The sequence below is a fragment of the Mycolicibacterium phocaicum genome, assembly GCF_010731115.1.
In the GTDB taxonomy this organism is placed as follows: domain Bacteria; phylum Actinomycetota; class Actinomycetes; order Mycobacteriales; family Mycobacteriaceae; genus Mycobacterium; species Mycobacterium phocaicum.
Window position 1 is genome coordinate 5182042 of record NZ_AP022616.1, and the last position, 55522, is coordinate 5237563.

General features: G+C 66.7%; 57 protein-coding genes and 3 pseudogenes (2 of these 60 running past the window's edge). 40 read left to right on the forward strand and 20 right to left on the reverse strand.

Going from position 1 to position 55522, the window contains the following annotated elements; all coding sequences use genetic code 11:
• Positions 1–182: the 5' portion of a mycofactocin-coupled SDR family oxidoreductase gene (locus G6N46_RS24905; protein WP_138250363.1), read on the reverse strand. 652 nt of this gene lie to the left of the window's left edge; 182 of the gene's 834 nt are visible here — the first part of the coding sequence; it begins with the start codon at positions 180–182; its stop codon lies off the left edge, out of view.
• Between the two features lie 79 nt (positions 183–261).
• Between G6N46_RS24905 and G6N46_RS24910 the strand changes: the two genes are divergently transcribed.
• From G6N46_RS24910 to G6N46_RS24920, 3 genes are all read left to right on the forward strand, one after another.
• Entirely contained in the window at positions 262–1035 is a 774-nt protein-coding gene (locus G6N46_RS24910) for an enoyl-CoA hydratase (RefSeq protein WP_138250362.1), read from the forward strand.
• A gap of 54 nt (positions 1036–1089) precedes the next feature.
• Positions 1090–1560: a hypothetical protein gene (locus G6N46_RS24915; RefSeq protein WP_138250361.1), complete on the forward strand. Its 471-nt coding sequence runs from the start codon at positions 1090–1092 to the stop codon at positions 1558–1560.
• An 86-nt stretch (positions 1561–1646) separates the two neighbouring features.
• Positions 1647–2747, forward strand: coding sequence for a ferritin-like domain-containing protein (locus tag G6N46_RS24920; protein ID WP_138250360.1), 1101 nt, complete (start codon positions 1647–1649; stop codon positions 2745–2747).
• Here G6N46_RS24920 and G6N46_RS24925 read toward each other — a convergent pair.
• Both G6N46_RS24925 and G6N46_RS24930 read right to left on the reverse strand, forming a co-directional pair.
• On the reverse strand, positions 2728–3192 hold the full coding sequence (locus G6N46_RS24925; protein ID WP_138250359.1) for an OsmC family protein: 465 nt from the start codon (positions 3190–3192) through the stop codon (positions 2728–2730). The two genes, G6N46_RS24920 and G6N46_RS24925, sit on opposite strands and share 20 nt — an antisense overlap.
• A 10-nt stretch (positions 3193–3202) precedes the next feature.
• Positions 3203–3820, reverse strand: a complete 618-nt coding sequence (locus G6N46_RS24930) for a TetR/AcrR family transcriptional regulator (protein WP_226519384.1) — start codon at positions 3818–3820, stop codon at positions 3203–3205.
• 92 nt (positions 3821–3912) lie between these two features.
• Here G6N46_RS24930 and G6N46_RS24935 point away from each other — a divergent pair.
• Positions 3913–4385, forward strand: a pseudogene (locus G6N46_RS24935) (nuclear transport factor 2 family protein).
• Positions 4378–5061 carry a hypothetical protein gene (locus G6N46_RS24940; RefSeq protein ID WP_138250358.1) on the forward strand — a complete coding sequence of 228 codons (684 nt, stop codon included), beginning with the start codon at positions 4378–4380 and terminating at the stop codon, positions 5059–5061. The pseudogene G6N46_RS24935 and the gene G6N46_RS24940 overlap by 8 nt, the downstream one beginning before the upstream one ends.
• On the opposite strand, the gene G6N46_RS24945 is transcribed toward G6N46_RS24940, so the two are convergent.
• Positions 5058–5717 carry a potassium channel family protein gene (locus tag G6N46_RS24945; RefSeq protein WP_138250583.1) on the reverse strand — a complete coding sequence of 220 codons (660 nt, stop codon included), beginning with the start codon at positions 5715–5717 and terminating at the stop codon, positions 5058–5060. The two genes, G6N46_RS24940 and G6N46_RS24945, sit on opposite strands and share 4 nt — an antisense overlap.
• Positions 5718–5812: 95 nt before the next feature.
• On the opposite strand from G6N46_RS24945, the gene G6N46_RS24950 reads away from it, so the two are divergent.
• On the forward strand, positions 5813–7309 hold the full coding sequence (locus tag G6N46_RS24950; protein WP_138250357.1) for a potassium/proton antiporter: 1497 nt from the start codon (positions 5813–5815) through the stop codon (positions 7307–7309).
• A 3-nt stretch (positions 7310–7312) separates the two neighbouring features.
• On the opposite strand, the gene G6N46_RS24955 is transcribed toward G6N46_RS24950, so the two are convergent.
• Positions 7313–7603 (reverse strand): WhiB family transcriptional regulator, encoded by a 291-nt coding sequence (locus G6N46_RS24955; protein WP_029105464.1) that lies wholly within the window; start codon positions 7601–7603, stop codon positions 7313–7315.
• Positions 7604–8016: 413 nt separating this feature from the next.
• On the opposite strand from G6N46_RS24955, the gene G6N46_RS24960 reads away from it, so the two are divergent.
• The 3 genes from G6N46_RS24960 to G6N46_RS24970 all read left to right on the forward strand — a co-directional run bounded on the left by G6N46_RS24960 (position 8017) and on the right by G6N46_RS24970 (position 10787).
• Positions 8017–8841 (forward strand): tetratricopeptide repeat protein, encoded by an 825-nt coding sequence (locus tag G6N46_RS24960; protein ID WP_138250356.1) that lies wholly within the window; start codon positions 8017–8019, stop codon positions 8839–8841.
• An 88-nt stretch (positions 8842–8929) separates the two neighbouring features.
• Entirely contained in the window at positions 8930–9508 is a 579-nt protein-coding gene (locus G6N46_RS24965) for a sigma-70 family RNA polymerase sigma factor (RefSeq protein ID WP_138250355.1), read from the forward strand.
• Positions 9501–10787, forward strand: a complete 1287-nt coding sequence (locus tag G6N46_RS24970; RefSeq protein WP_138250354.1) for an anti-sigma-D factor RsdA — start codon at positions 9501–9503, stop codon at positions 10785–10787. Before G6N46_RS24965 ends, G6N46_RS24970 begins: the two co-directional genes overlap by 8 nt.
• Positions 10788–11299: 512 nt before the next feature.
• On the opposite strand, the gene G6N46_RS24975 is transcribed toward G6N46_RS24970, so the two are convergent.
• Entirely contained in the window at positions 11300–11704 is a 405-nt protein-coding gene (locus tag G6N46_RS24975; RefSeq protein WP_020102483.1) for a DUF5319 domain-containing protein, read from the reverse strand.
• Positions 11705–11847: 143 nt separating this feature from the next.
• Here G6N46_RS24975 and guaB point away from each other — a divergent pair, with 143 nt between their 5' ends.
• The 3 genes from guaB (at position 11848) to G6N46_RS24990 (ending at position 16353) form a co-directional block, all read left to right on the forward strand.
• Positions 11848–13389 carry an IMP dehydrogenase gene (gene guaB, locus G6N46_RS24980; RefSeq protein ID WP_061001648.1) on the forward strand — a complete coding sequence of 514 codons (1542 nt, stop codon included), beginning with the start codon at positions 11848–11850 and terminating at the stop codon, positions 13387–13389.
• Positions 13390–13424: 35 nt separating this feature from the next.
• Positions 13425–14561, forward strand: coding sequence for a GuaB3 family IMP dehydrogenase-related protein (locus G6N46_RS24985; protein ID WP_138250353.1), 1137 nt, complete (start codon positions 13425–13427; stop codon positions 14559–14561).
• A gap of 67 nt (positions 14562–14628) precedes the next feature.
• On the forward strand, positions 14629–16353 hold the full coding sequence (locus G6N46_RS24990) for a GMC family oxidoreductase (RefSeq protein ID WP_133427621.1): 1725 nt from the start codon (positions 14629–14631) through the stop codon (positions 16351–16353).
• 60 nt (positions 16354–16413) lie between these two features.
• Here the strand turns inward: G6N46_RS24990 and G6N46_RS24995 are convergent, their stop codons facing one another.
• From G6N46_RS24995 to G6N46_RS25005, 3 genes are all read right to left on the reverse strand, one after another.
• Entirely contained in the window at positions 16414–18774 is a 2361-nt protein-coding gene (locus tag G6N46_RS24995; RefSeq protein WP_138250352.1) for a glycoside hydrolase family 65 protein, read from the reverse strand.
• Positions 18775–18781: 7 nt separating this feature from the next.
• Positions 18782–19516, reverse strand: coding sequence for a beta-phosphoglucomutase family hydrolase (locus G6N46_RS25000; protein WP_138250351.1), 735 nt, complete (start codon positions 19514–19516; stop codon positions 18782–18784).
• A gap of 70 nt (positions 19517–19586) precedes the next feature.
• The gene (locus G6N46_RS25005) at positions 19587–20453 is read right to left on the reverse strand and encodes a TauD/TfdA dioxygenase family protein (RefSeq protein ID WP_138250350.1); all 867 of its coding nucleotides are present in this window, start codon (positions 20451–20453) and stop codon (positions 19587–19589) included.
• 67 nt (positions 20454–20520) lie between these two features.
• On the opposite strand from G6N46_RS25005, the gene G6N46_RS25010 reads away from it, so the two are divergent.
• Positions 20521–21078, forward strand: coding sequence for a TetR/AcrR family transcriptional regulator (locus G6N46_RS25010; RefSeq protein ID WP_138250349.1), 558 nt, complete (start codon positions 20521–20523; stop codon positions 21076–21078).
• A gap of 9 nt (positions 21079–21087) precedes the next feature.
• Positions 21088–22647, forward strand: a complete 1560-nt coding sequence (gene guaA / locus G6N46_RS25015) for a glutamine-hydrolyzing GMP synthase (RefSeq protein WP_138250348.1) — start codon at positions 21088–21090, stop codon at positions 22645–22647.
• A gap of 1 nt (position 22648) precedes the next feature.
• On the opposite strand, the gene G6N46_RS25020 is transcribed toward guaA, so the two are convergent.
• From G6N46_RS25020 to G6N46_RS25030, 3 genes are read right to left on the reverse strand one after another with little or no spacing between them, the layout of a single operon-like run.
• A complete protein-coding gene (locus G6N46_RS25020; protein WP_138250347.1) occupies positions 22649–24559 on the reverse strand; it encodes a zinc ribbon domain-containing protein in 1911 nt (636 codons plus the stop codon).
• Positions 24556–26187, reverse strand: coding sequence for a S53 family peptidase (locus tag G6N46_RS25025; RefSeq protein WP_138250346.1), 1632 nt, complete (start codon positions 26185–26187; stop codon positions 24556–24558). The genes G6N46_RS25020 and G6N46_RS25025 overlap by 4 nt, the downstream gene beginning before the upstream one ends.
• A 59-nt stretch (positions 26188–26246) precedes the next feature.
• The gene (locus G6N46_RS25030; protein ID WP_138250345.1) at positions 26247–26504 is read right to left on the reverse strand and encodes a hypothetical protein; all 258 of its coding nucleotides are present in this window, start codon (positions 26502–26504) and stop codon (positions 26247–26249) included.
• 209 nt (positions 26505–26713) lie between these two features.
• Between G6N46_RS25030 and G6N46_RS25035 the strand changes: the two genes are divergently transcribed.
• The 17 genes from G6N46_RS25035 to G6N46_RS25115 all read left to right on the forward strand — a co-directional run bounded on the left by G6N46_RS25035 (position 26714) and on the right by G6N46_RS25115 (position 41995).
• Positions 26714–27409 (forward strand): DnaE2-dependent mutagenesis accessory factor ImuA', encoded by a 696-nt coding sequence (locus G6N46_RS25035; RefSeq protein ID WP_138250344.1) that lies wholly within the window; start codon positions 26714–26716, stop codon positions 27407–27409.
• A 1-nt stretch (position 27410) separates the two neighbouring features.
• A complete protein-coding gene (locus G6N46_RS25040) occupies positions 27411–28979 on the forward strand; it encodes a DNA polymerase Y family protein (protein WP_163692999.1) in 1569 nt (522 codons plus the stop codon).
• Between the two features lie 222 nt (positions 28980–29201).
• Positions 29202–29669 carry a hypothetical protein gene (locus tag G6N46_RS25045; RefSeq protein ID WP_138250342.1) on the forward strand — a complete coding sequence of 156 codons (468 nt, stop codon included), beginning with the start codon at positions 29202–29204 and terminating at the stop codon, positions 29667–29669.
• Positions 29670–29698: 29 nt separating this feature from the next.
• Positions 29699–30928, forward strand: coding sequence for a phage tail sheath family protein (locus G6N46_RS25050; protein WP_234880752.1), 1230 nt, complete (start codon positions 29699–29701; stop codon positions 30926–30928).
• Between the two features lies 1 nt (position 30929).
• Positions 30930–31412, forward strand: coding sequence for a phage tail protein (locus G6N46_RS25055; RefSeq protein WP_073697607.1), 483 nt, complete (start codon positions 30930–30932; stop codon positions 31410–31412).
• A gap of 604 nt (positions 31413–32016) precedes the next feature.
• Positions 32017–32280: a hypothetical protein gene (locus G6N46_RS25060; protein WP_138250340.1), complete on the forward strand. Its 264-nt coding sequence runs from the start codon at positions 32017–32019 to the stop codon at positions 32278–32280.
• Positions 32280–33044: a CIS tube protein gene (locus tag G6N46_RS25065; protein WP_138250339.1), complete on the forward strand. Its 765-nt coding sequence runs from the start codon at positions 32280–32282 to the stop codon at positions 33042–33044. The genes G6N46_RS25060 and G6N46_RS25065 overlap by 1 nt, the downstream gene beginning before the upstream one ends.
• Positions 33041–34555 (forward strand): phage baseplate assembly protein V, encoded by a 1515-nt coding sequence (locus G6N46_RS25070; RefSeq protein ID WP_138250338.1) that lies wholly within the window; start codon positions 33041–33043, stop codon positions 34553–34555. The genes G6N46_RS25065 and G6N46_RS25070 overlap by 4 nt, the downstream gene beginning before the upstream one ends.
• A complete protein-coding gene (locus tag G6N46_RS25075; RefSeq protein WP_138250337.1) occupies positions 34555–34893 on the forward strand; it encodes a hypothetical protein in 339 nt (112 codons plus the stop codon). The genes G6N46_RS25070 and G6N46_RS25075 overlap by 1 nt, the downstream gene beginning before the upstream one ends.
• Positions 34890–35315 carry a GPW/gp25 family protein gene (locus G6N46_RS25080; protein WP_138250336.1) on the forward strand — a complete coding sequence of 142 codons (426 nt, stop codon included), beginning with the start codon at positions 34890–34892 and terminating at the stop codon, positions 35313–35315. The genes G6N46_RS25075 and G6N46_RS25080 overlap by 4 nt, the downstream gene beginning before the upstream one ends.
• Complete coding sequence (locus tag G6N46_RS25085; RefSeq protein ID WP_138250335.1) at positions 35312–37882, forward strand: baseplate J/gp47 family protein; 2571 nt, start codon at positions 35312–35314, stop codon at positions 37880–37882. Before G6N46_RS25080 ends, G6N46_RS25085 begins: the two co-directional genes overlap by 4 nt.
• Entirely contained in the window at positions 37863–38384 is a 522-nt protein-coding gene (locus tag G6N46_RS25090; RefSeq protein WP_138250334.1) for a phage tail protein, read from the forward strand. The genes G6N46_RS25085 and G6N46_RS25090 overlap by 20 nt, the downstream gene beginning before the upstream one ends.
• A 107-nt stretch (positions 38385–38491) precedes the next feature.
• Positions 38492–39322: a PASTA domain-containing protein gene (locus G6N46_RS25095; protein WP_163693001.1), complete on the forward strand. Its 831-nt coding sequence runs from the start codon at positions 38492–38494 to the stop codon at positions 39320–39322.
• Between the two features lie 12 nt (positions 39323–39334).
• Complete coding sequence (locus G6N46_RS25100; RefSeq protein WP_138250332.1) at positions 39335–39784, forward strand: hypothetical protein; 450 nt, start codon at positions 39335–39337, stop codon at positions 39782–39784.
• Positions 39785–39788: 4 nt separating this feature from the next.
• On the forward strand, positions 39789–40532 hold the full coding sequence (locus G6N46_RS25105) for a hypothetical protein (RefSeq protein ID WP_138250331.1): 744 nt from the start codon (positions 39789–39791) through the stop codon (positions 40530–40532).
• A 10-nt stretch (positions 40533–40542) separates the two neighbouring features.
• Positions 40543–41439: a ceramidase domain-containing protein gene (locus G6N46_RS25110; protein WP_138250330.1), complete on the forward strand. Its 897-nt coding sequence runs from the start codon at positions 40543–40545 to the stop codon at positions 41437–41439.
• A 73-nt stretch (positions 41440–41512) separates the two neighbouring features.
• On the forward strand, positions 41513–41995 hold the full coding sequence (locus G6N46_RS25115; RefSeq protein WP_138250329.1) for a hypothetical protein: 483 nt from the start codon (positions 41513–41515) through the stop codon (positions 41993–41995).
• Between the two features lie 6 nt (positions 41996–42001).
• On the opposite strand, the gene G6N46_RS25120 is transcribed toward G6N46_RS25115, so the two are convergent.
• Positions 42002–43456 carry a sensor domain-containing protein gene (locus G6N46_RS25120; RefSeq protein ID WP_170215073.1) on the reverse strand — a complete coding sequence of 485 codons (1455 nt, stop codon included), beginning with the start codon at positions 43454–43456 and terminating at the stop codon, positions 42002–42004.
• 30 nt (positions 43457–43486) lie between these two features.
• On the opposite strand from G6N46_RS25120, the gene G6N46_RS25125 reads away from it, so the two are divergent.
• Positions 43487–43672: a hypothetical protein gene (locus tag G6N46_RS25125; protein WP_163693005.1), complete on the forward strand. Its 186-nt coding sequence runs from the start codon at positions 43487–43489 to the stop codon at positions 43670–43672.
• A gap of 263 nt (positions 43673–43935) precedes the next feature.
• On the opposite strand, the pseudogene G6N46_RS25130 reads toward G6N46_RS25125, so the two are convergent.
• A pseudogene (locus G6N46_RS25130) lies at positions 43936–44127 on the reverse strand (short-chain dehydrogenase); the annotation flags it as partial.
• Between the two features lie 82 nt (positions 44128–44209).
• On the opposite strand from G6N46_RS25130, the gene G6N46_RS25135 reads away from it, so the two are divergent.
• The gene (locus G6N46_RS25135; protein ID WP_138250327.1) at positions 44210–44641 is read left to right on the forward strand and encodes a MarR family winged helix-turn-helix transcriptional regulator; all 432 of its coding nucleotides are present in this window, start codon (positions 44210–44212) and stop codon (positions 44639–44641) included.
• A 52-nt stretch (positions 44642–44693) separates the two neighbouring features.
• A complete protein-coding gene (locus G6N46_RS25140) occupies positions 44694–45116 on the forward strand; it encodes an organic hydroperoxide resistance protein (protein ID WP_133427590.1) in 423 nt (140 codons plus the stop codon).
• Between the two features lie 116 nt (positions 45117–45232).
• On the opposite strand, the gene G6N46_RS25145 is transcribed toward G6N46_RS25140, so the two are convergent.
• Together G6N46_RS25145 and G6N46_RS25150 are read right to left on the reverse strand one after the other, a co-directional pair.
• Positions 45233–46318, reverse strand: coding sequence for a nucleoside hydrolase (locus tag G6N46_RS25145; RefSeq protein WP_138250326.1), 1086 nt, complete (start codon positions 46316–46318; stop codon positions 45233–45235).
• Positions 46319–46342: 24 nt separating this feature from the next.
• Positions 46343–48355, reverse strand: coding sequence for an SDR family oxidoreductase (locus tag G6N46_RS25150; RefSeq protein WP_138250325.1), 2013 nt, complete (start codon positions 48353–48355; stop codon positions 46343–46345).
• A 90-nt stretch (positions 48356–48445) separates the two neighbouring features.
• On the opposite strand from G6N46_RS25150, the gene G6N46_RS25155 reads away from it, so the two are divergent.
• Together G6N46_RS25155 and G6N46_RS25160 are read left to right on the forward strand one after the other, a co-directional pair.
• Positions 48446–49312, forward strand: a complete 867-nt coding sequence (locus G6N46_RS25155; RefSeq protein ID WP_064980736.1) for a MaoC family dehydratase — start codon at positions 48446–48448, stop codon at positions 49310–49312.
• A 169-nt stretch (positions 49313–49481) separates the two neighbouring features.
• Positions 49482–49916 (forward strand): DUF5994 family protein, encoded by a 435-nt coding sequence (locus G6N46_RS25160; RefSeq protein ID WP_138250324.1) that lies wholly within the window; start codon positions 49482–49484, stop codon positions 49914–49916.
• Here the strand turns inward: G6N46_RS25160 and G6N46_RS25165 are convergent.
• The 4 genes from G6N46_RS25165 to G6N46_RS25180 all read right to left on the reverse strand — a co-directional run bounded on the left by G6N46_RS25165 (position 49913) and on the right by G6N46_RS25180 (position 53045).
• Positions 49913–50263 (reverse strand): hypothetical protein, encoded by a 351-nt coding sequence (locus G6N46_RS25165; protein ID WP_138250323.1) that lies wholly within the window; start codon positions 50261–50263, stop codon positions 49913–49915. The two genes, G6N46_RS25160 and G6N46_RS25165, sit on opposite strands and share 4 nt — an antisense overlap.
• Positions 50264–50330: 67 nt before the next feature.
• The gene (locus G6N46_RS25170; protein WP_138250322.1) at positions 50331–50816 is read right to left on the reverse strand and encodes an SRPBCC family protein; all 486 of its coding nucleotides are present in this window, start codon (positions 50814–50816) and stop codon (positions 50331–50333) included.
• Positions 50813–51520, reverse strand: coding sequence for a DUF899 domain-containing protein (locus G6N46_RS25175; protein WP_138250321.1), 708 nt, complete (start codon positions 51518–51520; stop codon positions 50813–50815). The genes G6N46_RS25170 and G6N46_RS25175 overlap by 4 nt, the downstream gene beginning before the upstream one ends.
• Positions 51521–51572: 52 nt before the next feature.
• A complete protein-coding gene (locus G6N46_RS25180) occupies positions 51573–53045 on the reverse strand; it encodes an FAD-dependent monooxygenase (protein WP_167526435.1) in 1473 nt (490 codons plus the stop codon).
• Positions 53046–53474: 429 nt separating this feature from the next.
• On the opposite strand from G6N46_RS25180, the gene G6N46_RS25185 reads away from it, so the two are divergent.
• The 4 genes and pseudogenes from G6N46_RS25185 to ltrA form a co-directional block, all read left to right on the forward strand.
• The gene (locus G6N46_RS25185) at positions 53475–53756 is read left to right on the forward strand and encodes a type II toxin-antitoxin system Phd/YefM family antitoxin (protein ID WP_138250320.1); all 282 of its coding nucleotides are present in this window, start codon (positions 53475–53477) and stop codon (positions 53754–53756) included.
• Positions 53753–53938, forward strand: a pseudogene (locus G6N46_RS25190) (type II toxin-antitoxin system VapC family toxin); the annotation flags it as partial. The gene G6N46_RS25185 and the pseudogene G6N46_RS25190, both read left to right, overlap by 4 nt.
• A 54-nt stretch (positions 53939–53992) precedes the next feature.
• Entirely contained in the window at positions 53993–54358 is a 366-nt protein-coding gene (locus tag G6N46_RS25195; protein ID WP_138250319.1) for a transposase, read from the forward strand.
• Positions 54359–54932: 574 nt separating this feature from the next.
• Positions 54933–55522: the beginning of a group II intron reverse transcriptase/maturase gene (gene ltrA / locus G6N46_RS25200; RefSeq protein ID WP_456093943.1), read on the forward strand. 874 nt of this gene lie beyond the right edge of the window; only the first 590 of its 1464 coding nucleotides appear in the window; it begins with the start codon at positions 54933–54935; its stop codon lies beyond the right edge, outside the window.

Sequence of the window (55522 nt, forward strand, 5' to 3'; positions counted from 1 at the left end):
TTGACGGTCTCGTCGAGGTCTTCGCGGGTCGACATCGGATAACCGACGCTCGCAATCTGATCGCACAGGTCGACGGCGATGATGTCGGCGCCTTCCTCGGCGAAACGCACGGCATGCGAACGGCCCTGGCCACGCGCGGCGCCGGTGATGAATGCGACTTTGCCTTCGAATTGACCTGCCATGAGGATCTCCGTCCGCCGGTGAATCGAGTATCGCGCCGCGGCCTCCCGCGTGGTCGAAAATCGGTGTTAACGTCCGACGATGAGCGAACCGCTGCTGCGCCGTGACCGCGATGACCGCGGGGTCGTGACGCTGACGCTGAACCGTCCGCAAGCCTTCAACGCACTGTCCGAGGCGATGCTCACCGAACTGGGGGAGGCCTTCGCCGCCGTCGCCGGCGATGCGACGGTGCGGGCCGTCGTACTCGGGGCATCCGGCAAGGCTTTCTGCGCCGGCCACGATCTCAAGGAAATGCGGGCGGAGCCCTCACTCGAGTACTACCAAAGCCTGTTCGCCCAGTGCACCGAGGTGATGCTCGCGATCCAGCGGCTCCCGGTCCCGGTGATCGCGCGGGTGCAGGGGCTGGCGACCGCTGCCGGCTGTCAGCTCGTCGCGATGTGCGACCTCGCGGTGGCGAGCCACGATGCCCGCTTCGCCGTCAGTGGCATCAACGTCGGATTGTTCTGTGCCACGCCGGGAGTCGCGCTGTCGCGCAACGTCCCGCGGAAGGCCGCCTTCGAGATGCTGGTGACCGGCGAGTTCATCTCGGCGGACGAAGCCAAGGCGTTGGGATTGGTGAACCGGGTGGCGGCCGCGGAGGCATTTGACGACGAAGTCGATGCCATCGTCGCGAGCATTGTCGCCAAGCCCGCCGTCGCCGTCGCGATGGGCAAGTCGCTGTTCTACCGCCAGATCGAGGTCGGCATCGACGCCGCGTATGCGGACGCCGGCGCGACCATGGCCTGCAACATGATGGACCCGAGCGCGCTCGAGGGCGTGCTGGCCTTCATCGAGAAGCGCCCGCCCAATCGATAGGCGGACAATCTCCCCGCCAAGAATCCGCCAAGCGACGCGCACCACGCTGTCGCCATGAAGACCATTCTGATTGCAGCGTTCTCGGTCGCGGCCACCGCAGCATTGCCCCTCGCCGCCGTGGCGAACGCCTGCGGCGGTGGCGGCCCGGTGCCCGCCAACCATGAATTCGTGACGCCGTCGGGGAACATCGTGTGTGATATCTACTCCGACGGCAATGGCGTGAATTGCGAAGTCCGGGAACATGCTTGGGTGCAGCCGGCATCCACGATGGGTCCCTACGGCCGGGCCTGTGATTTCAACTTTGGCGGTTTGCAGTTCTACGTCAGCAAGGGCAATCCCGGAAAGCTCGGATGCTACGAAGGCGCGAGCAACTTCACCGCCTCGAACCTCAAGACGCTCGACTACGGCCAGACCTTCAGTCAAGGTGCGATCACCTGCGCCAGCGAGCTGGCCGCCGTCACCTGCACCGACACTGCCACCGGGCACTTCATCCACGTCTCGCGTGAGAGTTACGACTTGGGCTGAGTGGTTGACGGCTCGGCTGTCCGCGGCGCACTGTGATACAGGTCATATTTCCGTCCGGACATATGCGCGCAGAGAGGCGGCCGTTGATGACTACCAAGGACAAGTACACGACGGTGCCCTCGCCCTATTCCTGGGATGTGCCGAGCGGCGGCGACGCGCGCTTCACCTGGGAGTATGACGACGGCCGCGGACGTCTGCTGTCCCTGTATCAGAAGGGCAAGGACAAGCAGTGGGATGCGCAGTCGCGTATCGACTGGTCGCAGGACGTCGATCCGATGAACCCGATCGGCCTGCCTGACGAGTTCCATCCGCTGTTCGGCAGCCCGATGTGGGAGTCGGCCGACGAGAAGCGGCGTGCCGAGATGCGTCAGCATTCGCAGGCCTGGCAATTCTCGCAGTTCCTGCACGGCGAGCAGGGCGCGATGGTGTGCGCGGCGAAGATCGTCGAGGTCGTGCCGGACCTGGACGCGAAGTTCTACGCCGCTACCCAGACCATGGATGAAGCCCGGCACGTCGAGACCTTCTCGCGGTTCCTGCAGGAGAAGGTCGGCGTCGTCTACCCGGTCAACAAGAACCTGTCCGTGCTGCTCGAGGACACCCTGCGCGACTCCCGCTGGGACATGCCCTATCTCGGCATGCAGGTGCTCATCGAAGGCCTGGCGCTCGCCGCGTTCGGGGTGCAACGCGACCTGGCGGCGCCCAACTCGTTGGCCAAACAGGTGCTGGCCTACGTCATGCAGGACGAGGCCCGGCACGTCGCCTTCGGCCGAATCTCGTTGAAGGACTACTACTCCCAGATCAGTGATGCCGAGCGGAACGAGCGTGAAGAATTCGTCGTGGAAGCCTGCTACCTCATGCGGGACCGGCTACGGGGCGACGAGGTCTACGAGGCGTTGGGCCTCGACGTGCAGGCGTGTGTCGACTGGGTCGAGACGGCGCCGATGCTGAGCCAGTTCCGGTCGCATCTGTTCAGCCGAATCGTGCCGATTGTCAAGGACATCGGGCTGTGGGGTCCCAAGGTGCAGAAGGCGTTCGCGGACATGGGCGTGCTGGACATGGCCGGCTTCGACATCGAGGGGATGATGAAGGCCGACGAGGATCAGGCCGAAGCGCTCGACAAGGCCCACGCCGAAATGGTCGTCCGGGCAGCCGAAGTCGACGACATCATCACGCAGGCTGCGAGCTGACCGGCCGCAACGACGTGGAGACGTGCACGGAGGAGGTCAGCGTCCGGTGCACGGGACAGCGCTCGGCGATGGCCAGCAGTTTTTCGCGCTGATCGTCGTCGAGGTCGCCGAGCAATTCGATCTCGCGGTCCATGTGGTCGATCATGCCGGTGGCTGAGATGTCACAATCGGCGCAGTCCTTCGCGTGAATCCGGGAGTGCCGCAACGACACCCGCACCTGTTCCAGTGGCCAGCCCTTCTTGTCGGCGTACATCCGCACTGTCATCGAGGTGCAGGCGCCCAGGGCGGACAGCAGGAGGTCATAGGGTGACGGCCCCGCGTCGTCGCCGAACGGGCGTGGCTCGTCGGCGATCAACCGGTGCCCGCCGGCGAGGATTTCCTGCGTGTAGGTCCCCGTGCCGCTCTCGGCGACGGTGACGGTGCCTTCGGGCTGTGGTGTCGTCATGACGACAAGGCTAACTGGAGGCCCCGGACAGCGGGGCCAGGATCAACCGGCACGCCAGCTGAATTTCGTCTTCGGTCTCGTCGGCGGAGATCCGCCCGTTGAGGCTGGACTGCAGGATGCCGTGCCAGGTGTGCTGGACCAGTCGCATCAGCGAAATATCTTGCGGCCCTGGATCGTCCACACCGCAGATGGTCAGCAGCATGCTGCGGACCTGGCGGTCGATGTGCCCCACCTCGGCGACGGCCGTCGCGTCGGCGGTGTTCAGTGAATTGAGCATGGCGGCCGTCAGGTGGGGTTGGCGCAGCATCGGACGGGTGGCGCGCGACAGGACGTCGAACACGCGGTCGGCCGCGGTGCCGGCCGGGGCCTTGCGGCGGTGGATGCCGTCCTGCATCTTGTCCACCCGGTCGGCCATGAGGCCGACGAACAAGTGGGTCTTGGACGGGAAGTAGCGGTACAGCGTGCCGAGTGCGACCCCGGCCGCGCGGGCGACTTCGTTCATCTGCACCTGGTCGGCGGGCTTCTCGGCAGCAAGGGCCGCGGTGGCCTGGAGGATCGCGTCGCGCCGCTGCTGCTGCACGGCGGAGCTGGGCTCGGCGGCCGGGCGGGGTTCGGCGATTCGTGCCAACGTGCAGCTCCTTTTTGGGTCTGGAGTGAATTCTAGTTGTTCGGTAGAGTCCCAAAACTGAAATTGATTCTAGTTATGTTGGAGGTCCACACATGCCACGCTTCACCCGGGACGAGCTGATGGCCGCGCTCGAGCACTACACAAGGTCGTCGAGGTCTGTTCGAGCACGGGGGACTGGGCGCCGTTCGCCGATCTGTTCACCGAGGACGTCCACTACATCGAGCACGCCTACGGCGAGATGCACGGCCGTGAGGCGGTGCGCGAATGGATCGTCGGCGTGATGAAGCCGTTCCCGCACATGCGATTCCCGCACACCTGGGTGGCGATCGATGAGGAGAACGGGGCGATCGTCACCGAGATCATCAACGCGCTCGACCACCCGACGGAGCCGGGCAAGGTCTTCGGCTTTCCCAACATCACCCGCCTCGTCTACGCGGGCGACAACCTGTTCTCGTCGGAGGAGGACGTCTACAACCCGGTCCGGGACGCACCGCGTGCCGTCGGTGAGTGGCTGCAGGCCGGCGGCGTCATGCAGGCCGAGCCGATGGCGGCCAAGCATGGCTGACGTCGTGAAGCTGATCTATGCCCTGTGGGGCACCGGGCTGGACACCACCCTGCGGGCGCCGGAGCTGCATGAGCAACTGCGCGCCGCAGGTGCCACCCGCTTGCAGGTCAACGTCGACGACGCCGACGTGGCGGCGGCGATGTTGCGCATCACCACCTTCGACAGTCCGGTGCCGGCGGTGGTCAGCGTGTGGACCGCCGCGGACACCGACCCCGACGCCGTCTCGGCAGTGCTGGCCCGGGTCGCCGAGCGCAGTGCCGGGTGGGAGGTCGAGGAGACGGTGCGGCTGGTGCCGCCCGCCGTCGAGAACGGTGTTCGCACAACGGCACTGGCGCAGATCGGCTTCCTGCGCATCCCGGCGGACCTCGATCCGGCCGACTGGCTGCAGATCTGGCAGGGGCAGCACACCACCGTCGCCATCGACACCCAGGACACGTTCGGCTATGTGCAGAACCGCGTCCTGCGGACGGTGCACGGCACCGAGCGGGTCGACGCCGTCGTCGAGGAGCTGTTCCACATGGCGGCGATGACGGATGTGCACGCGTTCTACGGCACCGGGGGAGACGATGCGGAACTGCAACGGCGCATGACGCTCATGGTCGAGAGCGTGATTCGCTTCGGCGCCCACACCAACCTCGACTCGGTGCCGACGAGCCGGTACTGCTACGCGCTCTAAGCGCCGTGGATGAGGTCGCGGATGTCGCCGTCGCCGGATTCGTCTGCGACGAAAAGCAATTCGTCCCCGTCCTCGAAATGGTCCGAGGATTTGGGCACGATGATCCTGCTGCCGCGCTGCACCGTCACCAACAGGGTGTTCGGCGGCAGGGTCATGTCCCCGATGGTGCGTCCGATCAGCGGGCTGTCCGGCGGGAGCGTGAATTTCGTCAGGTTGGCGTGCCCCTGACGTAGCCCCATCAGCCGCACCAGGTGGCCGACGTCGATGGCGCCCTCGACGCCGGCGGCCATCGCGTGCGGCGTGGACACCGCGACGTCCACACCCCAGTCCTCGGTGAACAGCCACTCGTTGGCGACGTTGTTCACGCGCGCGACCACGCGCGGCACGCTGAACTCGGTCTTCGCCAGCAGCGCCATCGCGAGGTTCGCCTTGTCGTCGCCCGTCGCGGCGATCACGACGTCGCACATCTCGACGCCGCATTCCTCCAGCGAGGCCACCTCGCAGGCGTCGGCCCACAGCCAGTCGGCCTCGGGGACCGTGTGCGGCTCGTACTTGTGGATGTCGCGTTCGATCAGGAGCACCTTGTGCCCGTTGGCGACGAGTTCCTGTGCCACCGACCGGCCGACCGCGCCGGCGCCGGCGATCGCCACGCGCATGCCCCGGGTGCTCACGCCCTCATTGTCGCCTACCGCCGGTCGCAGCGAGTTCCCAGATACATTTGCTTCGGCCGCACACCGGAATGGGGGGATCGATGACGCTCGAGCAGCTGAACCGGGTGCTGCTCGTCGGGGCGCTGGTGCTGTTGGCGAGCATCGTCGCCACGCGACTCGCGACCCGCGTCGGCCTGCCCAGTCTGCTGCTGTTCCTCGGCCTCGGCGTGCTGGTCGGCGAAGACGGCATCGGGCTGCGGTTCGACGACGTCGCCCTGGTCCGGGATCTGGGGACCGCAGCCCTGGCGATCATCCTCATCGAGGGTGGTCTGACCACCAAGTTCAGTGAAGTCCGCAAGAGTCTGGCGCCGGCCGCGGTGATGGCCACTCTCGGCGTGGCGGTCAGCACGGCCGTCACCGCCGCGGGTGCCCATCTGCTGTTGGGGATGGACTGGCAGCTGGCGCTGCTGCTGGGCGCCATCGTCTCGTCGACCGACGCTGCCGCGGTGTTCTCCGTGCTGCGGGTGCTGCCGCTGCCCCGGCGGCTGGCGGGCCTGCTGGAAGCCGAGTCCGGTCTCAACGACGCCCCCGCCGTCATCCTCGTCCTGATGTTCAGCGCTGTTCCGCTGGCCTTCGACCCGATGCACGGGTTGGTCGACCTGGTCTACGAGCTGGCGGTCGGCGCGGCGATCGGCCTGCTATGTGGCTACCTCGGTGCCGTCACGCTGCGCCGGATCGCGCTGCCGGCGTCGGGCCTGTATCCGCTGGCCACGTTCGGGCTGGGCACGGTGGCGTTCGCGGCATGTGGGGTCACGCACGCCAGTGGGTTCCTCGCGGCCTACCTGACCGGCCTGGTGCTCGCGAATTCCGGTCTGCCGCACCGCGCGGCCACCCGGTCATTCGCCGAGGGACTGGGTTGGCTGGCCCAGATCGGGCTGTTCGTGCTGCTCGGCCTGTTGGTCACGCCCAGCCAGCTCGGTGACGATCTGGTGCCGGCCGTCGTCATCGGCCTGGTACTGCTGCTGTTGGCCCGGCCGCTGTCGGTGGTGTTGTCGCTGATCGGCTTCCGGGTGCCATGGCGGGAGCAGGCATTCCTGTCGTGGGCCGGACTGCGCGGTGCCGTGCCGATCGTGCTGGCGACCTACCCGATCGTCACCGGGGTGCCGGACAGTCAGCGGCTGCTGAACATCGTGTTCGTGCTGGTGGTGGTGTTCACGCTCGTGCAGGGCCCGAGTCTGAAGCCGATCGCGCACCGGCTCGGACTGATCCGGCGTGATGTCACGCGCGAAATTCAGGTGGAAGCGGCGCCGCTGGATGTGCTCGACGCGGAGCTGTTGACGCTGACGGTGCTGCCGCAGTCGCGGCTGCACAACGTGACGGTGCTGGAACTGCGGCTGCCGGATCCGAGCGTGATCACCCTGATCATCCGCAAGGGGAACACCTTCGTGCCGCAGCCCGACACGCGCCTGGAAGCCGGCGATGAGTTACTGATCGTCAGCACCAGCACCACCCGAGAGGCCACCGAGCGCAGACTGCGCGCGGTGAGCCGTCGCGGGAAACTTGCCTATTGGTTCGATGAATACGGTGAGCCGGACTGACGGCTACGACGCGCGGCGGATGCCCCGCTTGAGCAACAGTTCGCGCTCGCCTTCGCTGAGCCCGCCCCAGATGCCGTACGGTTCGCCGACGGCCAGGGCATGCGACCGGCACTGAGTGATCACCGGGCAGGCCCGGCACATTTCCTTGGCGCGCATTTCGCGCTGGGCCCGAGCCCGGCCGCGCTCGCCATCGGGATGAAAGAACACCGCTGAGTCGACGCCACGGCATACGCCGTGCATCTGCCAATCCCACATATCGGCGTTGGGTCCGGGAAGCTGCTGCGGCTGTGGCATTGGGAACGACTCCTCCCCGCGCGTCCTATTCGGAAATCTGTGGATGCGCGTTGATCTGCAAATGACCCGAGAACTTGTCGCCGATGACAACTCGTGCACACAAAGTAGAAGGATTCGGCAAATTCCGTCAATAGCCACGCGCTGTGCGAAACCCCATAAGCGCAGGTCAACAATTTACATCACGTTCATCTGCGCGATGCTTTGGAAACGAAACGAGTGGTGGCGAAATTGTCGGGCGATACCTGTTTCGGCAGTTCGCGCCAGTTCGCCATGTCTGTCGATATGTGGCGGAATTGGAAGTCGTTGACACGGTGTTAACACGGTCCGCATTAATTATTAACGAAAGCTGCCGAACTCGCACGGCGAGAGAACGCGGCCAACCGGCGCGGCGGCATTGATACCGTGCTGACTCGATGACCGCAACCGGTACCAGGACGGGCGCTGCCGACCCGCCAGCAGTCCGTCTGTACGACGCCGCTTTTGGCAACGACCTGCCGTGCTGGCCGCTGCCGGCGGCGCACTCGGCCGACGAACTGTGGCTGCGCGCCGTCGCTGCCGGCGGTCAGGGCCGATACGCCGCCGCCGCCGCCGATCTCGATGACCTGGCGCGGCGAGGTCACGGTCCGTTGCTGTCGCTGGCGCAGAGCACCCGCGCGTCGTTTCTCCGGCAGCTCGGTTGGCATCGCCTCGCCCGGGTTGCCGACGGTCGGGCGTGGGCCTTGGTCGCCCATCGGCTCGACGCGGCCGAGGCGCGCGCCGACGCCCTCGTCGGCCTGGCTGCCGACGCCCTCGGGATCGGCCGTTTCGCGGCGGCGCAGCGGTTGCTCGAGCGGGCCGCGGTCGACACCGGTCACAGCGGGGTGCCGCGCCAGCGGGTCCGGCTGGCCTGGGTGAGCGCCGAGCTGGCCATGGTCAGTGGTCGTGGCGCGGACGCGGTCGCCCATGCCGAACGCGCCCGGGCGCTCGTCGGTGACCTTGGTTCGCCGCGCCACGCCGTGAAAACCGACGTCGTGTATGCCGCGGCGCTGTGCAGCGCCGGCCGGTTCGACGAGTCCCGCCGCGTCGCCGACGCCGCTCTGGAACGCACCCAGCAATTCGGGTTGGTGCCGCTGACCTGGGCATTGGGCTGTTTGTTGAGCGATATCGGGAGTGCCGGGCACAGCCCGGAAGCGATGGCCCGGATCCGCGATGCGGCGGCCGCCAGCGTGCGCGATCGCGGCGGGCGATGGGCGGGATGAATCTGGTAGCCCGCGCCAGTCATTACTGTTGTCCTGACATACCAACCACGGCTCTGCCTCGTCCGTAACGCTGGAGATTGCGCCCACGATGACATTTTCGGGAGATGGTCTCGATGCTGTCGTTGCTGACGCAGTTGCCGGCAATCGCGATGCGCTCCGCAAGGTGTTGGAAACCATCCGCCCGATCGTCGTTCGGTACTGCCGTGCGCGATTCGGGGTCGGCGAGCGACAGGGTGTTTCCGCAGACGATGTGGCTCAGGAGGTGTGTTTAGCTGTGATCACGGCGCTGCCGCGGTACAAGGACCAGGGACGGCCGTTCCTGGCTTTCGTGTACGGCATTGCCGCTCACAAGGTTGCTGACGCGCATCGTGCCGCCGGCCGCAACCGCGCTGAAGCCACCGACGATCTGCCGGACCGCCCCTCGACTGAGCTGGGCCCGGAGCAGTTGGCCATCGACGCCGACTCGGCGGCCCGGATGAACCGGTTGCTCTCGGTGCTGCCCGAGAAACAGCGCGAAATCCTGATCCTGCGTGTCGTCGTCGGCATGAGCGCCGAGGAGACCGCCGAGGCCGTCGGCAGCACCGCGGGCGCGGTCCGCGTCGCTCAGCATCGCGCGTTGGCGCGCTTGAAGACCGAGATCGGTTCGACGGAGCGCGGCCATGCCTGACTCCGGACAATGGTCGCCGGGCGGCGGCGACCCCTCGCTCAACGAGATTCGGCGCGTCGACCGATTCTTCGACGCGCTCGCCGCCGACCAGCACGCGTACTCGACGGATTCCACGGAAGCCGAGCTGGCGTTCCTGCTCGCCGACTGGCGCGACAGCATTCGCGAACCCGCGGTGACGACGCCCGTCACGGCCCGCGACGCCGTCGCCGCATTGCAGAACGGGTTGCACCGCAAGGAATCTCGGACATCCCTGACGATCGTCGGCTCGGTTGCGGCCGCGCTGCTGTGCCTCGGTGGCTTCGGCACCGCGATCTACGCCGCCGGGCCGAACTCGTCGCTGTACGGCCTGCACACCGCGATGTTCGGCACCGACAAGGCCAGCCGTGACGACCAGGTGATGCTGGCTGCGCAGACCGAGATGCAACAGGTCCAGCAGCTGATCGACAACGGCCAGTGGCAGCAGGCGCAGGAGAAGCTGCAGGCGCTGAGCCCGACCGTGCAGAGCGTCGACACGCCAGAGCACAAGCAACAGCTCATCCAGCAGTGGAATGCCTTGACCTACAAGGTGGTTGAGCAGGATCCCGCGGCGACGCTGCCCCCGCCTGGAGAGCCGATGCCGGTCCTGCCGTCCTCGCCGCTGACCCTGCTGCCGGTGCCGGTCGTCGAGACCACGTCGTCGTCGACCTCGTCATCCGGCACGTCGACGACCACCACGTCATCCACGACGTCCACTTCGACCGACTCGTCCACGACGTCGACCAGTGCGCCGACCTCGACCTCGGAGCCGACGAGCACGTCTGGCTCGGCTACCTCGTCGAGCGCGACGTCTGCGACCGAGACGGCGAGTTCGTCATCGGCGAGCAGCTCGACCGTGACCTCGACGCCCTCGTCGTCGACGGCCACGTCCGCGCCGTCCACGGTGCCGTCGACCGCGACAGCGACCGCGACCGGGACATCGTCCATCACCGTGCCGTCGAGCGAGCCCGCCGTCACCAACCCGCCGACCGCGACGGCCACGCAGCCGGCCACCGTCGCGCCGTCGACGCAGAACCCGGCGCCGGCGCAGACGGTCACGACCGTCGCCCCGACTGTCACAGTGCCCTCGGTGACCACACCGGCCCCGACAGCCCCGGCAGCACAGCCGACCGCGGCGCCGACGACCAAGGAAGCGCAGCCGGAGCCGACACGGGAGCGGTCAGTCGTGACGACGACGCAGGCGCCGTCGGGGTCAGGCTCAGGCTCAGGATCGGGATCAGGATCGGGACACGGGCCGCACTGAAGTCATGCAGCGGTCGGTTCGGCCGTTGAGTCTGTAATGTTGGCGCTGCCTACTCGGCTTTTTGGGCCCTGGGTGCAGGGTCAACGCAACTCGGCCGTTGAGCCTGTAACTAGGGCGGTGCCTACTCGACTTTTGAGGCCCTGGGTGCAGGGTCAACGAACTTCGGCTGGGTGCGGCCGTTCACTCTGTAATGGCGGCGCTGGTTACTCGGCCTTTTGGGCCCTGGCTGCAGGGTCAACGGAACTCGGCTGCGTCCGGCTGTTGAGCCTGTAACTAGGGCGCTGGTTACTCGGCTTTTGGGGCCCGGAGTGCAGCGTCAACGCAATTCGGCTGGGTTCGGCTGTTGGCTCTGTAACTAGGGCGGTGCCTACTCGGCTTTTGGGGCCCGGAGTGCAGGGTCAACGCAACGCGGCTGTTGGCTCTGCAACCACGGCGCTGCCTACTCGCCAGATTTCGCCCTCAGCGCAACATCAACCCGCCAGACGTGATGTCTGGCACGTCAACGGAAAAAATCAGCGGTAGCCGTCGTGCTCGGAGGTCGCCTCGTTGAGCGACGCATCGGCATACCCGCGGCAGTAGTCCCACGTCACGTAGGCATCAGGCTCGGGGTCGTAGGCCGGCTCGTGCGGACGGACGGTGCCGTCGACCAGCAGCTGCAGCAGGTTCGCCCGGAGCATGTCCCAGTCGTGGTAATGGTCTTGCTGACATTCGTCGCAACAGACGACGAGGCCGCGAATGCCCTTGTGCGCCAACAGTGTTTCGTACACTGCCAGATCGGCGAGATCGGCTTCGACAGCCATGCGTTCCTGCGGGTCCAGGGGTTGTCCGGGCTCCAGCGCATCCAGAACGGCCGACGGGTCCATGGGATCGTCGGCGAACGGGTCGGGCGGCAAGCCCGGCGGCAGGTGGTCACGCACAGGTCTACCCTACTTATCACCCCCGACGATGCGCCAGCCGTTACCCCGGCGAGCCGCCACAGAGTGGGGTTAGTTGCACACAGTCTGGGCCGATAGGATGGCTTTTTAGTTCCACGACTGTGTCTGCCCTGGAGGCCCCACCCATGTCGATCGCTGAAAGCAGCGTTCCCATCTCCGTTCCGGTGCCGACCGGAGGTGACGATCCGACCAAGGTCGCGATGCTCGGGCTGACCTTCGACGACGTTCTGCTGCTGCCCGCGGCGTCCGACATCATCCCGGCCACCGCCGATACGTCGAGCCAGTTGACGCGCAACATCCGGCTGCGGGTGCCGCTGGTCAGCTCGGCCATGGACACCGTGACCGAGTCGCGGATGGCCATCGCGATGGCCCGCGCCGGCGGCATGGGCGTGCTGCACCGCAACCTGCCGCTCAGCGAGCAGGCCGCGCAGGTCGAGACCGTCAAGCGGTCCGAGGCCGGCATGGTCACCGACCCGGTCACCTGCTCGCCGAGCAACACGCTGGCCGAGGTCGACGCCATGTGCGCCCGGTTCCGCATCTCGGGCCTGCCTGTCGTGGACACGGCCGGGCAGCTCGTCGGCATCATCACCAACCGCGACATGCGCTTCGAGGTCGACCAGGACAAGGCCGTCGCCGAGGTCATGACCAAGGCGCCGCTGATCACCGCCCAGGAGGGCGTCTCGGCCGAGGCCGCGCTGGGCCTGCTGCGCCGGCACAAGATCGAGAAGCTCCCCATCGTCGACGGCCACGGCAAGCTGACCGGGCTGATCACCGTCAAGGACTTCGTCAAGACCGAGCAGTTCCCGCTGGCCACCAAGGACAGCGACGGGCGTCTCCTGGTCGGTGCCGCTGTCGGTGTCGGTGACGACGCCTGGACCCGCGCCATGACGCTGGCCGATGCGGGTGTCGACGTGCTGATCGTCGACACCGCGCACGCCCACAACCGCGGTGTGCTGGACATGGTCGCTCGCCTCAAGAAGGCCGTCGGCGAGAAGATCGAGGTCGTGGGCGGAAACGTCGCCACCCGGTCCGCCGCCGCCGCGTTGTGCGAGGCCGGCGCGGACGCCGTCAAGGTGGGCGTCGGGCCCGGCTCCATCTGCACCACCCGCGTGATCGCCGGTGTCGGCGCCCCGCAGATCACCGCGATCCTCGAGGCGACCGCCGCGTGCCGCCCCTACGGCGTCCCGGTCATCGCCGACGGCGGTCTGCAGTACTCCGGCGACATCGCCAAGGCGCTGGCCGCCGGTGCCTCGACGGCCATGCTCGGTTCGCTGCTGGCCGGTACCGCCGAATCGCCGGGCGAGCTGATCTTCGTCAACGGCAAGCAGTTCAAGAGCTACCGCGGCATGGGATCGCTCGGCGCCATGCAGGGTCGTGGGCAGGGCAAGTCCTACTCCAAGGACCGCTACTTCCAGGACGACGTGCTGTCCGAGGACAAGCTGGTGCCCGAGGGCATCGAGGGCCGGGTGCCGTTCCGCGGCCCGCTGTCCACCGTCATTCACCAGCTCACCGGCGGTCTGCGGGCCGCCATGGGCTACACCGGTTCGGCCACCATCGAACAACTGCAGCAGGCGCAGTTCGTGCAGATCACCGCGGCCGGCTTGAAGGAAAGCCACCCGCACGACATCACGATGACCGTCGAAGCACCGAACTATTCGTCGCGCTAACTGACACGCGCCATCTGACAGGGAAGTCAACACACATGCGTGACATGGTTGAAATCGGCATGGGCCGGACCGCTCGTCGTACCTACGAACTCGACGACATCAACATCGTGCCGTCTCGGCGCACCCGCTCCAGCCAGGACGTTTCCACGGCCTGGCAGCTGGACGCCTACCGGTTCGAGATTCCGGTCCTGGCGCACCCGACCGACTCGTTGGTGTCGCCCGAGTTCGCCATCGAAATGGGCCGCCTCGGCGGCCTCGGTGTGCTCAACGGTGAGGGCCTGATCGGCCGGCACCGCGATGTCGTGGACAAGCTCGCCCAGGTGGTCGAGCTCGCGGCCAAGGAAGACGATCCGTCGGCGGCGGTCCGGCTGCTGCAGCAGCTTCACGCGGCGCCGCTGGATCCGGAGCTGCTCGGCGCCGCCGTCGCGCGCGTGCGTGAGGCCGGCGTCACCACCGCGGTGCGCGTCAGCCCGCAGAACGCCCAGGCCCTGACACCGACGCTGGTTGCGGCCGGGATCGACCTGCTGGTCATCCAGGGCACCATCATCTCGGCCGAGCGGGTGGCGCAGGACGGTGAACCGCTCAACCTGAAGACCTTCATCTCCGAGCTGGACGTGCCGGTGGTCGCCGGCGGCGTGCAGGATCACCGCACCGCGCTGCACCTCATGCGTACCGGCGCGGCCGGCGTCATCGTCGGCTACGGCTCCACCTACGGCGCCACCACCAGCGACGAGGTCCTGGGCATCAGCGTGCCGATGGCCACCGCGATCGCCGACGCCGCCGCCGCGCGGCGCGAATACCTCGACGAGACCGGCGGCCGCTACGTGCACGTGCTGGCCGACGGTGACATCCACACCTCGGGCGACCTGGCCAAGGCCATCGCGTGCGGCGCCGACGCGGTGGTGCTGGGCACCCCCTTGGCCGCTGCGGCAGAGGCGCCTGGTGACGGCTGGTTCTGGCCGGCCGCCGCGGCGCACCCGTCGTTGCCGCGCGGCGCGCTGCTGCAGGTCGCGCTGGGTGAGCGGCCGTCGCTCGATCAGGTTCTCAACGGCCCGTCCGACGATCCGTTCGGTTCGGTCAACCTGGTCGGTGGTCTGCGCCGGTCGATGGCCAAGGCCGGGTACTGCGACCTCAAGGAGTTCCAGAAGGTCGGCCTCACCGTCGGTTCCTAGTACCGGCGGTAGCAAGTTAGGTTTACCTTGGTAGCTGGTTACCGAGCGGTAGGTCCATACTTCTGCCATGGAGCCTGACTACGACGTCTTGATCATCGGCTCGGGTTTCGGAGGCAGCGTCAGCGCTCTCCGGCTCACCGAGAAGGGTTACCGCGTTGGAGTGTTGGAAGCCGGCCCCCGGTATTCCGACGCCGACTTCGCAAAGACTTCATGGGACCTACGAAAGTTCTTGTGGGCACCCAAGTTCGGCATGTACGGCATCCAGCGGATCCACCTGCTCCGCAACGTGATGATCCTGGCCGGCGCGGGTGTCGGCGGTGGTTCGTTGAACTACGCCAACACCCTCTACATCCCTCCGGACCCGTTCTTCAACGACCCGCAGTGGAAGAACATCACCGACTGGCGCGCCGAACTGATGCCGCACTACGAGCAGGCGCAGCGCATGCTCGGTGTGGTCAAGAACCCGACGTTCACCGACGCCGACAAGATCATCAAAGAGGTCGCCGAGGACATGGGCTGCGCCGACACCTTCGTCGCGACGCCCGTCGGGGTGTTCTTCGGACCGGACGGCGAGAAGACCCCGGGCAAGACCGTGCCCGACCCGTACTTCGGCGGGGCCGGCCCGGCCCGCACCGGTTGCATCGAGTGCGGTGAGTGCATGACCGGCTGCCGCCACGGCGCCAAGAACACCTTGGTGAAGAACTACCTCGGCCTGGCGGAAAAGGCTGGGGCGCAAGTACATCCGCTGACCACCGTCACCAGCTTCCAGCAGCGCGGCGACGGGCTGTGGGAGGTGGCGACCCGCCGGACCAACGGCCGGGTGCGCCGCGGCAAGCGGACCTTCACCGCCAAGTACCTCATCGTCGCGGCCGGTACGTACAACACCCAGAAGCTGCTGTTCAAGGTGCGCGACACCGGCAAGCTGACCAAGCTGTCGGACAAGCTGGGCGTGCTGACCCGCACCAACTCCGAGTCCATCGTGGGTGCCCAGACCCGCGAAGTGCCCACGGACATGGATCTGACGCACGGTGTGGCCATCACGTCGTCGATCCACCCGACCCCGGACACCCACATCGAACCGGTGCGGTACGGCAAGGGCTCCAACGCCATGGGCATGCTGCAGACGCTGATGACGGACGGCGCCGGCCCGCAGGGCACCGACGTGCCGCGGTGGAAGCAGTTCCTCAACCAGGCCGGTGAGGACCCGCGTGAGCTGATCCGCCTGCTCAACCCGCAGCGGTGGAGCGAGCGCACCGTGATCGCACTGGTCATGCAGCACCTCGACAACTCGATCACCACGTTCACCAAGCGTGGGCCCGGTGGTATCCGGATCATGTCGTCCAAGCAGGGCCACGGCGAGCCCAACCCGACCTGGATCCCGGTCGGCAACGAGGCGACCCGACGGATGGCCGAGAAGGTCGGCGGTATCGCCGGCGGCACCTGGGGCGAGCTGTTCAACATCCCGCTGACCGCCCACTTCCTGGGCGGTGCGGCGATCGGTGACAGCGCCCAGACGGGCGTCATCGACCCCTATCACCGCGTCTACAACTACCCGACGCTGTTCGTCACCGACGGTGCCGCGATCTCGGCGAATCTCGGTGTGAATCCGTCACTTTCGATCGCGGCGCAGGCCGAGCGCGCGGCGTCATTGTGGCCGAACAAGGGACAGGACGACGCGCGGCCGGCCCAGGGTGAGCCCTACCGCCGGATCGAACCGATCGCACCGGACCGTCCCGTCGTCCCGGCCGAGGCTCCCGGCGCGCTGCGCCGGCTGCCGATCACCCCGGTCTAGTAGGGATTTGTGCACGATTTTCCGCGGTCAGCGCGGAAAATCGTGCACAAATCCCTGGGATCAGGCCGAGTTGAACCGCCGGTGTGTGGGCGCGCGGCCCGGTGGTTGCGGCGGCGGGGGCAGTATCGACTGCCGTGGCTTGACGTCGACGACGGTCGGCTCGCGGGTACTCAGCGTGAGTTCGTCGCCGGCGTGCCGGATCACCAGGGTGGAGTCGGGTCCGTCGCGCAGGGTGTACGTCACCTCGCTGTGCGTCGCATCGACGGTGACCCGAAATTCCCGCCACCGCAACCGAAATCGGAGCCGGGACAGACTGTCCGGCAGCTGCGGGTCGAGTGCGAGGAAGCCTTCGTCGTCGCGTAGACCACCGAAACCGGCGACCAGAGCGATCCAGGCACCCGCGAGCGACGCCATGTGCAGTCCGTCGCGGGTGTTGTGGTGCAGATCGCGTAGGTCGATCAAGGCCGCTTCGTAGGCATAGTCGTGCGCCAGTTCGAGGTGACCGACCTCGGCGCACATCACCGCCTGGGTGCACGCCGACAGTGACGAGTCCCGGACCGTGCGACGCTCGTAGTAGTCGACGTTGTGTGCCTTCTGCTGGGCGGTGAAGGCGTGGCCCTGCCACTGCATGGCCAGCACCAGGTCGGCCTGCTTGATCACCTGCGCCGGATACAGCCGCACGTATGGGTGGTTCAGAAACAGGGGATAGGCGGTGTCGGGCGAGAATTCCCATTCCGCAAAGGTGGTGAAGCCCTCGCACTGCGGGTGCACCGCGAGCTCCTCGTCGTACGGGATGTGCGCGGCGGCCGCGGCATCACGCCACGCGGCGGTCTCCTCGTTGGTCACGCCCATGGCATAGGCGTTGTCGGGGTGCCGCGTACACGCGTCGGCGGCGACGCGCAGGTTGTGTGCCGCCATCAGATTGGTGAAGACGTTGTCACGCACCATCGCGGTGTACTCGTCGGGACCGGTGACGCCGTCGAGGTGCCAGACACCGTGGCGGTCGTGGTGTCCCAACGACATCCACAACCGCGCCGTCTCCACCAGTACGGTCAGGCCGCAGTCGACTTCCAGGGATTGGTCACCGGTGGCGTTGCGGTAGCGCTCGAACGCCATCGCGATGTCGGCGTTGACGTGCCACGCCGCGGTGCCGGCGGGCCAGTACGCCGAGCATTCGGGTCCGGATATGGTGCGCCACGGGAAGCTCGCGCCCCGCAAACCCAGTTCGGCCGCACGGCTTTTCGCCAATTCCAGCGTAGAGGCGCGCCACCTCAGGGCGTCTGCGACGGTATGCGGTTTCGTGTAGGTGAGCACGGGGAGGACGAAACCCTCGGTGTCCCAGAAGGCGTGACCGTCGTAGCCGGTTCCGGTCAGCCCCTTGCCGGCGATGCCGCGGCATTCCGCGCGGGCACTGGCCTGCAGCACGTGGAACAGCCCGAACCGCACGGCCTGCTGGCAGTCCGGGTCACCGTCGACCTCGACGTCGGCACTGTCCCAGAAGTCGTCGAGATAGGCGCGCTGCAGGTCCAGCAGCCCCTGCCAGCCGCTGTAGTGCGCGCCGGCCAGCGCGCCGGCGACCTGGTCGCGCAGCGCGGGCCGCGACCTCAGGCTCGACCAGCCGTAGGCCAGATACTTCACGATGCGCAGTTGCTGCCCCGGTCGCAGCCCACAGATCACGGTGGTGCGCGCCAGATCTGGACGGGCGTCGGTGCTCACCTCGACGCGGCCCGGGACTTCGATCTCGTGGTCCATCGCGGCGGCCATCATCAGGCCACTGCGCTTGGTCTGGTGGATCAGCAGCCCGCTGTGTTGGTTGTGTTCGTGGTGTATCGCCTGCAGCGGATTGGCGAGGGCCGCCGCAACGCGCGGATCCGATGAGGTTTTCGGCTGATCCTCATTGGCGACCAACTCCGATTGCACTGTGACACGGGCGAATTCATCGATGGCCTCGACGGTGTACTCGATGGCCGCGACGCTCCGCTGGGCCAGTGACACCAGCCGGGTCGACGTGACCCGCACCTGCTTTCCCGCCGGTGACCGCCAATGCACTGTGCGCGAGAGGGTTCCGGCGCGCAGATCCAGAATTCTCTCGTGGTCGATGAGTTCGCCGTACCGGACGTCGAAGGGCTCGTCGTCGACCAGCAGGCGGATGATCTTGCCGTTGGTGACGTCGACGATGGTCTCGCCGCCCTGGGGGTAGCCGAATCCACTTTCGGCATAAGGCAATGGCCGGGTCTCGTAGAACGAGTTGAGGTAGGTGCCGGGCAGGCCGTGCGGTTCCCCTTCATCGAGATTGCCGCGAAAGCCGATGTGCCCGTTGGACAACGCGAACACCGACTCCGACTGCGCCAACAGGTCCAGGTCCAGCTGCGACTCGCGCACCTGCCAGGGCTCGACCGGAAATGATTCCTGGGTGATCATCGTCGGCCTACAGCAGCTCGGCCAGGTCACTGACGACGACGTCGGCGCCGCTGTCGCGTAGCTGCGCGGCCTGATCGGCCCTGTCCACTCCGACGACGTATCCGAAGTGGCCGTTTCGGCCCGCCGCGACACCGGCCAACGCGTCTTCGAAGACGGCGGCCGCCGCCGGTTCGACACCCAGCAATTGCGCCGCCCGCAGGAATGAGTCCGGTGCCGGTTTGCCCGCGATGTGCTCGTCCCGCAGCGTCAGGCCGTCGACGCGCTGCTGGACGAAGTGGGACAGCCCGGTGACGTCGAGTACCGGACGGGTGTTGGCGCTCGACGACACGACCGCGATGCCGAGTCCGGCGGCGGCGACGGCCTCCAGGTATCGCCGGGACCCGCTGAACGCTTCGATACCGTCGTCGTGCAGCACCTTCTGGAACATCTCGTTCTTGCGGTTGCCCAGGCCGGCGACGGTCTCGGCGTCCGGCGGGTCGTCCGGGTTGCCGTCGGGGAGGTCGATGCCACGGCTGCGCAGAAACGAGCGGACGCCGTCCTGGCGCGGCTTGCCGTCCACGTACTGCAGGTAGTCGTCGTGGCTGTCGAACGCGACGAACGGTTCGCCGTCACGTTCGGCGCGTTGCCGCAGATAGTCGTCGAACATCGCCTTCCAGGCCTTCTTGTGCACGCTCGCGGTGTCGGTCAGGACGCCGTCGAGGTCGAACAGGCAGGCGTGCACGGCTTTGGGGAGACCCAGCATGGTCGCTCTTTCGGTTGGGGATTGTCCTGCGGTGTCCTTTCCCGTTTTTCGGCTCGGTTATTCGTTGACGCTACGCCGCGCTGATCACGCGGCTGGGTGCTCCGTGCACGTCGACCGGGACGTCGCCGGTCAGCGTGACGCGGTGCATCAGCCGGTGCTGGCCGTCGTAGTCGTCGACGGCGCGATGCTGGGTGGCCCGGTTGTCCCACATCGCGACGTCGCCGGGCTGCCAGTCCCACCGAACGGTGTTCTCCGTCAAGGTGATTCGGCGCTGCAGCAGTTCCAGCAAGGCGGCCGACTCGTAGCTGTCCAGTCCGACGAAGCCGCGGACGAACTGTCCGGCGACCAGCGCGCGCTCGCCGGTTTCCGGGTGGACCCGCACCACGGGGTGCTCGGTGCGGAAGTCGGGCTTCTGGAATTCGGCCTGGTAGCCCTTCTGCTCGTCGGTCAGGTGCGTCGTGTCCACGGTGACGTCCTTGAGGTAGTCGAACCGGTTGGAGTGCACCGCCCGCAGGTTCTCCACCAATGCCTTGAGCGGCGCGGGCAACCCGTCGTAGGCCGCGACGGTGGACGCCCACAGTGTGGAACCGCCGTAGGTCGGCAGGGTGACGGCCCGGAGCACCGACGCCGAGGGGTAGTCGGGCATGAACGTCACGTCGGTGTGCCAGCGGTTGGCCTTGCCGTACTCGGAGTCGATCGGGGTGATCTTCGGTGCGTCGGCGCGCTTCATCGAGTGATGGCCGACCAGATCACCCATCAGTTCCCCGAACGCCTGCTGTTGCGCGTCGTCGAGGTGGTTCTGACCGCGGAAGAAGATGACCTTGTGGTCCAGCAGCGCGGCGCGAATCTCGGCGACGGTCTCGGGGGACAGGTCGCCGCCCAGTCGCACGCCGTCGATGACGGCGCCGATCTTGCTGGTCAGTTTGGTGATGTTCATCGGAAGCCTTTCGGAAGACGCGCACTGTAGTCAGTTGACTACAGTGCATGGCCGCTAGTGTAGCCACATGACTACAGGTGTGCCAGTGGGCCGGGACGAAGTCGTCGCGGCCGTCCTCGAGGCCGCATCGGAGCTGTTCGCCGCGCGCGGTCCCGCGGCCACGTCGATCCGGGACATCGCCGCCAAGTCGAACGTCAACCACGGACTGGTGTTCCGGCACCTCGGCTCCAAGGAGAAGCTGGTCGGCGCGGTGCTGGACCATCTGGGACAACGCCTCAAGGAGTCGATCGACGCCGATGCGCCGGCCGAGGTGATCGATGCGGCGCTGGACCGGCAGCTCCGGGTGATCGCCCGGGCCGCGCTCGACGGCTACCCGGTCGGGGAGTTGCAGACCACGTTTCCCAACATGGCGCGGCTGCTCGACGAATTCCTGCCCCGGTACGCCGACGAGAACCAGGCCCGGTTCGCGGTGGGCAACATCATCGCGTTGCAACTGGGCTGGCGACTGCTCGGGCCATTCCTGCGGCCGGCGCTGGGGCTCGGTGAGATGAGCGACGACGACGTCCGCGCCGCCGTGGGCGCCGCAGCCGAGCGGCTGGCAGAGGCCCCGGCTGCCCACCACTAGACTGGGCGGGTGCAAACACCAGCTTCACAGCCCGTTCTGGTCATCGACTTCGGTGCGCAGTACGCGCAGCTGATCGCCCGCCGGGTCCGCGAGGCTCGGGTGTTCTCCGAGGTACTGCCGCACACCGCGACGGTCGAGGACATCAAGGCCAAGAATCCGCAGGCCATCGTGCTGTCCGGCGGTCCGTCCAGCGTCTACGACGACGGCGCTCCGCAACTGGACGCGGCCATCTTCGATCTCGGCGTCCCGGTGTTCGGCATCTGCTACGGGTTCCAGGCCATGGCCCAGGCGCTCGGCGGCACCGTCGCGCACACCGGCACCAGTGAGTACGGCCGGACGGAGCTGAAAGTCGCCGGCGGAGAACTGCATTCGGGCCTGCCCGCCACGCAGCCGGTGTGGATGAGCCACGGTGACGCCGTTACTGCGGCGCCCGCCGGTTTCGACGTCGTGGCCAGCAGCCCCGGCGCCCCGGTCGCCGCGTTCGAGGACCGGGCCCGCAAGCTGGCCGGCGTCCAGTACCACCCCGAGGTGATGCACTCGCCGCACGGCCAGCAGGTGCTCAGCCGGTTCCTGCACGACTTCGCCGGTATCGGCGCGACCTGGACCGCGGCCAACATCGCCGACCAGCTGGTCGAGCAGGTGCGCGAGCAGATCGGCGACGGCCAGGCCATCTGCGGCCTGTCCGGTGGCGTCGACTCGGCGGTGGCGGCGGCGTTGGTGCAGCGCGCCATCGGCGATCGGCTGACGTGTGTGTTCGTCGACCACGGCCTGCTGCGCGCGGGTGAGCGCGAGCAGGTTGAACGCGACTTCGTCGCCGCGACCGGCGCCAAGCTCGTCACTGTCGACGAGGCCGACCGCTTCCTCGACGCCCTTTCCGGGGTGACCAACCCCGAAGGCAAGCGCAAGATCATCGGCCGCGAGTTCATCCGGGCCTTCGAGGGCGCGGTACGCGACACCTTGGGCTCGAGCGAGTCCGAGGTCGAGTACCTGGTGCAGGGCACGCTGTACCCGGACGTCGTCGAATCCGGCGGCGGCACCGGTACCGCCAACATCAAGAGCCACCACAACGTCGGCGGTCTGCCCGAGGACCTGAAGTTCAAACTCGTCGAGCCGCTGCGGCTGCTGTTCAAGGACGAGGTGCGGGCCGTCGGCCGCGAGCTCGGTCTGCCCGAGGAAATCGTTGGGCGCCAGCCCTTCCCGGGTCCCGGTCTCGGTATCCGGATCGTCGGCGAGGTGACGGGTCCCCGCTTGGACACGCTGCGCCGCGCCGACTCGATCGCCCGCGAGGAGCTCACCGCGGCCGGTCAGGACCAGAGCATCTGGCAGTGCCCGGTGGTGCTGCTGGCCGACGTGCGCTCGGTTGGCGTGCAGGGCGACGGACGCACCTACGGGCACCCGATCGTGCTGCGTCCGGTGTCCAGCGAGGACGCCATGACCGCCGACTGGACCCGCGTGCCTTACGAAGTGCTGGAACGCATTTCGACCCGGATCACCAACGAGGTGCCGGAGGTCAACCGCGTGGTGCTGGACATCACCAGCAAGCCGCCGGGCACCATCGAATGGGAGTGAGCTAGCGCGCCGGGTCGCCCCGCCACGCGAAGCTGTTGACGTACTGGCCCATGTCCAGGGCCAGTTGCAGGCCGACGGCGGACGGTTTCCCGGAGCCGAAGTCCGGGCCGAACCGGTGGTAGGGACCGGACGCCGCGGCGATCAGGGCCAGGTCGTTCTTGACGGCGACGAGCACCAGCAGCCGCATCCGGGTGTATTGGCGGCTCGCGCCCTGCGGGTACCAGTCGGCGACGATGCCGTAGCCCGACTGGTAGCCGACCATGGCGTTCGGAACCTCGTACGCGGTCTTGGCGTCCGGGTAGGTCGACGAGACCAGTTCGGCCGCAATGTCTTTCGGCTGGCGTCCGGTCGCGGGCCGGCTGAACAACTGCAGCATCCCGCCGTCGCCGGCGAGCAGTTTCGCCAGCACGCCGTGGTCATCCTTGGTGACGTCGTACGCCGATCCGGCCGCGGGGTAGGCGACGCTGAACGAGCCGTCGGGTGCGGTGAACCGGGGGTTGATGGTGACCGGTTGGCCCATGGGCGGATGGCCGCATTCCGGCGGGCACACGTACCGCACGGCCGGTTTCTCCAGGAGACTGGACACCCCGACCAGGAGCGCGGCCACCACCACGGCGGCGAGGGCGAAGACCAGGGCCACCTGAACGCGTTTCGTGGTCCGGGTCGGCGTTGTCGCGTAGGCCGGGGCATGCAGCGAATAGCCGGGGAGAAGGCCGACGGCCATGCTGTCGGCGGGTGCCGGACGGTCGGTGCGCTGGCCGTGCCGTGCGGCCCGGGACGAGGCGCGGGTGGCGGCACCGCAGGCCGCGCAGAACGGCGCGTCGGGCACCACGTGGCCGCACTGGGTGCACAGCAGCGGCTCGTCCATGTTGTAGTCGTCGTGTGCCTCGTGCAGGAGTGCCAGGTGCAGCCCGACGCGCAACGCCAGCAGTGCGATCATGGTGAGCGCGAAATACATTGCCAGCTGGACCAACTGGGGCAGCTGCACCGCGTCGATCAGGCCGAGCAGGGCATAGACCACCGCGACGACCACCGCGATCAGGGTCAGCGTCAGCCGGACATAGCCGCGATGCTGGTGTGCCTTGTTCGGCGGCCGGGTGAACCACAGCGCCGCACCGATCAGACCGCCGACGGTGGCGGCGATGATGGGCGTTGCCAGCCCGCGGATTCCGGCCTCGACCAACAGGCCCAGGAGCGGGCGGTCCCGGTTGACCATGCCCGTGCCGAACTGGGGTGCCAGCCGGGTCAGGGTCGCCGCCGCCGTGAAGTAGATGGCGGCATGGGCGCCAATGGCGTAGCCGTGCAGGGCTTCTCGATGGCCTGGCCGGACCAGGCGGATCACCAGCGTGGGTACCTGCATCAGCAGGAGTCCACCGAGCGTGACACCCACGCCGGTGCGCAGCATGCGGGCTGCCGCGATGCCCGCGCCGAGCGGGATGCCATAGGTCCTCGCGGCGGCAGCGCCGGTGAGCAGTGCCCAGCCGACGCCGAGGGCGACAGCGAGGCCGGCCGTCAGCCACAGGTTGCCGCGAGGCGCGTCCTGGTTGAATTCGGATTCCCGCAGATAGATCCCGAAGATGACGGGCAGCCCGAGGACGGCGACCGCGACCAGTGCACCGGGCAGACGGAGCATCGCGGTGGCGACCAATGCGAGCACCAGGGCGACGAGCCCGAGCATGAACGACGTGCGTGACCGCGGGGACAGGTGCGGGAACAGCGAGCTGGTGATCGACAGCCGGAGCAGATGCTGGCCGGGCGCGGCGCTGAACGACCGCGCCCGCAGCCAGTGCGGTCCGTCGCGGCGGTGCTCGCTGAGCGGTGCGCCGCACAGCCCGCAGTACTCGCCGGCCGGGACGTCCAGCTGGCAGACCTCGCACTCCATCATCGGCCGGTCTTCGAGCTGGGTGGTCATTGCGTCACCTTCTGCAGCAACAACAGGTTTTCCGCCAGGTTCTCCACGTTCGGGGTGCCGAGGCCGCTGACCAGGTCGTAGCCCGGCCCTGCGGTGTCAACGGCGTTGCCGCCCAGGGTGATATCGCGGAATGCCGGTCGTGGGGCGCCCGTGGCGATCCGGTACAGCAGCGGGTTGAGCGCGCCGATCGGACGTCCGCCATTGGCGGTGAGGTACTGCGTCATGACGGCGGTCAGCCCGGCCCAGATCGGCGCGGACTGCGAGGTGCCGCCACCGACGACCACCTCTTTGTCCACCACGATCCGGACGCCGGTGTAGGGATCGGCGACCGCCGAGATATCCGGCGTCAGGCGCTTGCCGGCGCTGCGTTTCGGGTCGACCTGGGTCGCTGCCTTGTCCTGCCAGCGGGGCTGGTCGAACAGCGCGGAAACGCCGCCGCCGGTGCCCTGCGAGAGCGGGACGTTGAACCAGGCCTGTTCGTCCACCCATCTGCCGTCGGCGTCGGTGGACAGGGTGCTGCCGCCGACGTTGGTCATCTCCGGCAGCGACGCCACCGAATCCAGCCCGATGTCGCTCGGGCCGGGCGGGGAATCCCAGTCGTCGCCGCCTTTGCATTCCAGTCCGGCCAGGTCGCCGCTGGCGTCAAATGCCGTGGTGCCGTGTGCTTCCGCGGCGGCCAGTGCGGACCGCACGGGTGCGAGGTCGGCCGCGGTGGTCAGCTTGTCGCAGCCCCAGCCGATCGACAGGCTCCAGATCGCGCCGGGGAAATCACGGTCGGTCTTCTCGAACATCTCGCCGATCTTGAGATAGGCGCCGTCGCCGGTGACGGTGGGCCGGGCGTTGACCACGACCAGCCGGGCGTCGGGGGCGATGGCATGGATCACCTCGAGGTCCATGGTGGTTTCGCCACGCTCGTCGCCGGGCTGCCCGCCGACGAGGGTCGGGGTGAATTTGGGCAGGCCGAAGGTGGTGGAGAACTGGTCCAGGTCGGCTTGGTCGTAGCCGTTGAAGGCGAAGACCACCACCGTGGTGCCCTTGCCGGTGTGGCCGGCGGCGCTCAACTTGTCGGCGTGATAGGCGCTGAGTAGGTGGCTCGGGGTCAGGCCGCGTTCCGGGACGCCCTGTGGCGGGTCCGCCGGTGCCGAATTGTGGTGCGGGGTGTAGCTGAGGATCCGGCCCAATTCGCTGACGGTGCCGTGCAACTCGGTGGGAATCCGGGGTTGTTGCGGTGCGGCGTAGAACTCCTGCCCGCGCCGGCTTCGGTAGTCGTGCACCTCGACGCCGAAGGCGGCGCCCATGCGATCAGGATCACCTTCGACGACGGCCCAGTTGTCGCCCGGCCGCCAGCGCACCGAAAGCCGTTGCAGCTCAGCCCAGTTGATCAGCGCATCCGGCCGATAGTCGTCATCGAGGGCGGCGGTGAGCTGGACGCGCTGCGGATGCGCGAGCCCGAGGTCGGTCGACGACGCGAGCAACGACGCGAAGGGACCATCGATGGTGCCTGACGGTTGGTCTGGCGCCGCGGTCGGCCGGCCTGGGGTGGGCAGGTTGAAGACGATGGCCAACGTGGCGATCAACGCCAGGGCCACCAACCATCGCTTTGACGGTGTCCGGGTCGGCGGTGGCATGTAGCAACGGTAGCGCTGACCCGGATTCTGCTGGGTCGGTTGGCAACCCGGGTCAGTTGTCAGTTGCGGTGGGTCCCGGGTGTGGCGGTGGGCGCCGGGTTGGCGGTGACCGACGGAGTGAACAGGTTGCCGCCGTTCGGGCTGAGCGACTTCTCGGTCGGGGTGACCGCCGATGTGGTCGTGGTCGTGGTCGTCGACGACGGCGCCTCAGGGGTCTTCTTCTCTTCACCGCAGCCGGCAGTGAGGCCGATCATCGCGATGAGCGCGGTGCCGCCGGCAGCGACGGTGATGCGGTGGACCAGACGATTCGAACGCATGATGCATGCCCTTCCACTAACGCAGCGGTCCACCAAGCCCCGAATGGGATTCCAGACCTATTCCAGTTATGAGCGTACAGGTCGGAGCGCTGGGGCGGCGTTGTTGTGGGCCGTCGGCGGCTTGACCCTGTCGGTGGGTGGGTGTTTACTCACCACATCGAACAAATATTCGAATTTGGAAGGTGTCTGGTGGTGCGGGAGGTGTTGTTGTGGCGGCTGTGACCAGTCTGGCGGATGGTCGGATTGACCGTGCTGACCAGCTGGAACAGCTCCGGCGCAAGATCGCCGAGATGTCCGGGCCGGCAGGTTTGCGTGGTCGGGACCGCGGGCGGCCGGAAGCGGCCCCGAAGGTTGTAGAGAGTTTGCTGGAACCGTCAGATCTGCAGTCTGAGCTGCTGCCTGACGTGTTGCCCCGCGGCACGGTCGCGGTGCTCTCGGGAGCTCGCTCGCTGCCGTTGCGGATGGTGGCTGCGGTGACGGCGTCCGGTGGGTACGCGGCCATCGTCGGTCAGCCCAAGGTCGGGCTGCTGGCCGCGGTGGAGATGGGCGCCGATCTGGAACGCATCGCGCTGATCCCGGATCCGGGGCCGGACCCGGTCGAGGTGGCCGCGGTGCTCATGGACGGGCTCGACCTGGTGCTGCTCGGCCTGGGCGGCAAGTCCGTTCCGGCCGGCCGAGCCCGGGTGGTGGCGTCCCGGGCCCGGCAGCGCGAGTGCACCCTGTTGGTCACCGACGGCGACTGGCCCGGGGCGACAGCCCGGTTGGAGGCCAGGGTCCGCGGCTACGAGGTGGTCGGCGCGGGTGCCGGGGACCCGGCGCCCGGGTGCGGACGAATCGGTCGGGTGCGGTTGGACACGCGGGCCCGGGGCCGCTCGATGCGCCCGCTGCGAGCGGTGGGTGGCTGAGATGTCCCGGGTACTGGCCATCTGGTGTATGGACTGGCCCGCGGTGGCGGCGGCAGTGGCGGCCGGGCTGCCGGTGACCGAGCCGGTGGCGGTCACTCTGGCCAACCGGGTGGCGGCCTGTTCGGCGTCGGCCCGAGCGGCAGGGGTGCGGAGGGGGTTACGGCGCAGGGAGGCGCAGGCCCGCTGCCCCCAATTGCACGTCGTCACAGCCGATCCGGCGCGCGACGCCCGTCACTTCGAGGGCGTGACGGCCGCGGTCGACGAGGTCGTGCCGCGGGCGGAGGTCCTGCGGCCGGGGCTGCTGGTATTGCCGGTGCGTGGCGCGGCCCGGTATTTCGGGTCGGAGCAGACCGCCGCTGAGCGATTGGTCGACGCGGTGGGTACGGCCGGGGTCGAATGCCAGGTGGGCATCGCCGACCAGTTGCCCACCGCGGTCTTCGCGGCCCGGGCGGGACGCATCCTCACGCCAGGTGCGGATGCGGAATTTCTCGCCGAATTGTCCATCCGGCAGCTGGCCACCGAACCGAGCCTGTCCGGCGAGGGTCGGGAAGAACTGGCGGATTTGTTGTGGCGCATGGGTATTCGAACCATCGGGCAGTTCGCTGCGCTGTCCCGGTCCGACGTGGCGTCGCGGTTCGGTACGGATGCCGTGGTCGCGCACCGGTTTTCGCGGGGTGAACCGGCGCGCCGCCCGTCAGGTCCGGAGACGCCGGCCGACCTCGATGCCGTGATGGACTGCGACCCGCCGATCGACCGGGTGGACGCGGCGGCGTTCGCCGGGCGCTCGTTGGCGGGCCAGTTGCACCGCAGCCTGGAGTCTGCCGGGGTGGGGTGCACCCGGCTGGCCATCGATGCGGTGACCGCCAATGGTGAAGAACTGCAACGTGTCTGGCGGTGCGCCGAGCCGCTGACCGAGGACGCCACCGCGGACCGGGTGCGGTGGCAGCTGGACGGCTGGTTGACCAGGCGGGGGCTGGGCGGGGCCGGACCCACCGGGCCCATCACGGTGTTGCGGTTGCATCCGGTCGAGGTGGTCTCGGCCGCCGCGCTGCAGTTGCCGTTGTGGGGATCTTCCGGAGATGACGACCGGATGCGCGCCCGGCGGGCGCTGGTGCGGGTCCAGGGTCTGCTCGGGCCGGAGGCTGTGCAGGTGCCGGTGCTCAGTGGCGGGCGCGGGCCGGCTGAGCGCATCACGCTCACCCCGCTGGGAGATGAGGTGGTGCCGCTGAATGATCCGGCCCAGCCGTGGCCGGGACGGCTGCCGGAGCCGGCTCCGGTGGTCCTGCTCGATGACCCAGTGGAACTTGTTGATGTACGCGGTGATTCGGTTCGGGTGACGGACCGGGGCATGTTCTCCACCGATCCCGTGGGGCTGACGGGTTCGGGGTATCGCGGGGCGCTGCGGTGGTGGGCCGGACCATGGCCCGTCGACGAACGCTGGTGGGATCCGGAGCGGGGCAAAGGCCGCACGGCACGGGCCCAGGTGCTGCTCGGGGACGAGGGGGAGAGCCGCGCGCTGCTGCTGTGCTATCGGCAGCGGCGGTGGTATGTGGAGGGGATTTATGAATAATTGCGATTTCGCAGAAAACCCACAGCAACCGCTATTCGATTCTAAAATCGCCAGGTTGGGAATCAGTGTGTAGTAGCGCAGCAGTCTTGGTAAGTGCGCCGATGGTGGGCGTAGTGATCACGTATCAAACATGCACTAGCTGATCCGAGGGAATTCGCCGATGAGCGATGTGACCGGAACCCGTATCGGTAGTCCTGCCTTGCTTCCCGACCGTCCGGTGTCATGACGTCTTCGAATGGGCACACTCCCGAGGGCGGTCCGCTCGCCGCAGCGACCTCGAACGTGGTGGCGTGGCTCAAGGACGCGTCGGGCGGAGCGGTTCAGATTGCACCGCCCAAGATTTCCGATGACGGACTGAGTGTCTGGCCGCTCGAGCTACAAACGGAACGCGAGTTGCGGACCCACCGAGCGCTCGAACCGCTGCGGTTGCGGATGCGCCACCTGGTTACGGGAAACGCCACCATGCTCGGCAGAGCCCTTGTCGCGGCGACCGAAGCAGGCGTCCCGGCCGTCGACCTCACTCCGCTGAGCCCCGAAACCTGGCTCGCATTGGGGTGCGCACCGCGAATCGCGCTGCTGTTCGACATGCCTGTAGTCATCGCGCGACCCACTCCGCAGGTCCCGATCGTGACCGAAGAGCTGCGGATCAACCTCACCCCGAAACCCACATCCGAAGGAGACTCACCATGACGAGTGCAATTGGGGCACCCGGTGTATATGTGCAGGAAGTGCCGAGTGGCGCACGTCCGATCCAGGCCGTCGGCACCAGCACCGCCGCATTCGTCGGCCAGGCGCCGGACGCCGGTGCGTTGCTCGGAGAAGCCAAAGCGGTGAACAGCTGGACCGAGTTCGTCCGGAACTTCGCGAATGTCCCGCGGCCGCAGGGCACCGCTTTGTCCCGCGCGGTCTGGGGCTTTTTCGCCAATGGAGGAGGACGCTGCTACATCGTCAACCATCCCGAAGGCCAGGCCCTCGAGGGCGGCGGTGCCCGGCGCAGTGGCCTGCAACTGCTCGAAGCGATCGATGAAGTAGCGATCGTCGCTGCACCGGGATACATCGGGGTGCAGAGTTACGAGGCACTGCTCGGGCATTGCGAGCGATTGGAGGATCGCGTCGCCATTCTCGACGCGCCCGCCGAAGTCGAAGACATCGGTAACCTCGTCACGGTCGGCACCCTCGGTGCGCCACGTGGACCAGGCAGGCCGGACAAGCCGGACAAACCTGAGGGTGCGGCCGACGGCGCGGCTTCGCCGCCCGCACACGCAGCAGATCCGGACGCCGACGGATTGCGGCCGAGGCCATCGAGCTACGGGGCGTTCTACTTCCCGTGGATCGTCGCGTACGACACGCTCTCCCAACAGAATGTCCCGACGGCTCCCAGCGGTCATATGGCAGGCGTCTGGGCGCGTGTGGATGCCAACCGCGGTGTGCACAAGGCTCCTGCAAACGAGCCGATCGTCGGTGCCCTCGACCTCACCTATCTGGTAACCCGTGGCGAGCAGGCGAACCTCAACCCGGCGGGCGTGAATTGCATCCGCAAGTTCGGCGCCGAAGGAATCCGGGTGTGGGGTGCCCGGACCATCGCACCCATGGGCGATCCGTTCATCTATCTCAACGTGCGCCGCTTGTTCAACATGCTGAAGGAATCAATCGCGCAAAGCACCACATGGATTGTTTTCGAACCGAACGAATACAAGTTGTGGACGTCGATCAGTACCTCGGTCAGCGAATTTCTCACTCGGGTGTGGCGCGACGGCGCTCTGTTCGGCCGTACCCCGCAAGAAGCGTTCTTCGTCAAATGCGACGAAGAGACCAATCCGGTCGAGGAACGTAATGCTGGGCGCGTCACCGCACTTGTCGGTGTTGCTCCCGTCAAGCCGGCGGAGTTCGTGGTGTTCCAGATAAGCCAGTGGAGCGGAGGAACCGAGATCGAAATGGTAGGTGGCTGAAATGACCGCACCAGCAGCACAACCAGGCAACTGGGTCGACCCACACCGGTCGTACAACTTCGAGTTGATCATCGACAAAGTCGCCAGCGGCCACTTCACGGAAGTCAGCGGCCTCGGTGTGAAAATCGAGCGGATTTCGTATCGCGAAGCAGGGCTGAGCCAGGTCGTCCGCATGGTTCCGGGGCGCGCCGTCTATTCCCCGGTGGTACTCCGGGCCGGACTCACATCATCGACAGAACTGTGGGACTGGCTGATGCTGGCCGTATCCGGTCAGGTCGACCGCCGACTCGTGCAGATCGTCTTGCGCGACCCTGCCGGCACCGGGGAAGTCATGCGGTGGACCCTGGCCAACGCGTGGGCCTCCGAGTGGCACGGTGCGGTGCTTGATGCCATGAGCCACGAGTTGGCAATCGAGACGTTGGTCATCGCACACGAAGGTATCCAGAGGGTCACCAACAATGGCTCCGGCGCGTCGTCTGCGTAGCATTCTCGCGCGGGTATTCCGCTACCTCGCCGACGCCGTGCAGCCCGGTGCCGGCCCGCCCGGTGCGCCTGCGGCCCAACCGCTCCCAGCGGCCGCAGCCGGAAACGAGCACTGGTTCGCCGTGGTGCGCGAACGTGCCCCGGAACTGTTGACCGGTGGCGGTATTCACGCCGGTGGTATGTCACCGCCGCGGCAGCCCGCGACGAATAGCGTGGCAGCGCAGCCGGCGCCACCACCACCACCACCGCCGCCACCGCCGCCGGCGGAACTCGACGACGAGCCGCAGGGGAGACGTCAAAGGCATCGGCCGATACCGCAGTTCACGGCCACCCTGAGACGACTGCGCCGCCGGCTCCGTCTCACCCGGCGTGCAATCGTCAGGCGGATGCCCCTGCCGACCGTGGCGGCGCCTGTCGACGACCGCGGGCCGGTCCCGTACCCGGAGCTCGACGCCCCGGCGGCGGGGCGGCCACCGACGCCCGCCGGATTCGACAGCTCGCCCCCCAGAGCGGCTGGGAGCCAACGTGTTTCGGACGACGAAGGCCGACGACAGCCGGCAGCGCCGCGGCTGGCGGTGCAATGGCCCATCACACCAGTACCTTTCGTGGCCGCGCCCGCCTTCGAACACCACGCACGCGCGACGCGACAGCCGTGGCCGTCGTTCGACCCCATCACGCCCACATCCGGCGAGCAACCGGAATTCCCCCGTCCCGAGGAGAGGACCACCGAATCGGTCTGGTTGGACGAACGCCGCGACGACGAACGGTGGCCTCACCTGCCTGACGACGAAATGCTCTGGCAGCCACCGGTATCGACGTTCAACAGCCATGACATCACGCGCCTGGACGACGAACAGCGAGGCCGCTGATGGAACGCGTCGCGTTTCTGGTCGACAAGACCGGCGAGCGCATTGACTGCATGCTGAACCCTGAATCGGTCACCATGACCCGTCTGGCCGGCGTGCGCACCCGTGGCACCACGTCGGGACAGCTGACGGGGACCGGCCTGGCCGATGATCCGTTGCAGTTCACCGGTGGTGGCCGCACCGAGCTGACGCTCGACCTGCTCTTCGACGTCGACTTCGTCGACGAGCAGAACCGGCCCACCGACGTGCGTGCCCTGACCAACAAACTGCGCATGCTCGCCGAGAACTCGGACGAGGAACTGGGCAACTGCCGGCCACCGCTGGTCCGGCTGGTCTGGTGCAAGAGCTGGAACATTCCGTGCATCATCACTGCGCTCGCCGAACGATTCGACGCGTTCGGCATCGACGGCCGACCACGCCGGTCATGGCTGCGAATGAAGATGGTGCGGATGGCGCAGTCGGCGGCCGAAGCGGCGCTGTCCTACGAGGATGAACTCGCGCGAGCATCCGCCGATGCCGTTGGTGTGCAACAGGAATCGGCCACCGGAGGCGTGCAGGACGCGGTGCAGGCGGTCGGTGAGGGTGACGCCGATCCGGAGTACACCGGGGTGCGATTCGATCTGTTGGCCACGGATGCGCTGGGCAACCCGTTCCTGTGGCGCCGGCTGGCCCAACACAACGACATCGACAACCCGTTCAGCATCCGCCCGGGCGAAGTCCTTTCCATCCCCACAGAACTGACCGGCGCTCAAGGCGCGGGCCCATGATGCTGACCGGTACCGCCGCGCTGGCGGTCACAGTGGACGGCTCGCCGGTACCCGTGGACCTCACCGCGAGGATCGTATCGGCGAGGGTTGCAACGCGTCTCGGGCTGCCGGCTCAGGCCGAACTGGCCTACTCGGTGGTTCGTGGCAGCGGCGCCGAACTGGGTATCTTCCCGCTCGGCGCAGCCTTGACCGTGCGGCTGGAAGGCGACCAGACGCCGCTGTTCGCAGGCCAGATCACCGCAAGTGCGTTGGTGCACGGACCCGACGGCGCGACACAGATCCGGGTTCGGGGCTACGACAAGCTTCATCTCTTGCGCAAACGTCAACAGTTGCGGTACTTCTCGGATGTCACCGCCGTCCAGTTGGCCGAGCAGCTGTGTGGGCCGGACGGCATCAGCGTCTCTGCTGACGAGACCGGCCCGCAATTCCAGCGCATCGTCCAGTACAGCCAGACCGATTTCGAACTGCTGCGTGAAACCTGCTCCAGCGCAGGTCTTTACCCCGTTCTGAGCGGAGATGAACTGCGGCTGTGCACGTTGCGGGGCAGCGACGACTTTTTGCCACTCGAACTCGGCCGGACCCTTTTCGATGCGACCGTCGAGGCGAACCTGGATCGGGCCGCGCAGGGTTTCACGGCTTTCGGCTGGGACCGGCAGAGCGCCAAGCTGTTCCGTGAGCAGGTGGGCAGCCCGCGCGGTGGCGCGACCGTGCCGACCGGGCCCGACCTGAGCACTCTCGGCCTCGACGGCGAGCTGATGCTGCTCGATCAGCAGGGCGCCACCGCCACCGAGGTGGCGGCCCGGGCGCAGGCCGAACTCGATGTCCGGGCAGCGTCGACGGTGACGTTGCGGGGTACCGCAGCCGGTGACGCCGCTCTGCGTGCCGGGGTGTGCGTCGAGATCAGCGGCGTCGCCGCGGACTTCACCGGACGCTACGTGCTCACCGAAGCGATCCACACCGTCGACGCGACCGGATTCCACACCACGGTGAGCACCGAGCCGCCCGCTATTCCCGCCGCGCGTCCGTCGACGGCCATCACTCTCGGCACAGTGACCGACGTCGCCGACCCCGAAGGGCTTGGGCGCGTGCAGGTTCGGTTGCCCGCCTACGGGGACCCCGACGTGGGCTGGCTCGGTGTGCTGTGCGCCGGCGCGGGGAAGAAGCGTGGCCTGGTCATCCTGCCGGATGTCGGTGACACCGTGCTGGTCGCCCTTTCCCATGGACCGGTCGGAGGTGTGGTCCTCGGCGGACTGTACGGCGGCGAGAAGCCGCCCGACGCCGGGGTCGACGGCGGCAAGGTCAAGCGGTGGTCGATGCACACCGATGACGGGCAGCGGATCATCGTCGACGACGGGGCCCACACCATCACCGTCGCGAACCGCGGCGGCAGCACGCTCAGTCTGGCGCCGGGCAAGGTCACGTTGCATGCGGAGACGGATCTGGACATCACGGCGCCGGGGAAGACCATCACGATCAAGGCGAAGGCCGTCGAATTCATGCGGGAGGAGTGATGGCGGAGTGGATCACGCTGGACTCGGTTATCAAATGCGATCACAAAGGCGTGATCCAGAATGTCAATCAACAGGATTGGGTCACCATCGACGTCCCGGTGCTCGTCGACAATGACCCCGAGGGCCGCGATATCGACTGGTGCCCCAACAGCGGTCCGACCATCAAGAAATGCGGCAAGACCCTGCAGGTCGCAGTCGGCTACAGCACCTGGATTCGAATCGACGGTCACGCGGTGGTGCTGGCGACCCTCGACGGTCTGACAGACGGCACCCCGCCCGGCGTCGTCCACTACACCGTCGAGGATCCCAAACAGACATTTGTGAGGGCCGACGTATGACGGCCGACTACAACGCTTTCCGCTTCACCGGGGCAGGCCTGGATGCCTACGGCCCGACCGGACTGTCGACCACGCCGACCGGCCAGGTGGCGATGGTCGACGGCGCCGGCGCCATCCGGCAGGCCCTGATGCTGCTGTTGTCGACGGTCCCCGGTGACCGCCTGATGCGCCCCGACTACGGCTCGTATCTGCACCGGCTACTGTTCGCCAACAACGATCAGACCACTGCCGGGCTGGCCATCCACTACGTCAGGCAGGCGGTACACCGCTGGGAGCCGAGGGTTTCCATCATCGACGTCGATGCTGATGTGGATCCGGAGATCGACTCCCGGCTCAATATCACGCTGACCTACCGCATCCGAGCCACACTGAGCACAGAGACGCTCGTCTACCCGCTGGATCTGGAAGGCGGCACGCCATGACCTTCCCCGTGCCGAATCTGGACGACCGCACCTTCGTCGACCTCGTGCTCGAAGCCCGCGACCGTGCGCGTAACGCCTGCCCCGCGTGGACGGACATGAGCGTGAACGATCCGGGCATGGCGCTCATCGAGGTCTTTGCACACCTGACCGAGGTGATGATCTACCGGCTCAACCGGCTGCCCGAGAAGTCCTACCTGACTTTCCTCAACCTGATCGGGCTCTCCCGGCGGCCGCCGAGCGCCGCCTGGGTGGAGCTGACCTTCGCGCGCGACAGCCGCGAAACCGATTCGGAGAAGCCGGCAATCACCATCCCGGCGGGTACCCGGGTGACAACCGGTGCCGGTGCCCTGTCGCAGACTGTCTTCGTCGTTCCCGACGCTGTCGTGATCCCGGCCGGTCAGGACTCCGCGGTCGCGCGCGGCCACCACTGCGCCATCGTGGACGGCGAGCTCCTGGGCACCGGAACAGGCCGCGCCGGTCAGCGGTTCACCGCCGCGCACGCACCGATCGTCATGACGACCGAACCGCTGTCGCTGATGCTGGGTGTTCAGGTCGTCGGGGACCGCGACGAGCGGCGGGCGGCACGCGAGTACGGCGGCCACGAATTCGAAATCTGGCAAGCAGTGGACAGTTTCGCCGACGTCGGGGCTCAGGACCGGGCGTACATCGTGGACCGGTCGACCGGCACGGTGATTTTCGGGCCGAGTGTCTCCGGGGCGGCGGTCGTCCCAGCGGCCGGCGCGGAGATCCGATTGTGGTACCGAACCGGCGGGGGTGTCGGCGGCAACGTCGCCGCCGGTCAGTTGAGCGCCATCGAACCGCGCATCGACGGCGTCACGGTGACGAACGTGCATCCGGCGCAGGGCGGTTTGGACCTCGAAGAGGTCGGCGCCGCGCTGGAGCGTGGGCCGTATGAGTTCTTCTCGCTGAAACGCGCTGTGACAGCGCGGGATTACGAAGTGCTGGCGACCGTCAGCTCCAGTGGCGTCGCTCGTGCCCGCGCCTTCACCCGGGTCGATGTGCGGCCGTTTGCGCAGCGCGGATCGATCGAAGTGGTTCTGGTACCGCAGGTTTCGGCGCAGGATCGTCCCGGCGGCAGGCTGAGTCTGGCCACGATGCTCGCGCACGAGGTGGAAGAAGCCCGGGTACGCACGGAAACAGACCTGAGCAGTCGCGGCATGATCGGCACCACGTGCGTGACCAGTTGGGCGAAATACAAGGAGGTTTCGGTCGAAGGCCGCATCGTGGTGCGGCCCGAAGAGGATGCGGCAGCGGTACGGGACAGGGTGCACGAGCGCCTGAACCGGATGATCAGTCCCTTGCCGACCGCGGAGAACACCACAGGGTGGCAGTTCGGTGAGTCCCTCCGGGCATCGACGGTTTACCAGTTGCTGGAAGGCTCCGAGCCGGGTGTGCGCTACGTGGACGAGTTGAGGTTCGTCATCGGCGAGGCGCCCGACGGTCAGATTCGCGGCACGGTGGCGGACCCCTATCAGGACAACACCTGGTACTGCGGATCCGGCGAGGTGCTGTTCCGGTCGGTCAACGACGGCAAGGGCTGGGAGAGCATCTGGCGGTTCCCGGGCGAGGAAGTCATGACGATCGTGCCGGCCCCCCGGGCCGTGCGGGCGGGCATGGTCGAGCGCACCGGAACCCTGGCCCTGGCCACCCGGCGGACCGACACCGGCGGCTCACGGGTGTATCTGTCCGACGATCTCGGCGAGACCTGGACAATGATCGAAGAGCTGGGCCCGACCGTCAACGACATCGCCTGGATCGAGCGAGACACCGTCGCCGCGCTGCTCCTGGCCACCGACGGCGGCCTCTACGAACTCAAACTGCTCGCCGAACCGCCCGCTCCGGATCTGGTGATCTTCGAACCCGCAGAACAGGATCGGGCGCTGTACGCCGTCGAGACGGTGATCTCCGAACAGGGCAAGTGGGCCGTGATCGTCGCCACCCAGGCCAAGCAGGGGATCTACCTCTCGGTCGAGGGCGGACGGGCCGGGTCGTTCGGCCAGGTCGGCCCCGCACCCGGCATCGACAGCCGGTGCCTGACCGTCCAGCTCAGCGGGCCCACCACCGTGGTGTGGGTCGGTATCGGCGAGTCGGAACAGGGCGGCATCGGCACCGGATGCCTGCGCGCGCGCCTCTTCGAAGCCGATCTGCGGTGGGAGACGCTGAGCACCGGCTGGGCCGGTGGCACGTGTTGGGACGTCGCGCTCGACGGTGGCCGGGCGCTCGCGGCAACGCAGAGCGCCGGTGTGCTGATGCTCGACGCCGCCGCACAGAACCCCGTGTGGCTGGCGCCCGACGCGAGCAGCGGGCTGCCGCTGCGGCCCGAGCAACGTGCCCGCTTCGAAGCGGTGCAGAGCGCTGATGCCAAGGCGGGCACCGTCATTGTGGGAGGCCCGAAAGGCGTGTACCGGAACGGCGTCGCGGGCCGCTGGTCGTCAGCGGCCAACCGGGTCAGTACCGACGAGGTGACCATCCCTGACACCTGGCTGCTCTGCTCCGGGGAACACAACATCACGGTGGTGGGAAGCTATGCGCAGCCCAGCGATTAAACGGTTGTTGCCGGCGGCGTTTCAGGACGCGGCCGATGAGGGCACCGTCCTGGCGGCGCTGCTCGATGCCATGGAGGTTCTCCAGGCTCCGGATGAGGAACTGATCGGAAATTTCGACGCGCAGTTCACCCCGTACACCGCGCGGGACGACTTCCTCGCGTTCCTCGCCCGGTGGGTGACGCTGGATTACCTTGTCGGCGTGCGTCGTCCGGGTGCGACGGACACGGTGCTGGTCCCGCCGACCCAGATGCGCAATCTCATCGCCTCAGCCGCCACCCTGGCGCAGCTGCGCGGCACCGCTGCCGGGCTGCGCAGGTTCTTGGAAGTCGCCACGGGGGTTGCCGGTTTCGAGATAATCGAGACGCCCGATCAGCCGTTCCATTTCAGTGTGCGCATACCGGCGGACGCCAGCGCGTATGCCGGTGTGGTGCAACACATCGTCAACCATGAGAAACCCGCGGCGATGACCGCGGACCTACAGCTCACGGAGGCAACACGATGACCGCATGGCAGATCAGTCCGGCCACCGAGCGTGTCGAACTCGCAGGCGGACAGGCCGAGGTGGTGTTCACCGTCACAAACCCCGGTCCGGTGGATACCCGGGCCACCGTGGACATCGTCGGCAGCGAGCAGGCTCAGACATCGTGGTTCACCGTCGCCGAGCCACAACAGTTGATACCGCACGGCGGCTCCAAGCAGTTCACGGCAACGGTGAAACCTGGCGAGAAGGCACCGGCCGGGACGCACTGGCTAGCGGGCCGGGTCTACTCGGCGGACGCTGCGCCAGAAGAGGATTCGGTGACGTCAAACCGGGTCACCTTCGAGATCAAGCCGCCGCCGGAGAAGCCGAAATCCAAGAACTGGTTGTGGGCGCTGATCGCTGGTGTGGTGCTGCTGTTGGTCATCGGCGGCGTGGTGACGGCATTGACGATGCGCCGTAGTGGTGTCGACGTGCCGGACGTCGGCGGCAAAACCCAGGCGCAGGCCGAGCAGGTACTCAAGGACATCGGGTTGGTGCCGAAGGTGAGATCGCAGCCCAGCGGCGAGGCGAACGGCAACGTGATCAGCCAGGAGCCGATGGCCGGTAATAGTCTGAAGAAGGGCTCGACGGTGACGATCGTCGTCTCGTCTGGCGCCGATCTGGTGCAGATACCGACACTGGTCGGCATGGACGTCAACGCCGCTTCGGAGGTGGTTCAGAAAGCCGGTCTGGTTTCCGAGATTGCAATAGTTGCGAACTCTCAGGCAAGGGGAATCGTCGTTAACACCGATCCGAAGCAAGGATCGGTGGCCAGAGGCAGCAAGGTGATTCTGTACGTGTCGACGGGGCCGTCCGGTGACACGTCGGGCTTGTGCAAGCTGCGGCCGTGGATCTGCACGAATAGGATCAACCCCAACATCAAGGTTCTTCCCGGCATGACGATTCCGGCTCATCCGTAGGCAAGTGCCGCTATGGGCAAGAAGGCCTTCATTGCCGTATTGATAGCTGTCGTAGTGCTTTTCGTCGTCTTCGTGGCGGTCGGCACCCGGCAGCGCGACGGCGACGCGGGTGCGGCCCCCGACGGCCTCCTTGGTCGCTTGATGAAGAGCGCAGCAGGCGGGACCGAGGTGCCGCTGCGTGAGCTCAAAGCCGATTGCCTGAAACCAGGTGGTGTGCTGGTCGTGCAGGCAAGCTGCGAGCTGAAGGTGCCTGGTGGTGGCGACGGTCTCCGTACTGTCCGATTGACGGCAACCGATGGCTCCGTTGGTGTTTCGGCGCCACTTCCCGATCCGAAGGGCGGTCGTGTTCGCACGGTCGGCAAGGATCTTTCCAAGGGTGACGACATCAACGTCGCCGTCGGGAAGGACGGCGCGGTGATCACACTGAGGTGTTTCAGCTGCAGACTTCGTGCCGGTGGGTGAGGCCATGGACAAGCTGCGCACGCCTTTGTTCGTTCTCGCGCTCTTCGCCTGCGCGCTGATCGTCCTGATCGAACTGGGATCACCGATGATCACGGGTGGGCGCGGCGCAGGCGCGGACTTCCTTGTCCAGGCTGCAAAATTGGACCTGGAGGAGATGCCGAGCAGCTCAGGCGTCGTCGAGCCGCCCGGTCGCGGCATTCCGTACATGGCGCTGGTCGACGGGATCCTGTTCTACACGCTCGCCTTGATGGGCGTCTCACTCATCGTGCCTGAGCGGATTCACGGCCGCATTCAAGGCATAGCGACGATCGTCGGGTCGATCCTGTTGATCATCGGTGCCATCATCTTGGCGATCATCGCGTTCGTCGAATTGCTGGTGATGGTCGCGCTTTTCATGAGCCCGCCGTTCGGCACGCTTGCCTATCTCGCGGTGTGGGGGTTCTTTTCCACGGGCGATGCTTCGATGCTGAACGGCCTTCTGATGTTCCTCAAGATCGTCGTATGCGTGCTGTTGTTGTTGGCACACCAGCGATTTCTGCAGAACAAGGGGCTGGTGCTGATGCTGCTCACGTCACTGGTGTGTGGCGTCGTCCTCAGCTTCCTGCATGGGCTGGTGCCGATCATCCTGGTGAGCATCATCGACAACATTGCCGCCATCGTCTTCGCGGTCATCGCGATCATTTGGGGCATCATCCTGCTGATCGGCTCGATCCCCTCGGTGATCAAAGCCATCCGGTCTGTGGCGTGAGGAGACGGACATGAGCGAAAAACCGCAAACATCAATGAGTCTGATGCGGCGCTGGAGCTGGCTGATCATCTGCGGTGGGTGCATTCTCGTGGTGGCGTGCATAGCCCTGCTCGGTTCGATTGCTTCCGGATCGCCCTGGGCCGATGTGACGTCTGATCAGGTCATGAGCTATCGCCACGAACAGTGCGAGGCAGTCGACAAGACGGCCTTCTTTCTGCAGATCGCCAACTTCTGGTCCAATTTCGCGTATCTGGCTGCCGGGTTGATGATTCTGTTCTTCAACCGCTCCATGCCCGGACGGTTCGTCGGCGGCTACTTGTGCTTCCTGGCTGTCTGCAGCGCCTGGTTCCACGGCACGCTGACAGGCATCGGCAAGACGCTGGACATCGTCGGCGTCTACGCGGTGCTGCTCGCCATCATCGCCTATGGATTGATCGAGCTGATGGACTGGTCATACGACGAGTGGCAGTCATGGCTCTTGATGATCGCCGCAGGCGTCATCGGTGTGATCACAGGATTTCTCCGGACAGATGTCTTCCTGTTCGATTCCGATCTGTTCACTCCCGCGTTGGTGGTGATCATCATCGGCGGGATGGTGTGGGCGGCATTGGCACGCAAGACCCGGATGGGGATCGAGCCGGTGGCGGAGGGAAATATGTGGTGGGCGCTGGGTGTCACCGTTGCCACGGGGCTACTCGCGCTCGTCTTCAAGTACACCGACGGAACCAAAAACCTACTGGCGCAGCATGACGGTCACTACTACGAGTGCCTCTACAGTCACACGTCGGTCCTTCAGGGGCACGCACTGTGGCACATATTGACCGGGGTGATGTTCGTCGGCATGTTCGAGTACTTCCGGGCGTTCCGGATGCGCTCGGAATCACCATTCCCGTGGCGGCATCCTTGATCGACTGCGGCCGTCACATGTTTGCTGAGGGTCTGTTGGGCGACCGATTCTGGTCGTAGACTGAGTGGATCCTGTGAGCATTCACAAAGGGGAAATCATGAGAGTACCCGCAAGTCGATCGGCCGGTTTCGTGGCAACTATCGCTTTGGCTCTCGGCGTCACCGGGCCCGGGTTCTTCCCCGCTCGGGCCAATGCTGAGCTCAAATGCCCCGAGAGTTTTTTGATCTCGCCGTGCCTGGATGCCTTCGAACCGGGCGGAGACAAACTTGTCGCCTATTGGGACAACAAGGGGTTCTGGACTTCATTTATTTTCATGTGGCAGCGCCCGGGCGGTGAGCTTCATTGGCACGAACTGGGAGGCAACGTTCGTAAATTCACCGTCGGCAAAGCATGGCGGGATACCAAGTACACGTTCAAGATTCAGGGTTGTGGCAGCTTCCTCATGCCGGGAAGGTGTTCGGAGTTGATGGTTCTCGACTACACCACCCTCGACTTCTATCCACCTGTGTCCCTTGAGGGCGATGTCGCACTGCGGCCCGTTCCGCCTGAGGGATAGCGGCAGTTACTCCCTGGGGAAGCGGTCACGGATGGCGGCGGCGACAGCGGCCGCTCGTTCGGATGCCTTGGGTCCGCACGCCACCACGTCGAACACGACGTTGGATATCGCCGCAGAAGCGCGTGCGCATTGCCCACCGGGTTCGTCGGACGTCTTCACCATTAAGGTCCAGATGTGGTCGTTCTCCGTGAGGTCGCCGACCGTAATGCGTTGGGAACCAATGGGAACAGTGGACTTCTTGCAACCCTCCCACTGCGATCTGATCGGTTCGAAGAACTCGGCCGTCTGCCGGGGAGTCGCGAACTCGATGACGCTTTCGTCGATCCGGGTCTGCGACGCCGCGTCGACCATCTCGCGGCCGGCACGCCGGACGAATCCACTGTCACGACCGGGTTCGTAAGCCGTCGGATTCAGCGCTTCCGCGCACGATGGCGATCGGGGCGCCGAATCGCGTTGCGGCTGTTGCGCATATTCCTTCACAACCGTCAACGTTGGCACGTGAACGAGGCTTTTGACGTCATCGAGGCTCAGGAGCTGACCGACGACGGCGTCGCCTTTGACCGTCTTCGCGAACTCCGGACACGGCCAGTAATCGCGGACGTTGGACCCGTTGCCCATCTCGCGAGGGTTGCCCTTGATGTTGCGCAGCATGATGCGGTGGGAGGCGTCAGCGGTCACGATGACGGTGAATCCGAATTCGGGTTTCCAGTTCGCCGGCATCAGGACCCAGCGATCATCGCGCACCGCGATAGCCCGAAAACACTCGTAGCGGTAGGTCGGTTGTTGCTGTGCATCGCGGGTGGGCAAGGTGCGCACTTTGATCAGCTCGGGTGGCAGGTCGAGTTGATCTTGCGTGTCGAGAATGACGGTGCTGTTCGTCGACCACAGGCCGGCCGCCGCATTGGTGCCTTCCACCTTGCCGGCTTTCTCGGCGAACACGTTGGTGACCCAGAACAGTGCCAGTATCAACACGATTGCGTTGATGGCGAGCAGCACCTGCCCGACACGGGTGGGTGGCAGGACGGACTGCGCCGGGTCGTCGCACGCGCGGCGCATCCATTCACCCACCAGTAACAGCGCGGCGCCGAGGGCCAGTGCGGCGGGCGTCCGCCAGCCCTGATCGTCGTGATACGAGCCGGGTGACCACACGCCACGGACGGCGCGCATCAGAGCGGCGACGCCGAGGATCATCACGAGCAGCGCCGTGCGCCGAAGAATGACGACGTGTCGACCGCGGCGGACGAGGCTGCGAAACGCCAGGCACAGGGCGAGCACCGAGGCGCACACCAGCGCTGCGGACAACGCGATGACGAACAACACGCCGGCACTCTGCGCCACATAGTCATTCGTGGTGAATCCGACGACATCGGTGGACACCCCGAGGTACGTCATCTTGGCGTTGGTGGAGACCCTGCCGAAGTAGTAACAGAGTGCCGTGATCGCCGAAAGTGGCGCGGCCACAACACCAACCACGCCGAGCCACGATTGCAGATGTGGCGACACGGTGCGCGAATCGTCGGCGGACTCCATCAGGGTGTAGGCCGCGGCGAGCTGGTGGGCGGGGGAGGTCCGCTCGGTGCGGTGGTCGTGGTGGTCGTTGTCGTCGTGGTGGTCGGGGCACTGGTGAACGTCGTCGATGTCGGGATCGGGCCGGAGGTGGTCGGCGGTGGAGTGTAGGTGACCATCGTGGTCGCAGTGGTCGTTGTCCGCGTCGACTGGAGCGTCGTCGTCGGCAGTGCGGTGGTTTCGATCGATGACGTGGGCGGCGGGTCATTGACGGCGGTCTGGGTGCACGCGGTAAGGAGCGATATCGACGCGACAACGGCACAACAGAGGTGCACGTCACTGCGTCGTTTACGCATGGGTAAAGGATGGCACTGTCGGGGTGCGGATTACGCGGAATCACACATTCCAGCTGTCGGGCCAGCGGCCGTCGACGTGGTTTCCTCGATGGTCTCGGGCCTGTCGTAGTCGGATGTCATGCCGCCGCGGCGGCTGCTGCGGCCGGTGCAGATGACCGTCGCTCCCGCTTCGCCGAGTCCGGCGGCGATACCGCGGCCGGCGCCACGCGTCCCGCCGGCCACCACCGCGATCTTGCCGCGCAACGCATCCTGGTCGGGCAACCAGTCCATGCGATCGAGCATGACACATCGCGCCCGGCGCGCTCCAACGTGATGATTGTGTACAATTAAATTGTGGGCTACATTTCTTGGTGTGGACGCACTCACCTTGGACCGTCAGCTCTGCTTCGCCTTGTACTCGGCGTCGCGGGCGATGACGGCGGCCTACCGGCCGATCCTGTCCGAGCTGAACCTCACCTACCCGCAGTACCTGGTGCTCCTGGTGTTGTGGGAAGAGGACCGGGTCACCGTCGGGCGGCTGGGTGAGCGGCTGCAGTTGGATTCGGGGACTCTCTCACCGTTACTGAAACGGCTGGAGGCCAATGGATTCATCCGTCGTGAACGGTCGCAGCAGGATGAGCGTCAGGTCGAGGTGAGCCTCACCCCGGCCGGCCGCAAGCTCGAAGCCAGTGCCCAGTGCATTCCCGAACAGTTGGGTGCCCGAAGCGGCATCACCGAACAGGAAGCCGCGGACCTGCGCGATGCGATCCACCGATTGACCGATGCGCTCACCGCATCGCAGTGATTTACCGACGCATTCCGCGTCACTGTGCACCAACCACCACAAGGAGATCGACATGAAGACGCTCTACACCGCTGAAGCCCTGGCCACCGGCGAAGGTCGCGACGGCCACGGCCGCACCTCGGACGGCAAGCTCGACCTGGACCTGGCCATCCCGAAGGAGATGGGTGGCAGTGGCAACGGCACCAACCCCGAGCAGCTGTTCGCCATCGGCTACGCCGCCTGCTACCACTCTGCGCTGCGGCTCGTCGCCCGCGAAGCCAAGGCTGATGTCACCGATTCGTCTGTGGGAGCCCGGGTTTCGCTCGGACAGCTGGACAACGGCGGATTCGGCCTGGCGGTCGAGCTGGAGATCACGCTGCCCAACCTGGATCACGACGCCGCCCAGGAGCTGGCCGACAAGGCCCACCAGGTGTGCCCCTACTCCAACGCCACCCGCGGCAACATCGACGTCAAGATCACCGTCACCGACGACTGATCCTCGCCGCCCCGACTGGCCACTATTCACTCGCGAGCAGACGCAATACTGTCGAATTCCGTTGGGAAATGACAGTTTTGCGTCTGCTCGCGAGAGCTATCAGTGGCCTTTCGGCGTCACAGCTTGGCGGCGAAGGCCCCGACCCGCTCGATGAACCGATCGAAGAACGCCACCGGGTCGACCTCGACGCCGATGTGGGCATTGGGATGGCGGCCCCAGTGCCCGCGCCAGTCGGCCACCGTCATACCGCGTGTCAGTGTGCCCAGCAGTTCCACGTCGACCGTCGCCTGCTGGTACCGGACGATGTCCGGATCCAGAGCGACGGCCGCCGCGAGCGGATCGTGCAGGTGCGCCAGATAGCCCTCGCCCTGGTCGAAATGAAACTCGAAGTAGAACCGCATGGCATCTTCGAGCACCCGGATCAGCAGGTTGGACGACGTCGACCGTGTGCCGCGATCGTCCAGCACGCTCATCGGCGACGACGGGCCACCCGCCGCGGCCGCCAGCCGGCTCAGCAACGACGGCGTCATCGCGACGTTCTCGGTCAGGTTGAGCCCCAGCACGATTGGCAGATGCGTTGGGTCCTCCAGACCCCAGGCCGCGCCCCAGACGGAGAACACCTCGGCCGCGGCCTCCGGGTCCACGCTGATGTTCCACTCGGACACCGGCGTGGTGTTGCCCCGGTAGTCGAAGGCCCCGCCCATGATCACCAACCGGCGCAGCAGTCGGGGGAGTGACGGCTCCTGCCGCAGCGCCAGTGCGAAGTTGGTCAGCGGGCCTGTGACGAGACCGATCAACTCGCCGGGGTACTCGCGCGCGGCCTGAATCCAGGCCTCGGCGGCGTCGTACCCGGTGAGCACGCCGCCGGTCTCCGCATCGGCAGTGGGCTCGGGCAGATCCGCATAACCCAGCCCCTGCGGGCCATGGGTGTCCTCGGCGGTGCGCAACGGTGCAACCAGCGGGACGCTCGCGCCCCGCGACACGGGGATGGGGCCCGCCCCGCACAGTTGCAGCAACCCCAGATTGTTGACACACACCTGGTCGACGGGGACGTTGCCCGCGGTGGATGCGATGCCGACCAGCTCGGCGTCGGCGCTGGCCATCAGGTAGGCCAGCGCCATCGCATCGTCCACGCCGGTGTCGACGTCAGCAAAAACCGGCTGCACCCTGGCCTGGCCGGCGGGAAGTAGGCCCCCTGTCATGTCGCCAACCCTAGGGTCGGGTGTCTACCAGTGCACGCCGGGGATCAACCGCACCGCGGTCTTGACCGGCCGGGGCACCCGGACCCTGCTGACCGCGAGGGGCCGCTTGGGCCGGCGCGGCGTCCGTGGGCGATCGGGACGGTCGGCCGCCGGCGGGGTTTCGGCCACGCCGCGCGCCGCGGCCGAATCCGGGTAGCCCAGGTACAGCTGGTGCAGGACTCGGCGAGACAGCTTGGGGGTGAAGTAGTTTCCGAGATCACCCAGCGTGCCCATGGGGGTGTCGATGCGGGCCGGCTTGTCGACCAGGCCCCGCACCACCATTGCCGCGGCATGCTCCGCGGTGATCGGTGGCATGGGGTTGAGTCGCTTCGACGGCGCGATCATCGGGGTCTCGACCAACGGCATGTGAATGTTGGTGAACGTGATGTGGTCCGAAAGAGTCTCGGTGCCAACCACTTCCGAGAAGGCGTCGAGTGCCGCCTTGCTCGGCAGGTACGCGCTGTACTTGGGGCTGTTGGCCTGGACCCCGGCGCTCGACACGTTGACCACGTGACCGAACCGGCGTTCGCGCCAGTGCGGCAGCAGTGCCAGCGTCATCCGGACCGCGCCGAAGTAGTTGACCGCCATCACGCGCTCGTAGTCATGGAAGCGGTCGGTCGAGTTGACCACCGAACGACGGATCGAGCGGCCGGCATTGTTCACCAGGTAGTCGACGTGATCGAACTGGCCCAGGATGTCCTTGACGGTGTGCTCCACCGAACTGCCGTCGGCGACATCGCACGTGAAAGCGTAGGCCTCGCCGCCGAATTGGCGAATCTCGGTGACAAGTTCGTCGAGGGCGTCGGCGCTGCGGGCCAACGCGAACACCCGGCCGCCGCGCTCGGCGACGGCGATGGCCGAGGCCCGGCCGATGCCGCTCGAAGCGCCCGTGATGATCACGTTGCGGCCGACCAGCGGACCGCGCGGATCATCCCGGCGGGCCCGGTCGGGATCCAGGTTCTCGACCCAGTAGCGCCACAGTTTCGGTGCGTACGAGGCGAATTCGGGCAGGACGATGCCGGTGCCCTGCAGCGCTGCGACAGTCTTCTCCGAGGCGAACGACGGCGCCAGGTCGACGACGTCGAGCACCTCGCCGGGGATGCCCAGCTGGGTGGCGGCCATGTTGCGCAGGACCTTGGCCCGCCCGGTGGCCTTGAGTACCGGAGCTGCCGTCGCCTTCGGCAACGTGCCTCGCAACGGCGGCAGGCCGGCTTCCTGTGCGACTCCGCGGTAGATGTCTTTGAGCCCAATGGGATTCGGTGACGTCAGGTGGAACGCTTGGCCGTCTCGCCCCTCGGCATGCATGAGATGGACGACGGCTTCAACCACATAGTCCACCGGCACGATGTTGGTGCGGCCGGTGTCGGGCACCATCATCGGCGTGAACTTCGGCAGCGCCGCCAGCCGCGACAGCACCCCGAAGAAGTAATACGGTCCGTCGACCTTGTCCATCTCGCCGGTGCGGGAGTCGCCGACCACGACGGCGGGACGATAGATCCGGTGCCGCAGGCCGGGGGTGGCGCGCACCAGCTGCTCGGCTTCGAACTTGGTCTGGTGGTACGGCGTCGGCAGCTCCTGGGAGACGTCGAAGTCGTCCTCGGTGAAAATCCCCCGGTAATTGCCGGCCACCGCGATCGACGACACGTGGTGCAGCGTCGCACCGAGACTGCGCGTCAGCTCGATCACCGCGCGGGTGCCTTCGACGTTGGCGGCCTGCTGGGTGGCGGCGTCGACGGTCATGTCATAGATCGCGGCGCAGTGCACCACGTGATCGATCGGGCCCAGCTCGGCCAGATCGGCCAGGCCCAGACCCGCGGAGGTGAGGTCGCCGACCAGGGGTTTGGCCCGGTCACCCCATTCCGCGGCCAGTTCTTCGAAGCGGGCCAGTGAGGCCCGCCGAACGAGAACGAATACTTCGGCTTCGTCGTGCTGAGCCAGAATCCGGCTGACGACGCGGCGGCCAATAAACCCGGTACCGCCGGTAACGACATATCGCATGCGAGTCATCGTGACCCTCTCGCGGGCTGAGGTCGTCAATAGCGCGTAGGGTCCGATTTGTCACACCGCCTTCTGAGGGAGAACCACCGAATGCCGATCAACCCCAATGCCATCGGAGCCAAGACCGCACCGCAGCCCTTCGAGTGGACCGAACGCGACACCCTGCTCTACGCACTCGGAGTGGGTTGCGGCACCAAGGATTTGGCGTTCACCACCGAGAACAGTCATGGCATCGACCAGCAGGTGCTGCCCACCTACGCGGTAATCTGCTGCCCGGCCTGGGGCGCCGTCGGGGAGGTCGGCAGCTTCAATTTCGGCAAGCTGCTGCACGGCAGTCAGCAGATTCGGCTGCACGCGCCGCTGCCGCCGTCGGGCCGATTCAACGTCAGCTCCGAGGTGGTCGACATCCAGGACAAGGGCGAGGGCAAGAACGCCATCCTGACGTTCAAGGGCACCGCCACCGACGACAGCGGAAACGTGATCGCCGAATCCTGGTCGACCGCGGTGATCCGCGGCGAGGGCGGCTTCGGCGGACAGCCAGGGGAGCGGGCGGCCGCCCCGGAGATCCCGGATCGTCCGGCCGACGCCGTCGTCGCGCTGCCCACCACCGAGGACCAGCCGCTGATCTACCGGCTCTCCGGCGACCGCAATCCGCTGCACAGCGACCCGTGGTTCGCGCAGACCCTCGCCGGTTTCCCGAAGCCGATCCTGCACGGCCTGTGCACCTACGGCGTCGCCGGCCGCGTCCTGGTTGCCGAACTTGCCGGCGGCGACGCCGCCAAGATCAAGGCCGTCGGCGCGCGGTTCACGTCACCGGTGTTTCCCGGCGAGACGTTGACGACGTCGGTGTGGCGCACCGAACCCGGGCATGCGGTGTTCCGCACGGAAGCGGCCGGGGCCGACGGCAGTAACGCCCGGTTGGTGCTCGAAGACGGAACTGCGGAGTACAGCGACTGAGGACCCGTCGCTCGGCGACACGTCGATGAGCGGCGCAGTCACCAACGCGGCGTAGCGTTGGTGACGGCGTCGTGTGGATGCCGCTTGTCATTCTGGCGAGCGGGTCGGTCGCGACATCGGATCGAGGAATCCCCATGAGATGGCGCACCGACCTGCTTCCGGTGACCTGATGACGCATCCCACCCCGAGGAGTAGGCCAGGCAAACCCATTCGGCTCTGCCTGGCCTACGAACTCGGCCGGCGGATCGATGGTGCCTGGTGGCCGTACACGGCGGCCCTTGCCGACGAACTGGCCGGACTGGTCGCGGCGCTGGACGGTCAACTGGGGAAAGTCGTTGAGGTGGGCCTCAATTGGTCGCCGTTGAGTCATCCGCCGAGCCTCAACTGGCGGGACTGGCGCACAAAACCGCAACACATCATCACCGTCGGCGGGCTCGATGCCACGGCCAATCTGCTCATCGTGCCCAGCGCGACCCACGGCCCATTGGCGGGCATGGTGCTCCGGCGTGCGGCCGGCCTGCCGGTGGAGGCCCGTCGCGGTGACGTCGCCATCCTCGAAACGGCCGAGGAGATCCTGACTGCCGCGCGGCGGCAGCGGACTTAGTACGGCTGACCCGGTAGCGGTGTTGGTGGCGATGCCGAAGGGCGCTTTCGCCAGAGCATGGCGACGCCGGCGATGACGACTGCGACGCCGACGGTGTACAGGATGAACCCGAAGTTCAACGACACACTGACCAGGCTCGACAGGTCGGCACCGGAACCGCCGAGCTGATCACTGATTTCCGAGGCGCCGCTGAAGTACCAGTAGATGCCCAGCAGGACGCCGAGAACGAGAGCACCGGCGCTCGCGGCAAGTCCGGTGAGTCGCCCAGTGGGTACCGCGGGGGCCGCCGACAGCACTGTCCAGGCCAGCCCCGCGGTGACGGCGATGACGGCCAACAGGAAGATCATCAATGCAGGCCGCTGGGATGGGCTGACGTTCACCGAGACCTGAATGATTGGCGCTGTTGGGAGGTCGTTAGCCCGTCACCGCCCGGTCCAGCGCGGCGAGCGATTCCTCGATGAAACCGATCGGGAACGGCGGCATGCCGCCGATCTGGTCGCGGAACGCCTGCGGTGTTCCGGCCCAGTCGTAGGTCAGGGTGACGTCCGTGCCGTCACCGTTGGGGGCGAGGTCGTACCGCCACCACCAACCACCGGGCACGTGCTCACCCGATTCATCCAGGCTGCCGGTCGACCAGCCGACCGTCTTGTCTGGCTCGAACTCCGTCACCCGGTTATAGGTGACGTAGTCGCCGCCGGCCTGATCGAGGTACATGTTCATCGCGAACACCTGACCGGTGCCGGTGATCGGCGCGGTGTCGACGGCATCGCGGACCCAGTCGCCCGGTTCGGTCTCTTTGTGCCGGGCCGGGTTGGCCAAGACGGCGAAGACCGCCGCGGGCGGCGCGGCGATGGTGCGGGTGGCGACGAAGCGCTCCTGGGCTGTCGAGGTGCTGGTCATCGGTTCTGTCCGTTCTCTGCGTTCGATCCGTATGCGCGGGCGATGTCCTGCGAACTGGCCCATTTGGAGTACGTCGGTGACTGGGGCCAGCCTTCGGGCGAATCCTGCCACTGCTCCTGGCGGCCGTAGGGCAGAACGTCGATCAACGCGAAACTGTGGCCCAGCTGTTCGCAGCCGCGACCGTCGGTATGCCAGGTGCGGTACACCGTATCGCCATGTCGCAGAAACACATTGACAGCGAAACCCGCGCCGGGCGGGGCGCCCATGTCCGGCCCGAAACTGCTTTCCGACGAGGAGTACCAGTCCATTTTGTTGCCCACTTTGGCCTTGTAGGCCAGGGCTTCCTCGATGGGCCCGTTGGTGACGATGACGAACCGGGCGTCGTAGTTGGACAGGAAGTCCAGGCGCGTGAACTGCGAGGTGTAGCCGGTGCATCCGGGGCACTGCCACTCGGCGCCGTCGGTCCACATGTGGTTGTAGACGATCAGCTGAGACTGGCCGTCGAAGATGTCGGCCAGGCGGATCGGACCGTCAGCGCCGATCAAGGTGTAGTCGGGCAGCTCGACCATCGGCAGCCGGCGCCGTTGCGCGGCGATGGCGTCGAGTTCGCGCGTCGCGGCCTTTTCGCGGCGGCGCAGGTCGTCGAGAGCGGCCCGCCAGGTGTCCTGGTCGACCACCGGCGGCAGAGCGGTCTGCTCGGTCATGTTGCCTCCTGAAGATTGCGTTCATTGAGTAGACCGGTGCGGAACCGAATACTCATCGCGGATCACCGAACCAATATCCGAGCGCCTCCCGCAGTCCCGCATCCGAGGCGCCGGCCCACGCGATGTGCGCGTCCGGGCGGATCAGCAGGGCCTCGGCTTGGTTGTTGACGATGACGATGACGTTGACGCGGTGTGCCCACGGCGCCGCAACTTCGCAGAGGCCGGACGGCCCGACGAAGACGGGGCGCGCCGCGCGCAGCGCCGCCACGACGTCGTCGGGCAGGTGCGACGCGAACGTCCCGGCCAGCGCGTGCGGCTGCGCGCCGGGCATCGGGTACCGCACGTCGGACGCCGCGATCATCGCGCCGACGCGCGCAAGCGCCGGTCCATCAGAAACCAACTCGCTGAACACTTTCCGCAGTGCCTCGTCGGCCGGATCGTGGCCCCGTCGCAACGCCACCTGGGCCTGGGAATGCAGCAGCAGGCGCTCGCTGGCGGGGTGCCGTTCGCAGTGATAGGTCTCCAGCAGCCCGGGCGGCGCCCAGCCCTGCAGCGTCGCGGCCAGTTTCCACGCGAGGTTCACCCCGTCGAGCATCCCGGCCGACACCGCGACGCCGCCCGTCGGTATCTGATGCGCGGCATCGCCGGCCAGCAATACCCGCCCCGCCACGTAGCGTTCGGTGTGCCGCGCGGCATAGGTGAAGCGGGTCAACCGCTTTGGCTCGCCGAGCGGGAAGTCGACGCCGAGCACACGACGGACGCTGGCGCGGAATTCATCGAGTGTCATCGGGTCGTCATCGTCGTACTCGTGGTCCGGGGCCTCGCTGGTGTAGAGGCCCAACCACCCGGGCTCCGACGACGCGATGGCGAAGATGCCGCCCTCGGTCTGGCTGTAGCCCCACGGCAGGCGGCCGTAGCCCGGCACGTCGTAGTCGCCGTCGTCGCGGACGGTGATTTCTTCCCGCCAGCTGACCGTGGCCATGCGGTGAATCTCGGGATAGACGATTCCTGGGAATCCGATGCCGGCCAGGTCGCGTACCCGGCTGCGCACCCCGTCGCAGCCCACGACGTACTTGGCGCTCATGCGGTACGGGCCATCCGGGCCCTGGACCTCGAGGTAGACGGCGTCGTCGTCCTGCTGCAGACCGATGACCTCGTGGCCGCGCCGCACCTCGACGCCGAGGTCTTGTGCGTAGTTCTGCAGGAGCGCTTCAAGTTGCGGCTGAGGGAGTCGCTGCACCTGCATCGGCGACTCGTCGAGTTTCGTCAGGTCGACGTGGATGCCGCCGAATGGCAGCTTGGCGGTGACGGGTTCGCCGGCCGCTTTGTCCAGTAGGTCACCGAGTTCCCGGTAGCGCAACAGATTCAGGATCTGCCCGCCGATGCCGCCGGCGGCTTTGGCGACCTCGCGGATAGCGGTGAGCCGTTCCAGCACAAGCGGTTTGACGCCGGTCAGGCAGAGTTCGGTGGCCAGCGTCAGGCCTGTCGGCCCCGCGCCCACAATGATCACGTCGGTATCGGTCATGCGTCCCCCTCAAGACGATCAAGCTGCAGTTGCGTTGCAGCCCAGCGATTCTGGACCATGAGGGGGGTCTTGCCACAAGCCCCGGGGTGCGCTATATGTTGAAAGTGGATGTAGGGTGCATTTCTCCGTGGCGGATTGCATTCTGAGATGGCGCAAGTTGGCGCATGCGCCAACTGAAATGCACAAGATCGACGACGCTTGGCGCGGATAAATCAGACTACTTGTCGCATGCTCTGCTGCCCCGTCCGACTAAGTGGTCGGGCTATATTTCCGAATTAGATGGGCGTAGTGGCTATTTCGTGTTCTGCAGGCTGCACGATGCTATGGATGACGGGTGCAGATGATCCCCTCGGCTGCGTGTCAGTGGGCTGCCCTGTCTACGAACATAGACGGGCTCGCTTGTAGCACATTGGGTACTACAGTGAATGTATGGAGGAGATCGGCGTCCGAGAACTACGCCAACACGCTTCTCGCTATCTCGCCCGCGTCGAAGCCGGTGAAGTACTCGGCGTCACGCGCAACGGGCGCCTCGTTGCGTGTCTCGTCCCCGTGCAAGCCGCAACCTGGACACGTGAGACTTTGATCGGGTCCGGCTCCCTCATCCCGGCGCGCCGTCCGCAGAATCTATTCGACACGATCGCCGTGACACCGGCACGTGCCCGCACGCGAACTTTGACCGACATCCTCATGGAAATGCGTAACGCGCAGTGATTTACATGGACACCTCGGCCCTCACCAAGCTGCTCATCGCCGAGGCCGAGACGCCAGAGCTGCAAGCATGGATTGCAACGCAACGCAGCCAGGGTGAGTACATCGCCACGAGCACACTCGGTCGAATCGAACTGATGAGAGACGTGGCCCGATACGGAGACCTTAATCAAACTGAGCGTGCCCTCTGAACCGTCCCGAGTTTGATGCCGCTTCCTTCTGTGAGAAGGATGGCGATTGTGTCCAAGCATTACCCGGTCGAGCAGCGTGAGCGTGCGGTGAAGATGGTGCTCGATCATCTCGGTGAGTATCGGTCGGTGTATGCCGCCTGCCAGGCGATCGGCCCGAAGGTCGGGGTGGGTGTGGAGTCGCTGCGCCGGTGGGTGTTGCAGGCCCAGGTCGACACGGCCGAGCGCCCGGGTGTCACCTCCGCAGAGGCGCAGCGGATCAAAGACCTTGAGCGTGAGGTCCGGGACCTGCGGGAGGCCAACGAGATTTTGAAGGCGGCCTCGATTTTCTTCGCGCGGGAGCTGTGCGCCACGAGGCGCTGGGTATATCGAGAGGCGGTGAGAGACCGTCTCCTTTGGGTCGTCGCAGCGGCCTGAGGAAGCATCGGGGCAGCCGATCGCCGGGAACGACGGTGAGCGGTGGCAAGCGGCCCCGAGAAGGCGAGCCGTGCCGGTACTGCCAGACGGTGCGGGCTTGTCGAGCAAGGTCAGAAGGTGCAGCGCAAGCGAACCAGTGTCAGACGCTCCGTAACCGCGAAGCCGGCTCCAACCTGGTGGATATGGGCCGGTATGCAGTGCACGAACCCGAGCGGGTGGGGTTTGACTCCGAAGCCGTTTAGTTCCAGCGGTGGGGAGGCCACGGTGAAGGCCTGCGGCGTAACCATGGCGATGCTGCCGGAGTAGAGCTGGGCGCCTCCCTGACCAATCGATGACCTGGTGAACGTGGGAACCAACCACCTTGCGGGACCGTTCATTTCGTTTCCGGTAGCCAGCCGGGGCGGGTGTGACGACTCGGGTTCGGAGTCAAGGAACCGCATTCGGGTGGGGCGGAGGCTTCGTAGTAGTCGCGGGCGGTGACGTGCCCGCCGTGGAGACCGAGAAAGGCGGTCACAGGGCGAAGGGGGCCAGCAAGACATGCAGTGCGGAAATTGGAAGATCAGGAGATGACGTTATGTCGCCGGTGAATACCGACGAGCTGGAGTTGGCGCTGATGCTGGCGCGGCAACGGGTACTGAAGATCCAGACCAAGCTGCACCGTTGGGCACGCGATGATCCTCATCGCCGGTTCGACGATCTGTTCAACCTCGTCACTGATCCCGCGTTCATGTTGGTGGCGTGGGATCGGGTCAGCGGGAACAAGGGTGCCGCCACGGCCGGGGTCGATCGACGCACCGCGTCGTCCATCACGGCTGGGCAGGGTATCGAGGCGTTCCTCGATGAACTGCGGTCGCAGGTAAGGGACCGCAGTTTCCGCCCGTTGCCGGTGCGCGAGCGGATGATCCCCAAGACCGGTGGTGCGTTGCGCCGCTTGGGGATTCCGACCGTGACCGATCGGGTGGTCCAGGCATCGTTGAAGTTGGTGTTGGAGCCGATCTTCGAGGCGGATTTCCTGCCGTGTTCCTACGGTTTCCGTCCGAAGCGCCGCGCTCATGATGCGGTGGCCGAAGTGCGTTACCTCGCAACACGTCCCCGGTGTTACGACTGGGTTGTTGAGGGAGACATCAAGGCCTGTTTCGATGAGATCGACCACACGGCCCTGAT

Coding starts and splice junctions, on each gene's coding strand:
- G6N46_RS24910 (WP_138250362.1), top strand. CDS start 262: ATGAGCGAACCGCTGCTGCGCCGTGACCGCGATGACCGCGGGGTCGTG.
- G6N46_RS24915 (WP_138250361.1), top strand. CDS start 1,090: ATGAAGACCATTCTGATTGCAGCGTTCTCGGTCGCGGCCACCGCAGCA.
- G6N46_RS24920 (WP_138250360.1), top strand. CDS start 1,647: ATGACTACCAAGGACAAGTACACGACGGTGCCCTCGCCCTATTCCTGG.
- G6N46_RS24925 (WP_138250359.1), bottom strand. CDS start 3,192: ATGACGACACCACAGCCCGAAGGCACCGTCACCGTCGCCGAGAGCGGC.
- G6N46_RS24940 (WP_138250358.1), top strand. CDS start 4,378: ATGGCTGACGTCGTGAAGCTGATCTATGCCCTGTGGGGCACCGGGCTG.
- G6N46_RS24945 (WP_138250583.1), bottom strand. CDS start 5,717: ATGCGCGTGGCGATCGCCGGCGCCGGCGCGGTCGGCCGGTCGGTGGCA.
- G6N46_RS24950 (WP_138250357.1), top strand. CDS start 5,813: ATGACGCTCGAGCAGCTGAACCGGGTGCTGCTCGTCGGGGCGCTGGTG.
- G6N46_RS24955 (WP_029105464.1), bottom strand. CDS start 7,603: ATGCCACAGCCGCAGCAGCTTCCCGGACCCAACGCCGATATGTGGGAT.
- G6N46_RS24960 (WP_138250356.1), top strand. CDS start 8,017: ATGACCGCAACCGGTACCAGGACGGGCGCTGCCGACCCGCCAGCAGTC.
- G6N46_RS24965 (WP_138250355.1), top strand. CDS start 8,930: ATGACATTTTCGGGAGATGGTCTCGATGCTGTCGTTGCTGACGCAGTT.
- G6N46_RS24970 (WP_138250354.1), top strand. CDS start 9,501: ATGCCTGACTCCGGACAATGGTCGCCGGGCGGCGGCGACCCCTCGCTC.
- guaB (WP_061001648.1), top strand. CDS start 11,848: ATGTCGATCGCTGAAAGCAGCGTTCCCATCTCCGTTCCGGTGCCGACC.
- G6N46_RS24985 (WP_138250353.1), top strand. CDS start 13,425: ATGCGTGACATGGTTGAAATCGGCATGGGCCGGACCGCTCGTCGTACC.
- G6N46_RS24990 (WP_133427621.1), top strand. CDS start 14,629: ATGGAGCCTGACTACGACGTCTTGATCATCGGCTCGGGTTTCGGAGGC.
- G6N46_RS24995 (WP_138250352.1), bottom strand. CDS start 18,774: ATGATCACCCAGGAATCATTTCCGGTCGAGCCCTGGCAGGTGCGCGAG.
- G6N46_RS25000 (WP_138250351.1), bottom strand. CDS start 19,516: ATGCTGGGTCTCCCCAAAGCCGTGCACGCCTGCCTGTTCGACCTCGAC.
- G6N46_RS25005 (WP_138250350.1), bottom strand. CDS start 20,453: ATGAACATCACCAAACTGACCAGCAAGATCGGCGCCGTCATCGACGGC.
- G6N46_RS25010 (WP_138250349.1), top strand. CDS start 20,521: ATGACTACAGGTGTGCCAGTGGGCCGGGACGAAGTCGTCGCGGCCGTC.
- G6N46_RS25020 (WP_138250347.1), bottom strand. CDS start 24,559: ATGACCACCCAGCTCGAAGACCGGCCGATGATGGAGTGCGAGGTCTGC.
- G6N46_RS25025 (WP_138250346.1), bottom strand. CDS start 26,187: ATGCCACCGCCGACCCGGACACCGTCAAAGCGATGGTTGGTGGCCCTG.
- G6N46_RS25030 (WP_138250345.1), bottom strand. CDS start 26,504: ATGCGTTCGAATCGTCTGGTCCACCGCATCACCGTCGCTGCCGGCGGC.
- G6N46_RS25040 (WP_163692999.1), top strand. CDS start 27,411: ATGTCCCGGGTACTGGCCATCTGGTGTATGGACTGGCCCGCGGTGGCG.
- G6N46_RS25045 (WP_138250342.1), top strand. CDS start 29,202: ATGACGTCTTCGAATGGGCACACTCCCGAGGGCGGTCCGCTCGCCGCA.
- G6N46_RS25055 (WP_073697607.1), top strand. CDS start 30,930: ATGACCGCACCAGCAGCACAACCAGGCAACTGGGTCGACCCACACCGG.
- G6N46_RS25065 (WP_138250339.1), top strand. CDS start 32,280: ATGGAACGCGTCGCGTTTCTGGTCGACAAGACCGGCGAGCGCATTGAC.
- G6N46_RS25070 (WP_138250338.1), top strand. CDS start 33,041: ATGATGCTGACCGGTACCGCCGCGCTGGCGGTCACAGTGGACGGCTCG.
- G6N46_RS25075 (WP_138250337.1), top strand. CDS start 34,555: ATGGCGGAGTGGATCACGCTGGACTCGGTTATCAAATGCGATCACAAA.
- G6N46_RS25080 (WP_138250336.1), top strand. CDS start 34,890: ATGACGGCCGACTACAACGCTTTCCGCTTCACCGGGGCAGGCCTGGAT.
- G6N46_RS25085 (WP_138250335.1), top strand. CDS start 35,312: ATGACCTTCCCCGTGCCGAATCTGGACGACCGCACCTTCGTCGACCTC.
- G6N46_RS25090 (WP_138250334.1), top strand. CDS start 37,863: ATGCGCAGCCCAGCGATTAAACGGTTGTTGCCGGCGGCGTTTCAGGAC.
- G6N46_RS25100 (WP_138250332.1), top strand. CDS start 39,335: ATGGGCAAGAAGGCCTTCATTGCCGTATTGATAGCTGTCGTAGTGCTT.
- G6N46_RS25105 (WP_138250331.1), top strand. CDS start 39,789: ATGGACAAGCTGCGCACGCCTTTGTTCGTTCTCGCGCTCTTCGCCTGC.
- G6N46_RS25110 (WP_138250330.1), top strand. CDS start 40,543: ATGAGCGAAAAACCGCAAACATCAATGAGTCTGATGCGGCGCTGGAGC.
- G6N46_RS25125 (WP_163693005.1), top strand. CDS start 43,487: ATGTGGCGACACGGTGCGCGAATCGTCGGCGGACTCCATCAGGGTGTA.
- G6N46_RS25140 (WP_133427590.1), top strand. CDS start 44,694: ATGAAGACGCTCTACACCGCTGAAGCCCTGGCCACCGGCGAAGGTCGC.
- G6N46_RS25145 (WP_138250326.1), bottom strand. CDS start 46,318: ATGACAGGGGGCCTACTTCCCGCCGGCCAGGCCAGGGTGCAGCCGGTT.
- G6N46_RS25150 (WP_138250325.1), bottom strand. CDS start 48,355: ATGCGATATGTCGTTACCGGCGGTACCGGGTTTATTGGCCGCCGCGTC.
- G6N46_RS25155 (WP_064980736.1), top strand. CDS start 48,446: ATGCCGATCAACCCCAATGCCATCGGAGCCAAGACCGCACCGCAGCCC.
- G6N46_RS25160 (WP_138250324.1), top strand. CDS start 49,482: ATGACGCATCCCACCCCGAGGAGTAGGCCAGGCAAACCCATTCGGCTC.
- G6N46_RS25165 (WP_138250323.1), bottom strand. CDS start 50,263: ATGATCTTCCTGTTGGCCGTCATCGCCGTCACCGCGGGGCTGGCCTGG.
- G6N46_RS25170 (WP_138250322.1), bottom strand. CDS start 50,816: ATGACCAGCACCTCGACAGCCCAGGAGCGCTTCGTCGCCACCCGCACC.
- G6N46_RS25175 (WP_138250321.1), bottom strand. CDS start 51,520: ATGACCGAGCAGACCGCTCTGCCGCCGGTGGTCGACCAGGACACCTGG.
- G6N46_RS25180 (WP_167526435.1), bottom strand. CDS start 53,045: ATGACCGATACCGACGTGATCATTGTGGGCGCGGGGCCGACAGGCCTG.
- G6N46_RS25185 (WP_138250320.1), top strand. CDS start 53,475: ATGGAGGAGATCGGCGTCCGAGAACTACGCCAACACGCTTCTCGCTAT.